This is a genomic window from Chthoniobacterales bacterium (genome assembly GCA_018883245.1).
GTDB lineage: Bacteria > Verrucomicrobiota > Verrucomicrobiia > Chthoniobacterales > JACTMZ01 > JACTMZ01.
The window spans coordinates 114915-156959 of sequence record VEQL01000002.1 but is presented as its reverse complement, the minus strand read 5'-3'; the positions used below and the strand labels follow the sequence as shown (position 1 = coordinate 156959).

At 61.0% G+C, this 42045-nt stretch carries 32 protein-coding genes and 1 tRNA gene (1 of these 33 cut by a window edge); 14 read left to right on the top strand and 19 right to left on the bottom strand.

Features of this window, described 5'->3' with window-relative positions:
• Nucleotide 1 precedes the first annotated feature (1 nt).
• From FGM15_01465 to lysS, 6 genes are all read right to left on the bottom strand, one after another.
• Nucleotides 2-77: transfer RNA gene (locus tag FGM15_01465), tRNA-Phe, on the bottom strand.
• Nucleotides 78-116: 39 nt separating this feature from the next.
• Nucleotides 117-2222, bottom strand: a complete 2106-nt coding sequence (locus tag FGM15_01460; protein MBU3664534.1) for a polysaccharide biosynthesis tyrosine autokinase — start codon at nucleotides 2220-2222, stop codon at nucleotides 117-119.
• Nucleotides 2223-2226: 4 nt separating this feature from the next.
• Nucleotides 2227-2970: a hypothetical protein gene (locus FGM15_01455; protein MBU3664533.1), complete on the bottom strand. Its 744-nt coding sequence runs from the start codon at nucleotides 2968-2970 to the stop codon at nucleotides 2227-2229.
• A gap of 3 nt (nucleotides 2971-2973) precedes the next feature.
• A complete protein-coding gene (locus FGM15_01450) occupies nucleotides 2974-4242 on the bottom strand; it encodes a hypothetical protein (GenBank protein MBU3664532.1) in 1269 nt (422 codons plus the stop codon).
• A 184-nt stretch (nucleotides 4243-4426) separates the two neighbouring features.
• Nucleotides 4427-5746: an MFS transporter gene (locus tag FGM15_01445; GenBank protein MBU3664531.1), complete on the bottom strand. Its 1320-nt coding sequence runs from the start codon at nucleotides 5744-5746 to the stop codon at nucleotides 4427-4429.
• Between the two features lie 16 nt (nucleotides 5747-5762).
• Nucleotides 5763-7217, bottom strand: a complete 1455-nt coding sequence (gene lysS / locus FGM15_01440; protein MBU3664530.1) for a lysine--tRNA ligase — start codon at nucleotides 7215-7217, stop codon at nucleotides 5763-5765.
• Nucleotides 7218-8605: 1388 nt separating this feature from the next.
• On the opposite strand from lysS, the gene FGM15_01435 reads away from it, so the two are divergent.
• Nucleotides 8606-10531, top strand: a complete 1926-nt coding sequence (locus tag FGM15_01435; protein MBU3664529.1) for a hypothetical protein — start codon at nucleotides 8606-8608, stop codon at nucleotides 10529-10531.
• Nucleotides 10532-10635: 104 nt separating this feature from the next.
• Nucleotides 10636-11631, top strand: coding sequence for a polysaccharide deacetylase family protein (locus tag FGM15_01430; GenBank protein MBU3664528.1), 996 nt, complete (start codon nucleotides 10636-10638; stop codon nucleotides 11629-11631).
• A gap of 219 nt (nucleotides 11632-11850) precedes the next feature.
• Here the strand turns inward: FGM15_01430 and FGM15_01425 are convergent, their stop codons facing one another.
• Nucleotides 11851-20316: a hypothetical protein gene (locus FGM15_01425; GenBank protein ID MBU3664527.1), complete on the bottom strand. Its 8466-nt coding sequence runs from the start codon at nucleotides 20314-20316 to the stop codon at nucleotides 11851-11853.
• A gap of 190 nt (nucleotides 20317-20506) precedes the next feature.
• On the opposite strand from FGM15_01425, the gene FGM15_01420 reads away from it, so the two are divergent.
• Nucleotides 20507-20890, top strand: coding sequence for a hypothetical protein (locus FGM15_01420; protein ID MBU3664526.1), 384 nt, complete (start codon nucleotides 20507-20509; stop codon nucleotides 20888-20890).
• Between the two features lie 27 nt (nucleotides 20891-20917).
• Here FGM15_01420 and FGM15_01415 read toward each other — a convergent pair whose 3' ends face one another.
• The 3 genes from FGM15_01415 to FGM15_01405 are packed head-to-tail and all read right to left on the bottom strand — an operon-like array spanning nucleotide 20918 to nucleotide 22670.
• Nucleotides 20918-21823 (bottom strand): methionyl-tRNA formyltransferase, encoded by a 906-nt coding sequence (locus FGM15_01415; GenBank protein ID MBU3664525.1) that lies wholly within the window; start codon nucleotides 21821-21823, stop codon nucleotides 20918-20920.
• On the bottom strand, nucleotides 21820-22047 hold the full coding sequence (locus FGM15_01410; GenBank protein MBU3664524.1) for a cytoplasmic protein: 228 nt from the start codon (nucleotides 22045-22047) through the stop codon (nucleotides 21820-21822). The genes FGM15_01415 and FGM15_01410 overlap by 4 nt, the downstream gene beginning before the upstream one ends.
• Nucleotides 22044-22670, bottom strand: a complete 627-nt coding sequence (locus tag FGM15_01405; GenBank protein ID MBU3664523.1) for a nucleoside monophosphate kinase — start codon at nucleotides 22668-22670, stop codon at nucleotides 22044-22046. The genes FGM15_01410 and FGM15_01405 overlap by 4 nt, the downstream gene beginning before the upstream one ends.
• A gap of 132 nt (nucleotides 22671-22802) precedes the next feature.
• Between FGM15_01405 and FGM15_01400 the strand changes: the two genes are divergently transcribed.
• On the top strand, nucleotides 22803-24491 hold the full coding sequence (locus tag FGM15_01400) for a type II/IV secretion system protein (protein ID MBU3664522.1): 1689 nt from the start codon (nucleotides 22803-22805) through the stop codon (nucleotides 24489-24491).
• Between the two features lie 4 nt (nucleotides 24492-24495).
• Nucleotides 24496-26211, top strand: coding sequence for a type II/IV secretion system protein (locus FGM15_01395; protein ID MBU3664521.1), 1716 nt, complete (start codon nucleotides 24496-24498; stop codon nucleotides 26209-26211).
• On the opposite strand, the gene FGM15_01390 is transcribed toward FGM15_01395, so the two are convergent.
• The 4 genes from FGM15_01390 to FGM15_01375 are packed head-to-tail and all read right to left on the bottom strand — an operon-like array spanning nucleotide 26208 to nucleotide 30161.
• A complete protein-coding gene (locus FGM15_01390) occupies nucleotides 26208-26978 on the bottom strand; it encodes a phosphatase PAP2 family protein (protein ID MBU3664520.1) in 771 nt (256 codons plus the stop codon). The two genes, FGM15_01395 and FGM15_01390, sit on opposite strands and share 4 nt — an antisense overlap.
• A complete protein-coding gene (locus FGM15_01385; protein MBU3664519.1) occupies nucleotides 26855-28813 on the bottom strand; it encodes an alpha-amylase in 1959 nt (652 codons plus the stop codon). The genes FGM15_01390 and FGM15_01385 overlap by 124 nt, the downstream gene beginning before the upstream one ends.
• Nucleotides 28702-29142: an EVE domain-containing protein gene (locus FGM15_01380; GenBank protein MBU3664518.1), complete on the bottom strand. Its 441-nt coding sequence runs from the start codon at nucleotides 29140-29142 to the stop codon at nucleotides 28702-28704. Before FGM15_01380 ends, FGM15_01385 begins: the two co-directional genes overlap by 112 nt.
• Complete coding sequence (locus FGM15_01375) at nucleotides 29109-30161, bottom strand: hydroxyacid dehydrogenase (GenBank protein MBU3664517.1); 1053 nt, start codon at nucleotides 30159-30161, stop codon at nucleotides 29109-29111. The genes FGM15_01380 and FGM15_01375 overlap by 34 nt, the downstream gene beginning before the upstream one ends.
• Nucleotides 30162-30222: 61 nt before the next feature.
• Here FGM15_01375 and tmk point away from each other — a divergent pair, with 61 nt between their 5' ends.
• From tmk to FGM15_01340, 7 genes are all read left to right on the top strand, one after another.
• Entirely contained in the window at nucleotides 30223-30867 is a 645-nt protein-coding gene (gene tmk / locus FGM15_01370; protein ID MBU3664516.1) for a dTMP kinase, read from the top strand.
• Nucleotides 30848-31819, top strand: coding sequence for a hypothetical protein (locus FGM15_01365; GenBank protein ID MBU3664515.1), 972 nt, complete (start codon nucleotides 30848-30850; stop codon nucleotides 31817-31819). Before tmk ends, FGM15_01365 begins: the two co-directional genes overlap by 20 nt.
• Nucleotides 31810-32574: a glutamate 5-kinase gene (gene proB, locus FGM15_01360; GenBank protein MBU3664514.1), complete on the top strand. Its 765-nt coding sequence runs from the start codon at nucleotides 31810-31812 to the stop codon at nucleotides 32572-32574. The genes FGM15_01365 and proB overlap by 10 nt, the downstream gene beginning before the upstream one ends.
• Nucleotides 32571-33431, top strand: coding sequence for a hypothetical protein (locus FGM15_01355; GenBank protein MBU3664513.1), 861 nt, complete (start codon nucleotides 32571-32573; stop codon nucleotides 33429-33431). The genes proB and FGM15_01355 overlap by 4 nt, the downstream gene beginning before the upstream one ends.
• A gap of 2 nt (nucleotides 33432-33433) precedes the next feature.
• Nucleotides 33434-34207 carry a hypothetical protein gene (locus tag FGM15_01350; protein MBU3664512.1) on the top strand — a complete coding sequence of 258 codons (774 nt, stop codon included), beginning with the start codon at nucleotides 33434-33436 and terminating at the stop codon, nucleotides 34205-34207.
• A gap of 64 nt (nucleotides 34208-34271) precedes the next feature.
• A complete protein-coding gene (locus FGM15_01345; GenBank protein MBU3664511.1) occupies nucleotides 34272-34994 on the top strand; it encodes a metallophosphoesterase family protein in 723 nt (240 codons plus the stop codon).
• Complete coding sequence (locus tag FGM15_01340) at nucleotides 34991-35959, top strand: glycosyltransferase family 9 protein (GenBank protein ID MBU3664510.1); 969 nt, start codon at nucleotides 34991-34993, stop codon at nucleotides 35957-35959. The genes FGM15_01345 and FGM15_01340 overlap by 4 nt, the downstream gene beginning before the upstream one ends.
• Here the strand turns inward: FGM15_01340 and murJ are convergent.
• Together murJ and FGM15_01330 are read right to left on the bottom strand one after the other, a co-directional pair.
• On the bottom strand, nucleotides 35956-37563 hold the full coding sequence (gene murJ, locus FGM15_01335) for a murein biosynthesis integral membrane protein MurJ (GenBank protein MBU3664509.1): 1608 nt from the start codon (nucleotides 37561-37563) through the stop codon (nucleotides 35956-35958). The two genes, FGM15_01340 and murJ, sit on opposite strands and share 4 nt — an antisense overlap.
• Nucleotides 37556-38533 (bottom strand): threonylcarbamoyl-AMP synthase, encoded by a 978-nt coding sequence (locus tag FGM15_01330; GenBank protein MBU3664508.1) that lies wholly within the window; start codon nucleotides 38531-38533, stop codon nucleotides 37556-37558. The genes murJ and FGM15_01330 overlap by 8 nt, the downstream gene beginning before the upstream one ends.
• 232 nt (nucleotides 38534-38765) lie before the next feature.
• Here FGM15_01330 and FGM15_01325 point away from each other — a divergent pair, with 232 nt between their 5' ends.
• Together FGM15_01325 and FGM15_01320 are read left to right on the top strand one after the other, a co-directional pair.
• On the top strand, nucleotides 38766-38972 hold the full coding sequence (locus tag FGM15_01325; GenBank protein ID MBU3664507.1) for a cold shock domain-containing protein: 207 nt from the start codon (nucleotides 38766-38768) through the stop codon (nucleotides 38970-38972).
• A gap of 2 nt (nucleotides 38973-38974) precedes the next feature.
• A complete protein-coding gene (locus tag FGM15_01320; protein MBU3664506.1) occupies nucleotides 38975-39478 on the top strand; it encodes a shikimate kinase in 504 nt (167 codons plus the stop codon).
• Between the two features lie 106 nt (nucleotides 39479-39584).
• On the opposite strand, the gene FGM15_01315 is transcribed toward FGM15_01320, so the two are convergent.
• From FGM15_01315 to FGM15_01305, 3 genes are all read right to left on the bottom strand, one after another.
• Complete coding sequence (locus FGM15_01315; GenBank protein ID MBU3664505.1) at nucleotides 39585-40724, bottom strand: Gfo/Idh/MocA family oxidoreductase; 1140 nt, start codon at nucleotides 40722-40724, stop codon at nucleotides 39585-39587.
• A 23-nt stretch (nucleotides 40725-40747) separates the two neighbouring features.
• On the bottom strand, nucleotides 40748-41791 hold the full coding sequence (locus tag FGM15_01310; GenBank protein ID MBU3664504.1) for a sugar phosphate isomerase/epimerase: 1044 nt from the start codon (nucleotides 41789-41791) through the stop codon (nucleotides 40748-40750).
• A gap of 203 nt (nucleotides 41792-41994) precedes the next feature.
• Nucleotides 41995-42045, bottom strand: the final stretch of a protein-coding gene (locus FGM15_01305; protein ID MBU3664503.1) for a trehalose utilization protein ThuA. The gene runs 714 nt beyond the window's last position; 51 of the gene's 765 nt are visible here — the last part of the coding sequence; the start codon falls outside the window, past its right edge — the gene reads right to left on this strand; the stop codon is at nucleotides 41995-41997.

The window sequence follows — 42045 nt, the reverse complement described above, 5'->3', positions numbered from 1 at the left end:
GAGGTGGCTAGGGAGGGAATCGAACCCCCGACACGAGGATTTTCAGTCCTCTGCTCTGCCAACTGAGCTACCTAGCCGTTGTCGAAAATTTGATACTACGCGGCGCGGCCTGCGGATCAAGTTTTTGCCACCGTCGGTGCGGTGGTAGTGCGATGGTATTCCTTGTATTGGTAATACGGGTAGTCGGAGCTTCCCATCTCGGCGCAGTTGTAGATCAGGCCGCGGACATTGACACCGCGCACGGCCAGGAGCTTGAGGGAGCGGATGAACAGTCGCGCGGAGGTGAAGCGTGCGCGGACCACAAAAAAGACGGCATCAACCAGAGGCGCCATGGCACTGGAGTCGTCGGCTGCCAGAACCGGACAGCTGTCGATGATGATGTAGTCGTAGCGGTCGTGGAGTTGCGACACGAGCTTGGAGAAGTTTGCGCTGGGCACGGGTTCGGTTCCCGCCGCGAGGGCCTTTCCACGCGGGATGAAGGAGAGATTCGGGATCTGAGTGGACACGACAGCCTTTTCGTAAGTCGATTGCTCCTTGAGTATCTCGGCCAAACCCGGCTCGCTCTGCACGGCAAAGTGGCGATTGAGGCGGCCTCGACGAAGGTCCGCATCGACCAGCAATGTCTTCGACCCTGCGAGCGCCATAGTGACGGCAAGATCCATCGCCAGCGTGGATTTCCCCTCGCCCGGGATGGCGCTGCTGACGAGAAAACTCTTCGGGTTGTAGTCGCCCGCCGGCATGAAAAGGATACTGGACCGGATGTTGCGGAACGACTCGACGAGAATGTGGCGCTTGTCGTTGGTCTCGAGCACTTGCATTTCCGAGGCTTTGAGTCGCGGGATAAGGCCGACGACATCAAGCTCGGAGTGGGCCTCGAGTTCCGAGACGGAAATGTAGCGGTCGTCGAGCTTCCCGATGAGCAGAAGAATGCCGAGTCCCACCGCAAAGCCTCCCAGACCGCCCATGAGCAAGGCGCGGCCGAGATCGGGTCGCACGACCGATGGCGGCGTGCCGTATTCCATCACCATCACGACGTCCTGGTCGATGTTGCGGTTCACATCGACACTCTGAACGCTGGCAAGCAGCTTCTCGTAAAGGCCCTTGAGTCGCTCGACCTTGCTCTTGAGGCGCTCGTATTCGCCAAGACGGCGGCTGAGATCGAGGGCCTTGACCTCCCACTCTTTGACCGATGCCTGGATGTTTTTGATCTGAACGCGGAGAGAGTCCATCTGCGAAGCAAATTGCTCTTTGGTTTGTCCCTGGAAAATTTCCATGAGCCGTTCTTGCATGGCTATGCGCTGGCTCAGCTCCGCCATTTTCGGGTGGCGGGGCTTCAAATTGACCCCCATTTCGACAAGTTGCGCGCGCAGAAGCTGGAGTTCCTGGCGGGCCTTGAGGTAGTCGGCCGCCGGTCCGAATCCGCGCATGATCGAGTTCATGCTCTCGGGCTCGTTTTTGGCCATGGCTTCCACCCTGTTCTGGCGCTCGAGGTTTTGTTCGAGCGAGAGCGTCTCGAGCAGCTGATATTCGGTGTTGAGATTGGCAAGTTGCCGGTTGAGTTGCGCGAGGTATGTTCCTGCGCTGTTGCCTTCCTCCTGGAGAAAAACGACGTTGTTTTCCTTCTGCCAGTTGAGCAGCTCGTCCTCGGCTTTGCGCAAATTTTTCTCCAAATCCACGACTTGGTCGGTGATGGCGCTCAATGTGACGTCTGATTTGTCCGAGCGCATTGATTTGCGGTAAGCGATGTATTCGTCCATCACCGCGTCGAGGTAGGCTTTGGTCTGCTGGGGCTGCAGTCCTTGCGCCGAGACGGCGAAAATCGAGGTCTTCGGCAAAATGCTGGCGAAGAGTTTGACCGGGACTTTTTCCAAGTTCGGATTGAGCGCCATCACGCGGGCATCGGCGCGGCGGGCGACTTCGCTGCTCTGCAGCAATTCCAGTTGCGTGCCGAAAAAGTTGGCTGCCTCCTCGTTGTAAACGGCGCCTTCGGGCAAGGCGATTTTGCCGGACACCATGAGACGTCCGTTGGACTGGTATTGCGGGGGCGCGCTGAGCACCATCCATGCCTGCAGGCCGAGGCCGATGGCGGTGGTGAGGAGCGGGATCCACCACCAGTTTTGCAGCATGTATTTGTAGCGCTGGAATGTGAGCTGCAGGATTTCGGCGCGCTCGTGCTGCTGCGCGCCTGCCGGCGTGGTGATATCGGAGTAGGTGGCGGGCATGACGCTAAAAATTGATCATGCGCTCGGGCACGACGATGAGATCGTTGGGCTGAACCTCGACATCAAGTTCGGGACGACCTTTGTCGATGATCTGCTTCACATCAACGATCATGGTTTCCGTGAACCCGTCGGGCCTTGTGCGCGTCAGTTTCACTTTGCGCTGATTGGAAAAATCTGCAAACCCGCCAGCCCGAAGAATTGCTTTACTGACGGTGAAGCGCTCGTTGGGAGGGATGTCTTGAGGACCGGCGCCGTTGACAGCGCCGGTGACGTAAATGCGCCCTGGCGAACGCTGACCTTCCATGTCGAGACCGATGATCACCGTGGCATTGTGATAATAGTCGCGCTCGAGGAGACTCTTCACCTCGTAGGCAAGCGCGCGGGGCGTCTTGCCGGCGGCGCGCACGCGGCCGATGTAAGGAACCTCGATATCGCCCGAATCGGTGACCTGCAGACTCACGGCGGGATCCCGGTCCTCGACAATGCGGAAGTTGACCACGTCGCCACGCGAGAGCGGACGCCCGGAGTCGAGGACATCCATGGATACGGTGGCCGAGACGGCAGCCATTCCAGCGCGGGCAGGAGGCGTCTCGGGCATTGGCGGCGGCGGCGTGCCGACCGGCGCACTCGGGGCGAATTGCGGGGTTACGTTTTGCTGCGCGAAAACGCCCGCGGCAGGCAGGGTCAGCGCCGCGGCGGCGAGAACAAGGCGCCAGCCGAAGCCGACGCGAATGCGCTTTTTGTGCATGGATTAAAAATGGTAGGTCGCATTGAGACCAAAGCGCTGTTGATTGTATCCGTCAAATGAAACTGTGGAACCTTTGGCGATCACGCCGTAGTAAATGTTGAAAACCCAGTGTTTGGTGAGCTGGTAGCTGAGGGAAAGCGTTCCCCCCACGCGGTTGAAGTCCTCTGAGTTCGGGCCGGGCGACTCCACGCCATCTTCGTAGAAGGCGGCCCCGCCGAGCGACCAGTCCTTGAAGAGCAGCCAGTTGAAGCTGTAGCGCACGAAGAAGAGCTGGGCGTAGTTCGACTCCACACTGGGAATAGCCTCGAGGCCGGTCGTGACGCGATGGCTGAAGAATTTGTTCAGCGTGTGGTCGAGGTTGAGGTAGTAATAAGGATTGCTGTAATTGCCCGTATTGAGAGGGTTGTTGCTCTCGTTGAAGTCGGTGATTTGCCAGCCGACGCCGGCCATCCAATCCACATAGCGGGAGATGTTGCCCGTGGCAAAAGGCCCGAGGGTATAGTTCACATTGTTGTTCAACGCGTTCGAACCGGGCGCGGAGCCGGCTGTATATACGGAGAATGTGGCGGAGCCTTCGAGGCCGAGGCGCAAATAAGGAAGCACAAGGAAAGATGCGTTGCCGAAAACCTGGTTCGAGACGCGGTTTGTGTAATCGAAGGTCTCGTTGATCGCGTATTGGATAAAGTTTGAATATCCAAGCCCCAGCTCCACGTCGTTCAAATCCCAAAGCAGGTCGATGCCAGCCGTGTTGTTGAAAATGGCGTAGTCCGTGGCGTTGGAAACCGTTGCGTTGTCGATCGGGTTCACGGAGATGCTCGGCCGCTCGAACAATGTGATCATGAGGTTCGCCTCATTCACGTAGATATTGAAAAAGAACTCCGTGCCCGGATCGATGATCAGGGTCTGACTGCCCAAATCGGGATTATTCAGATAATACTGCCAGCCGAGTTGCACGTTCATGCGCAGCTTGTTCATCTTGGTGATGGGCCAGTAAAGCCCCACCCCCACCCTCGGTGTGAAGACGAAGTCCGCGATGGGATTTTCCTCGGAGAGATTGACGTTGGTGTTGTATTCGGCGCCCACCCCCGCATTGAAAAGCATTTTGACCGGCCCGACTTTTACGTTGTAGCGCGAGGCTGGGATCGTGGAAGCCGCGATTGGATTGGCCCCGCGCTGCATGCCCAGCGATGGGCGGGCAATGTCCTGTGCGAAAGCCGGAACTGCATAAAGCAGAATTGCTCCAACAAAGAAACAGTTGCGGACAGTGGTCATCACAGGAGGTTAGAGCACTCTACGGGGCAGTGAGGGCAACAAGTATTCTCATAGGAATTTGGCACCCGACACAAGAGCAAAAACAAAATTTGTGTCGAGCAGCTGGCGGGCGGAGCAAAAGCCTCACGGCAAATTGGGAATCAAGGTAGCAGGGCGACTACGAAGACCATCGAATCCCCCAGCATCACTCCACGGGAGCGACCGGCATGGGTTCTGCGGGCGGCACGGCCGTGTCGTCCGTCGCGCCCTCATGCAGGCGCGCAACGAGGCGTTGGTTCCACCACCCAAGAATCACCAACGCGGCGAAATAAAGCGTGTAGCGGTTGACAGAAATCGGCCCCGCAGTGAAGTCCAACCGCCCCACGGCATCGAGCAGTGCACCCCAAAACATGGGGGCAAAGCCCAAGCCGAGGCCGGAAACGACGGTAAACAGTGCAAAAAAATGGTTGCGTCCCATCACCGGGACACTGCCCAGCAAAATGCGCGTGCTGGAAACACCGAAAATCGCACCGGCCACGCCGCCCAGAAGATTCAACGCCCCGACCAGCCAAGGCCGGCACGGAAGGATACCGCCCGCGAGCAGCAGCCATCCCGCGATCACGGCAATCATCAAATGCATGGCGCGGCGCAGCCACGGCTTGCTTCCGGTAGCATCCAGGCTCGGTGCCGTCACGGCCAGCCCCGCGAGTGCACCGGCGAACGAAAAACTTCCCAGCAAAAGGATGGTGCTTTCCGCGAGCTTGGCCCGGACGATCTGGAACTCGACCGTGAAAACCCCGAGGCTGCCGATCATTGCCGCATACATCGTGCTGAACCAGAGCAAGCGGGCGAACGGCGGATAACGCAGCATCGCAGCCCACGGAACGGCGATACCCGACCGGCGCATTTCTTCGTGCGAATGGGCCTCGGGAATGCGGCGGATGAACCACAGGCTCACGAGAGCGGCAACGAAGCCGATTCCGAATACCGCTGCGTATTCTCCATCCTCCACAGATCCCGCCATGATCCACGCCGAGACTAACAGCGCTGCAAGGCACCCGAGGTGCATGAAAGCATGGTCGCGCGAAAGAAACCGTCCGCGCATGTTTGCGGGCACGAGAACAGAGATCCACGGCAACCACGCGCCCGCAGCGAAGTTTCGCAGCAGGCTGAAAAAGAAAAGCGCACCGAGCAGCAGCGTGAGCCGCCAGCCCGCGCTCAGACCCGGCACCAAAGGGAGCAAGGTGACCGCGAGTGTGAAAAATGTGCGTGCGCCCCACCCTGCCAACACGAAACGCTTGTAGCCCGCGCGGTGCAGGAAGCGCGCCGCGACGAGTTGCAGAACCGTCAGCAGTGGCGTCAGCGCCGCGATGGTTCCCAAGACAAACGACGAGGCGTGCAGCGACTTGGCGAAAAGAATAACCGGGCCGCCGAGGATAATCTGGAACGAGAGGGCGTTGAAAAAACTGAAGCCGTTGACATTGAGCGAACCCGGCGGATAACCGGACGTGCCGAAGAAGCGCATCGCGGCCGAACCTCCGTCAGGCCTCCGCCCGCGGCTTCAAGTGCGGGAACAAAATGACTTCGCGGATCGAGTCCGCCCCGGTCAGCAGCATGACCAGCCGGTCGATCCCCATGCCCATGCCTCCGGCCGGAGGCATGCCGTGCTCGAGCGCCTGCAGGAACTCCTCGTCGATCTTGTGCTGTTCGCCCCCGGATTGCTCGAGCAGCCGCTGCCGCTGGATCACCGGATCGTTCAACTCCGAATAACCGGGCGCGATTTCCTGCCCGTTCATCACGAGCTCGAACACGTCGAGCACGGAGTCGTCCTGTGCATTGGCTTTGGCCAGCGGGATGAGTTCCTTCGGGCAGTGGGTGACGAACACCGGATCGATGCTCTTTTCCTCGACCAACTTCTCGAAAACATGCTGCGTCACCTCGTAATCCTCGGTGCAGTGCGAGATGTCGAGGCCGAGTTCCAGCGCTCGATTGCGCCGGCCGGACGCGTCGCGCGCAAACCAGCCGGGCTCGGCTTCCTCGACCAAGTCGCGGTATCCAGCACGGCGCCAAGGCCGGGCTAGGTTGATCACGCGCGCCACATCGCCGTCGCCGTCGCGGTGTTCGATTCGCAGCCCGCCGCAGACTCTCTCGGCCACGCGACAGACGAGTTCCTCGACCAGTTCGGCCATCATTTCAAAATCGGCGTAAGCCCAATAAGCCTCGAGCATGGTGAACTCGGGATTGTGGCGCCGCGACACACCTTCGTTGCGGAAGTTGCGATTGAGCTCGAACACTTTGGTGAAGCCGCCCACAAGCAGGCGCTTGAGGTAAAGTTCCGGCGCGATGCGCAGATAGAGATCCAGACCAAGCGCGTTATGGTGTGTCTGGAAAGGATTGGCGGCCGCCCCGCCAGCCACCGCCTGCATCATCGGCGTTTCCACTTCGAGAAAGCCACGCTCCTCGAAAAAGGCACGGATTTCGCGGATGATGGCGAATCGCTTGCGGAAGATTTCCCGCGCGTGCGCGTTGGAGATCAGATCGAGGTAGCGCTGGCGGTGCCGCGCCTCGACATCCTGCAATCCGTGCCACTTTTCCGGCAATGGGTGCAATGATTTGGAGAGCAGTTCGAATTTATCCGCCTTGAGCGAAGGTTCGCCGGTCTTCGTGGTGAAGCATTCGCCTTCGACGCCGACAAAATCGCCGATGTCGAGCATGCCATAAACCGCGAGCCCCTTGTCGCCGATCGTCTTGTCCTGAAGATAGACCTGCATCCGCCCGCTATGGTCGCTCAAATCGAGAAAGTGGCTCTTGCCCATGTCGCGGCGCGCGGTGACCCGGCCAGCCAACCGCACCTTCCTGCCCTCCGAGAACGAAGCACGAACATCTCCCACGTCGCCCGTGACGGGAAATGCCGCACCGTAAGGCCGCATGCCACGGGCTTCGAGTTCCTCGCGCTTTTGCAGGCGCACTGCAGTCAGACTGTTTGCATCGCTCATCAGAATGGAAAGGATGCGATCGCCCGAGCCCGCGGGCCAGACGAAATTGCAGCACCGCACGAATCGGCGCCGCCCCGGACGGCATCTCGCAGCCACAAAAGACCTGCATTCCTTGACACACGCAATGCTGCATTTAGCGTAGCCGGTTTCATGACGTCATCCGGCGAGAGCAAAACCCGCCCGCCGCGGCATGCTTGGAAAAGAAACCCCGTCTTCCGCTTCCTCGCATCGCTGCAACTCGCCGTCATCCTGCTGGCCGTTCTCATCGTCATGAGCATCGTCGGCACGCTTGCCGAGTCGAAGTTCGACGCCGACACCGCGCGCACGTGGATTTACGAGGCGCCGTGGTTCAACCTTTGGCTCGCTCTTCTCGCGGCCAACCTCGCTTGCAGCGCGCTGATGAGGTGGCCATGGAAAAAGCACCAGACCGGATTTCTTTTGACCCACTTGGGCATGATCGTAGTGATGATCGGGGCCGTGATCGGGCAGATCTGGGGCATCGAGGGCACCATGACGCTGTTCAAAAAATCGCCTCCCGACAACGCGCTTGTGCTGCAAAAGCGCCAGATCACGATCCGCGATCCTGATGCGCGACGTGCGGTCATGGTCCAAATCGGCCGCCAACCGCTGCGCGTGCGCGACGGCCGCCCCGTCGAGTTGTGGACCACGCCCGGCGGATGGAAGGTCGAGGCGGTGGAAAGCTCGCACCGCTTGCTTTCGAAGTTCGAGCCCAGCGCTTCGCCGGACGGAAAAGCGGCGGCCTTGGTCCGTCTGCAAACCAAGGCCATGGGCCAGACCGTCGAGCAATGGTTGCTGGCCGGCAATCGCGATCACTCGCGGCTGGATCTCGGCCTGGTCACCGTTGATTTCACCGACTCCGACTCGCCCGCCCCCGCCACAGGCGCGGCCAATCGCGCCATTGTTCGCACCGAGCGCGACGGATCTCTCGCCGTGGAGATATTCATCCGCGGACAACGCCTTGCGCAAAAAACGCTCGTCGCGGGCCAGCCTCTCGCCACGGGCTGGGCGGATTGGACGATCGAAGCAGTGAAAACAATTCCATCAGCCGTTCCGGGATTCCGTTTTGCGCCGGTTCCGGAAGGAGAGCCTGCACCCGCGGGCCAATCGCTTCTCGACGGAATTCTCGTGCGCGCCTCGCAAGGCGATCGCAAAGTCGAGCAATGGGTCGCCTCGGGCTGGCGGGCAAGCCTGCCGACGGGACAATGGCCGTTGGAAGTCGCCTACGGCTGGGAGGTCCACCGGCTTCCTTTCGGGCTGGTGCTCGAGGACTTCGTGGTTGAGCGCAACGAAGGCACGGACGAACCTGCGTCTTTCCGCAGCGATCTTGCCATGGTTCTTCCGGACGGAACGGTGGCAGGCACCGGTTCATGCTCGATGAACCAGCCTGCCAATTACCCCGACGCCTTGTGGCGTTCCCTTACCGGGCTGACCTACAAAATTTCGCAAGCCTCTTGGAACCCGAACGATCTCACACAAAGCTCGGTGCAGATCCTCCGCGACCCGGGCTGGCTGCCGAAATGGACCGGATCGCTCGTGCTTTGCACCGGCCTGGTGCTGATGTTCGCCCTCCGCCGGCCCACCAAATCTTCCGGCGCGTCCGGAAGCGACTCTTAATGACACTCAACGCCATGAGATACACTGCATTAATCATCCTCGCCCTCGCCGCCGCGACCCATGCCGCGCCCGTCAACCTGCGCCCGTGGGAACCGATCATCGTGCAAGACTCGGGCCGCAAAAAGCCGATGGGAACCTTCGGCCACGAGGCGCTGGTCAAAATTTCGGGGCGCGATCCGGTGACAACAAAAGCCGGCGAGAAAGTCGGCGGAGACGAATTCGCCATATCGATTTTTTACGCAACGCGTGATTGGGCGGACGAACCGCTGATCCTCATCTCCTACCATCCGCTCGCGAAAAAGCTCGGTCTCGATCCCTCGCGCAAAAGATTTTCGCGTCGGGAAATCGCGGGCGCGGCCAAGGAACTCGAAACACTCAGCCGCGAGGCCGTGGCCATGCGTCGGGCCAATCCCGAGGAGCCACCGCCGATGGTCAACACCGAGGCCCAGACGGTCCTGCAGCGCCTGGCCGTGTTCGACGCCCTCGCCGACACATCGGCCTTCAAATTCGCTCCGCCGCCCCCAGGATCCGCACCCGGCACGCCATGGATGGGCCTTGCCGAGATGGCCGCCGCCTACCCTGCAGAAAAGAGCATGCCCGTGCTGCAGAACCTGCGTGAACTCAACAGCGCCATGCAGAATGGGGACGACGCGCGTTTTTCCGATGTAGCCTCACATCTCCAAAGCGACCTGCGTGCGCTCAACCCGGAGCTTTATCCGTCCACCCGCGCCATCGACCGCGAACTTCTCTACAATCGGCTCAAGCCGTTCGACTCCGCGATGTGGCTTTTCGCGGCGGGAGGCTTGCTGCTTGCCGCCGGCGCGAGGCACGGCTGGCGGCGCTGGCCGCTGCGCGGGGGTGTCGTGGCAAGCGTGCTGGGCCTCGCGTTCATGTTGGTTGGCATCACCTTGCGAGTGCTGGTCGCCGGACGTGCCCCGGTCACCAACATGTATGAGTCCGTGATCTGGGTCGCCATGGGCACAGTGCTTTTCGGGCTCCTCTTTTACGCTGCTTACCGCAACCGCCTCATGCTGCTGAGCGCGCTTCCGGTGAGCTTTCTCGGACTGCTCCTTGCCCGCAGCCTCCCTGTCGCCATGCCCTCGCGACTCGATCCGCTCGTCCCCGTGCTGCGCGATAATTTCTGGCTCACCGTCCATGTTCTCACCATCACCTTGAGTTACGCGGCATTCGCCCTCGCGCTCGGCTTTGCCCATGTCGTTCTGTGGCGCTACATCCGGCAACCGCGCACAGCTCCCGCCATGCACAACCTGCACACGTGGCTTTACCGGATGATGTTTGTCGGCCTCATTCTCCTTGCCGCGGGCACCATCCTCGGAGGCGTATGGGCCAACTACAGTTGGGGCCGTTTTTGGGGATGGGACCCCAAGGAAACATGGGCCCTTATCGCGTTGCTCATGTATGTCGTGGCCATCCATGGCAAAATGGCCGGATGGTGGGGCGACTTCGGCATGGCCGTGGCGGCAGTGGTCAATTTCAGCGGCGTGCTCATGGCATGGTATGGCGTCAATTTCGTCCTTGGAACCGGCAAGCACAGCTACGGATTTGGAGTCGGCGGCGAAGGCTACGTGATTCTTTTTATTGCCGTCGAAGCCGCCTACCTAGCCCTTGCCATTGTCCGGCACCGGCGCGCAAGAAACCCCGCAACCGCACCGGCCTGAGCAAACATCTCGCGCCTTGCCATACGACCCGCACCGCGCCCCTGGGCCATCCCGCAAGGTTGTTGGGATAGGTTCTAATTGCCAAACGCGCTTCGAAGGGGAATATGAACACCATGCGAAAGCTGCTGTTCTTGGCGTGTAGCGTCTGGATCGGGGCACTGCCCCCTTACCTGCTGCGGGCCGAAGATATTGCCATTCCCTACAGCGGCGAGGCGCAGTCGCCATCATCGACCATCGAACCCGCGGCACCGACTCCTACTCCCGCGCTCCCCGCACCGCAACTGCACCCGGGCGGACCCATGGCAAGCCCCGCAATCAATAAGTCACCGGAATATGCGGAGATGACACCCTCGCCTGCCGCTTCCTCCGAATCATCCGGGAAACTTGTCCGTCCCGGACTTTTCAACTCCGTCTATACCAGCCAGAAGGTTGTCGCTCTTACCTTCGACGACGGGCCGCACGGTCAACTGACACCCAAGTTGCTCGACATCCTCCGCGCGGAAGACGTGCCCGCGACATTTTTCGTCCTGGGAAGCAATGTGTCAGCCTACCCCGATATCGCGCGGCGCATCGTCAACGAGGGTCATGAGATCGCCAACCATTCCTGGGATCACCCCAGCCTGCCCAAGGTGAGCGCCGAGCGTTTGGACCGCGAGATACGCCGGACATCTGAGATCATCGAGCAAACCACTGGGCAAAAGGTCACCATCATGCGCCCGACTTACGGCGCCCTGAACGAACGCGTCCAGCGCTCCCTGATCAACGATTACGGCCTCGATGTCATTCTTTGGTCGGTGGATCCGCGTGATTGGAAACGTCCGGGCGCTGACGTTGTCACGCGCCGCCTTGTCACCGGCGCCCATCCCGGCGCCATCCTTCTCGCGCACGACATCCACCCGGGGACGATCGCCGCCATGCCGCAGACGATCTCGCAGCTCAAGGCCAAGGGTTACCGCTTTGTCACGGTGAGCCAGCTTCTTGCGATGGCCGAGCCACCGCCGCCGCCAACACCCAAACAAGACAAGACCCGCGATACCGCTCCGCGCAAACCGGGGCAGCAAACCCCTGAAGCGCCGCGAGAGGGAAAAGGACAGTCATAAAGACTGTCCGCTCCGGCAGCATCCACAGCCATACCATGGCTATAGCGGTTCAAGAAATGATGTGGCCACCGGCTTGTCTCCTACCCTGAGGCGACGCTGCCGAATGTGGCATTGGCATCCCTGCCAAAGAAGAAGCCAAAGCCATCGGCTGGAAGCGCGATGCCACTTCTGAGCACGCGCAGCAGATGGCGCAACGGCTACAACTTCTACAAAACCGATCTATTGCGATGTGATGCTCGCCTCAACGCGGTAGAATCGGCTTTTGACACTTCCGGCATCTGTGTCGGTCACAGTCTTGCTGATGCCATCGCCGGCGACAGGATTGCCGACAATACCCGTCCAATCCCCGGAGATCAGACTGTCGCGGTATTTGACCGTGTAGGTGCGGCCAGCCTTCGTCGGGAATGTCACATGGAAGCCGTTTGCATCCCTGACCATCACAGGCTTGCCGCTGCCCGCGTCTTTCGGATCCGAGCCAAGCACATATTCCTGTTTGTCGGTCAGTCCGTCATTGTCATAGTCGCCGGTCCCATCACGGATTAGATCGCCGAAATTGTCGCTTTCCCATTGGTCCGCCAGTCCGTCGTTGTCAGCGTCGGTGGACACCCCCTGATCGAAACCGAGGGTAATGACAGTATTGCCGGTGATTTCGACTTCGACCTGCTGCGTCTGCGCCTGGTTGCGCAGGTTGACGGTGGTGAAACCGGAATCATCTTTGTCGGTCGCGGCACTGTTGATCGAGCTGCCGGCTGACGTTTCGACAAACGCACGGACGGGGCCGTCAGCGGCGTTGTTGAGCAGGTTGAGGCGACTGCTACCTACAGTCGAAGTCTCAAGGTTAGCCTGTCCGTTCAGCATCAAGTCGAGCAGGTCCGGTGCAAGGCCGAAGCGGACATAAAGCTTGTTCGGTCCACTCAGACTATAGGCGGCCGTAAGGTTGCCCGTCGTGGCATCGGCCAAGGTGATCGTCTTGCTAATTCCGCCCTGCGAGAACATCCAACCAGCGGCGCTCGCTGTCGGGGTCACCGTGTATTCCGTATTAACCGCAGTGCTGCTGCCAGCGGTGCCCGTGACGACCCACCAGTCTTTGAACCCGCTAGTGCGATAGGCATTTATGGTGGTGGTCCCTGTGACGAAGTTGCTCTCGCCTTCATCCTCGGTGTCCGCATTGCTGTAAGAGGCAAAATTTCCGGCCACCTGCCAGACATTGCCCGTGGCGCCATCCCGCAGCCATGCTGCCGTCATGCGTCCGCCTTTCTTCTCAAAGACGGCAAACACCCGGCTGTTGTAGAGCAAGTATTCACTCGCTCCGTCCAGATCCACATCCTCGGACGATGCGCCGAGGCTTGTTGGGGTCGCGTTGGCCGCCCAAATCTGGACGCGCCCGTAAATGTTGGCGAATCGGGCCTGCGCTTGGGTGTTGCGGACAAAGTCTGCCAACTTCTGTCCCGTGTCGGTGTCGGGATAAATATAATCGCCCGAGCTGAACTTCGAGAGGTTGTTATTCGTGGTATTGTGGAAGGCCGTCTGGAACATTGAACCGTGGATCACAGCTGCGGCGACTTGGCGGAGGTTGGATCGGTAGGCACTGTTCGCCGCAAGCCACGCTTGGTTGGCATGACCGCTCACACCAACTTGACCGAACGCCTCCGTCGCACCGAATGTCCTGTTCTTCAAACCTTCCTCGCTCGACGACCCGTGATACCAGTTGTCGTAGCTCCCCTGGGTGGCGTGATCGATCCAGTCCTTGGAGGTCTGTGGCAAGATCTGACCGGTGCCTCGGAAGACGGTGCTCCACTGGGTGTATGTATTTCCTGATGTCTCTGGGGTTCGGCCCGGATAGCTGATCTCTTGTTCTGCAATCTGCTGCGCGGTGACCACGCGGACCCACGGACGACTGGAGAGCCAGCGAACGTTGCTATCATAGCTCGTCGCCTTGGCATCGGTGGAAAAGTCACCCAGATCCTTCCACATCACCACGACCTGATCCTGAACATTACTGCGCGATCGGCGGGAGAGAAGCTGACGCACCGGGAGACTCGATCCGTAGTCCAACGTCTGCTCGAGGTAAGCGGAAGTCACATCGTGAATCGGGAAGATTTTCATCCCGTTGACTTCGTTGATGCAATAACCGTCGGTGCCTAGCGCGGGAGTCCGGCCAAACCATTTGACGAAGTGCTTCATCTGGTCGGCAAACACATAGCGATAGCCCATGCTGTAGATCGTCTCGAGCGACACACTGTCGAGAACACGTTCCGGCGCCCAGAATATGGAGCGCGATGCGACAGCGTTGCCATTTCCGTAGATGGCATCAAGGAACTGCTCAGCCAGTTCCTTGTTGGAGTTGTTGAATTCCTGCAGGAAATATTTCGGAATGTGGTCGGAGAAGCTGGACCCGAGCAACGAAACACGCCCCGTCGCGATCAGGTCGCGAAGCTTCGCGTTGAATGAAGGCCCATCATTGTTCGGCCATGCGCCCGCACTCGGATTGACCGCCCACTGTAGCGCGGAAGCGAGGGTCGGCGTAATGTGCAGCGTGAGCGGTGCGTTGTAGGCCTCGTGCGTCTGCAGCAACCGCGAGTAGCCAACCGGAGGCGTTCCGCTGCGGATCAGCGCCTGCGTGACACTGGCCGGTTGGATCGTCTGGTTGCCGTGAGCCACGAGCATGACCTTGGCCGACTTGTTGCGGTCGTTGAATTTACGGTTGTTGATGTTGCCCTGCGACAGATCGCGGCCGAAGTAGTAGCTGAGCTTCTCGTTGAGTTGGATGTTATCCTGATCCTTCCAGTAGTCCGAAGTGATCCAGTCGTCCGAGACGGTATCGCGGATATCATTGCGGCCGGCGATATCACCGGTGCCGCCGGCCTGGGTGTTGGGCTTGGTCGTGAACACCTGGAAATTCAGCGTGTTCGGGTCGCCCAGCCACCCGGCATCGATCAAGCTCTGCCGGTCGATGGAGATTTCGAGGGCGTCGTAAACGCTGGACCAAGCCGCACGATTGAGTCCGGGTGCGCCGAACGGGCGGGTCTGCACACCGAAGGCCGCCCCGGGATCTTGGTATTTGTCCTGGGTGTTGTTGGTTCTTTGGCTGTCCGTGAACACCGTTCCGAAATCGGTGGCATAGACTGCAACCACAGCCTCCCAACCCATCTCGGTGGCGATGTCCACACCGTTGGGTAGAGCGCGTTCGCCCGCCGCAGGGTTGCCCGTGTCGATCACGATGTAGGCGTCGACCTCGCCCTGCTCGGCGTAGGCCGCCAGATCGAGGAAATCGATGCGGAAATAAACCCGGCCGTCTGCCTCACCTCCGTCGCGGAAAGAAAAGGCTACGATGTCGCGCGAATTATCAGTGTTGTTCCAAGAGCGGTAGACATCCGCCCCCTGGCTTCCACCCTCGTTGTATTCATCAAGGGCGAGGAGATCCGTGTGCGTCCAATCCGTGAATTGGCCGATGCGGATGGCGCCTTCACCGACACCCCCGCCACCCGGGTTGTTCGGCTGATTCGGGTTGGTGCCGGCGGCCAATTCGTCGATATTTTTCACTCTATCGCCGTCCGGATCACCATCCGCGCCGCTGTTTGCATTGCCGTCATTCAGCGCGGCCGTCCGGTAGCTGTCGGTGCCGTTGTCGAGCAGATCAAGACCGAACTGATCCTCCCAACCATCCGGCAAACCGTCGGCATCGGTGTCTTCGTTGAGCGGATCCGTTTCAGTCCACGCCTCGCCGGCGTCATAACGGCGATTCGTATTGGTATCACCTTCGATCAAACCGTTGCAGTTTTTGTCTTCGCCGTAGCCGTCCTTTAAACCGTCGTCATCGGAGTCTGCCTTGGACGGACTGGTTTCGGCCCAGGTTTCGAAGAAATCGATGATGTTATTCGGCCAGTCGCCTGGATTCGGCCGCTCAACCGTGTATTGCGAGATCGCGGCGGCGAGAGGGAGCGCTTTGCCGTCGCCATCTGTCCACCCGTTGATGTTGGCATCTTCGATGCCGTCAAGGATGCCGTCACCATCCGTGTCCGCGTTGGTTGGATCGGTGACGGTTCCCGCAGCTTGGCGGGTGCGGAGGTCACCCTGACTCCGGTCGCCGACGCCTGGAACTGCTGCAGCGTTTTCAACCACAGCATAGAGCGGCGGATCGAGATCCCCGCGGAAGTTAGGCACGCCGTCGCCGTTTGTATCGATACTCGTGTCGGTCGGAGGACTGATGGCACCCCGCCAACCGACCTCCAAGCCATCCGGCAGGCCGTCGCCGTCACTATCCGGACTCGTCGGCAAACTGCGACCGGTGGCGTAGTAGAGATGCACGTCACCGTTGTTGTAATTCTCCGCAATTTTTTCGGGGGGCAGAGGTTTTTGGTTTGTCTCGTCGATATCGATCAGACCGTCGTTGTCGTCGTCATTATCGGTTGTCCCGTCGGCATCGACCACTTGGCGCAGGATGACTCGGGCATTGCGCGAGGTGCTGTTAGTCTGTCCATTCAATACGGTCGTTGCCGTAATGGGATAAGTCCCCGGAGCCGTGATGCTCCAATTGTATTTCCACGTGTTGGCGGTGGCCCCCGGCACCACGGGAAGAGCGTTGTTGGTGGCAATGCCGTTGAGCGTTGGAGCAGTCACCACATTCGTGCTTGTCTCGACCCAAACCTCATAATCAAGGGAGTCCGGACCGGGAACATCGCGCAGTATGATTTCGGTCGGTTTGCCATCGGAGCCGACCTCCGTCGGACGGATGATGCGGATGAAGGGTTTGGTGCTCGGATTGGCGGTGGCGAGCCGGACTGCTTCGAGCTTCAGGCCGCGTTTTGCCGTGTCCGGATGATCGTCGGGAAAAGCATAGACAACTTTGAGCGTGTGGAGGAAGTCGGCGATGCCGTTATACATGTTGGGCAGCGGGACGGCCAACTCGTGGAACTGGTCGTTGACGTCGTAGCTGATGATGAAATCGGACCGGCTCTGCGCAACGGCCCCCTCGGAACTGCCCGACGAACGGCTCGCGATGGTGAAGGTGAAGCGGTCCTTGAGCTGCTGCTCGCTGATGCCGTTGGCCAGTTCCTTCGTGAAGTAGACTTTCATCGTGTAGTTGTCATCGACCCGGTTGCCATCGCTTTGGGGCCAGGCGATCATGACACGCTCGTCAGGCCCGCGCGTTTGCACGCTGCGGGTCAGCTCAGTCACGTTGGCGGACCCGGGTGACAGCGTGAGATCGCGCGAGGAGGAGGCTTCGAGGAGACGGATCTTGATCGTGCCCTCGCCGCTCGCCGGAATGTTGTTGTAGCGGAATCGCCATTCCTTTTGCGTCACACCCTCGGGCGCAGTCACCTCGGTCGCCTTGGCCCAACTGTCGGACAAGGATATGTCGTAGATGCCGTTACCATTGACGTCGGTGAAATCCTCCGCGGCATCACGGAGGCCGTTCTGGTTGGCATCGTCGAACGGTTCGAATCCCGCGCCGTTGCCGTTCAACTGTTTTGTCGCGCTGTCGTTGTTCCGCGCATCGGAGTCGTCGATGTGATACCAGACCTCTTCCACCGTGGAGTCCGTGCGGATCACCAGTTCGTAGCTTGACCCGCCGACCGTGTCGCCGTTGTTTGCGGGCCAGGCAACCGTGCCCTGCGGCGGCAGCGCGTCGTAGTAAAACGTTTGGACGAAGGTCTGGTAAAGGGGGGCAGCATCCAAGGAGCGCCCGCCTTTGCCTGTCGGCAGAAACGCGCGGGCGCGCATGACGTGGAAGCCCTCCGCAAGACCGGTCCTCATGGCCCAGGGCCACTTCTCATAAGGCTCTCCCAAGGTGGGCGCGCGAGCGTAATCGTTGTGGGGGAAGTGCTGCACATTGGCGGGGTCGAACTCAGCGACCCGGAAAGTGGTCAGCATCTTCTTTTTATAGGTCACGGAGTCCAAACTGCCCGGCCACCAAGATGGCGTCTCCCGGTTGGTCGCTTTTTCCGTCCGATAAACGCCGATCTTGTAGCGGACCTCAGACGAAAGGAGGCTGCTAGGCAGGTTTGTGGCGCTCCACCAACTTCCCGGATCGTTTCCCGTTTCGTCGTGCCTGAAATCGAACTCGGCAACCCTTGTCTCTCCGCGACCAATGCCGCCCGCTCCCTCGGGGTAAGACGCCCCTCCCGTCGTGTAATAGACGAACATTTTGTAGCCACTTCCGATGTTCGTCGGCGTTTTGGCCCACAGCACCATATTCGTGCCGACAATCGAACCAAACTGGGGGCTTCCAACTCCGTTAGTTCCAGCCGGGCCACCCACAATGTTGGTCGGACTGTGATAAATCCAAGAAACGACGTTTCCGTTTTCGGAGGAGAAATTGTTTGTGAAGGCACCATTTGTCGGGCCTAGGTTCACACTGTAACTTCCGTCCGGAAATCTAACGTAGGTTTCAGCGCCCGGCGAACCTATGCGACTGCGTTTGGTATCCTCGGCCGCGAATTTTTCCGGGTGCTGCCGGTCGATGAAGGTCGGTTGCTCATAGCCGAGGTAGACATCAGTGCGGAGTCCGGGAGGATTGTCGCGTTGGGCCGGATCGGTGCCGAGACCGGTGCCATTGAGATCCACGCCACCGTCGAGTTTGATCAGGATGTTCTCCGCCGATCCGTCGGCGCGCGCGAGGATGGTGAGCGGCGTGTTGCCTTTCACCACGGGCACGCTCGTCTGATAGGTGTAATCAACCGGCGTGGCATTGGTCGGATAACCGCGATTGGCAAGACCGTAAGGATTGAAACTCTTGTCGCCGTCGCGTCCATCTTTGCGCGTCACCGTTATCCGTGGAACCTCCTGGAGTTGGCCTGTCGATGCATTGGCCTGGTAAAGCGTGATCGCGGCATCCGGCCACAGCGTGGACAATTCGGGCGTGCGGTAGCTGAAAAGGAAATAACCACCGGGTGGGACGGTGACGGAACCCAGTTCGCCCGCGAACTTGTAAAAACCCGTCATGCTCGAACCGCTGGGGCCCTCGGCGTATTGATAAAGCAATGCGCTGCCGGGGAAACTGGTGCTGATGCCACGCGCCTGACCCTGCGCAGTGTTATCGTTCATCATCATCACCATGGTAATTTCCTCGGCCGCGTTGGCACTGCGCACCGAGCCATCCGGGTTGCGGTTGTCGCGGCGCTCGAAGGCGAGGTAGTCGCCATCCGCCCAGCGTCCCTGCTGCAGACCGCGGGCGAAATCGTTGTGCAGCTTCAGGATATTCGGGATGCGCGGATCGCCGAACTGGCCGAGATAGGCGGTGTTGGCGTGGCGCGGGAAAGCGCCGCCTGATTCCCCGAGGGTCTCGGCCTTGTTGTAGCCGTCGGAATAAATCAGCCCCATGCCCTCACGGGTCATGTAGAACGCATGTTGCCATTCTTTCTGCGCGGCGTAATCGCTGTCGTGGCTATTGGCATGGGTCACACCGAGGCTGGCGGCAAAACCGCCCGCGCCGGGGGCGTCGAGTCCTTGCAATCCAGACCACATGTTGCCCAGAACACCGTTGAGCTTGCTGCGAAGATCATTGTCGACCAGACGCATGCCGGCATCCCAATAACCTCCATACCCGGGCGGTTGCCCGAGGTGCTCACCGAAGACCATCGCATCGTCGCGGATTCGTTTCTCGTCGAACACCGAATCGCGATGGTTGGCATCGCTGAAACCGCGTGTGCGGTTGAACTGCCATTGCACGCCGCCCAGGTAGCCGGCGTCGCTCGAGTCTTTGTCCGCACCCGTTTGCTGGCCGAAGAAATAATCCGGCACGTGCTTCACGGCGTCCAGGCGCAGGCCGTCGGCCTTGGTGCGGTCCATTTTCCAACGGACAGCGCGGATAAGGTATGCGCCTACATCTTCCACGAACGCGTTGTTTGTGTTCGCCAAAATGTAGCTGCGCGCTTTGAGACGAACATCTTCGTTGCTTGCGCTTAATCCGAGCTCCGCTCGCGCCTGATCGATCAGCACGCCAAAGTAGGCTTGATTGCCGTCTTTGTCTTTGTCGTATTGCGCAGGGCGCTCGAGATCGCGGATGAACGAATACTTCGGATGCGTCGAACCCTCGCTCGTGCCGAAATTGGCGTTTGGCGTCTCGTGAGCAATGTCTATTAGGTCGGCGAGACCGAGATTCTGCACCTGCCAAGCGCTGCCCCAATCACGCGTGTTATCCCACTTTCGGTAAAAACCGTCCTCGGTTTTGCGCAAATGAAAATCCTCCGGCACCATCCCCGGATAAACGTCGATCGCCGTGTTTTCGTTGTAGCCGGGCACGTCGAAAGCCCGGTGGTTCATGATGTTGTCGAAATAAATGCGAATCCCAAAACGGTGAGCGGTCTCGACCAGTTCGAGCAATTCAGCCTCCGTGCCGTAACGCGTGCGCACGGTGTCGCGCTGGTTTTTGGAGCCAAGGTCGAACGGATCCCACATGTCGTAACCGACAGAAAGACCACCCGACCCCTTGGTCGGTGGCGGCAGCCAAAGCGAACCGTAGCCCGCCTCGGCCAGTTCGGGCATTTTTTTTGTGACCTCGGCCCATGAAACATTGAACAGTTGCAGCATCGCCTCGGCACGGGCGGACGGCGGTTGACCCCCTGTCAACAGGAGGCAACCGGCAACAAGGGCGACCAGACGCCGCCAATGAGCGCGCGGGGCAATCATCTGGGGATATGTCATTCTCCCGCAGGGGTTTCTGTTGTCAAGGGTGCGCCTCATGGGTTTGAGAGATTTCCAAGGCAGAGCAGACCCCTGCTTCTCTGTTAATTTAGACACTCGTTTGAGAACCCCGTTCAGGAAGAAAACAGAAAAAAGTCGGAGCTGTGACTTTTTGTTTACTCATATGGCGGCAGTCGCGCACCCGAGAGCGCTTGGATCGCCGGATAGCTTGCTGTATGCAAACGTTTGCATGGCTTGGGAACATCACTCAGAACCCTTGGCGCCGGGGCGCGTTTTTGTCGGACGCATGGCCCGCCAGATGCTTTTGGTGGTCTGCGTTGTCGGCGTGACGCTGGCCGGCGGCATCGCTGGCTACATGATCATCTCGAAAGACACCGAGGCTGAGAGACTCGACTTTGTGGATTCTTTTCTCGAGGCAAGCATGCTGCTAAGCGGGGCCGGCCCGCTCTATACCGAGCGCGAATCGAGCAACGCGTTGAAGATGTTCTCTTCGCTCTACGCGCTCTTCGGCACATTGGTCGTGGTGTCCAGCGTCGGCATCCTCGCTTCGCCCATTGTGCACCGCGTCCTTCACCGCCTGCACCTCGAGCGGGGCAAGGAGCGGTCTGGGTAGCTGCAAAGCGGGACAAAAACACTCCGCTCAGAGAGCACGGACTACGCGGTGACCGCGCACAAAGTCGTCTGAGGTCATCCGCTTTCCTCCCGCGGGTTGGACCTCAAGCAGCTCGAGAACCCCTCCTCCTCCACAGGCGAAGCGAAGGCGGCAAGGCTCAGGAGCACCGGCGGCGATCTTTGCGCGGTGAATCTTCAATAGAACCCGGCTTCCGTCATCCAGCACGACTTCGGTCGTGCATCCGGGCCACGGATGCAAACCACGGATGCGCAGGGCGATTTCGCCAGCCGGCATCGACCAGTGCACCGTCCCCATCCCCCGCCCGAGCTTGGGCGCATAGGTGGCAAGAGCGGCATCTTGCGGAATGTGCGGCGCATCGTCGCGGGAGATCAAATCCAAGCCGGCGGACAAAGCCTGCGGCGCCAGCACTGCGAGCTTGTCGTGCAGACTTCCTGCCGTTTCCTCGGGTCCGATGACGCATTCGCGGGCGAGCAATATATCGCCGGTGTCCATTCCGGCATCCATCCACATCACGGTGACGCCGCTCATCGAGTCCCCCGCGAGAATCGCCGCATGCACAGGGGAAGCTCCGCGATGACGCGGAAGAAGCGATGCATGAAGGTTCAACGCCCCGAGGCGGGGAATATCAAGGACAGCCTGCGGCAGGATCTGACCGTAGGCCATGACGACCAGCAGATCCGGCTGCAATGTGGAAAGCTCCGGCGTTGCGACGCGTATTTTTTCCGGCTGGAGGACCGGTATACCGCGGTCGATCGCAAGCTGCTTGAGCAAAGATGGCTTGAGCTTCAACCCGCGGCCGGACGGACGGTCGGGTTGCGTCACCAGCGCCGCAACTTCGACGCCGGGAGCATCGAGCAACCAGCGGAATGAAGGAATCGCGATGTCCCCGCTGGCGACGAAAACAATCTTCATGCCAGCACGCGGCGCGCCGGACGCATCGACCGCGAACGAGCGCGGATCAACTCCCCGGCGGTCACTTCGCGTTGGCCGAGCGAGTCCGCGCAACCGGTGCAAAGGTAGTCGTAGATCTCCTTGTCCGGCAGGACCAAGAGCAACTTCTCGCGCACCGGCATGGGTTGCCCGCAACGACGGCAGTAGAGACTGCTCGCACGCAGGCTCTCGAACTGGCCGCTCATGTCACCGCGCTGAACCCCTCCTCGCCGAAGTGGTTGCGGCGGTCCTGCACGAGCATTTCCAAAATACTCGCGAGGACATCCACGGGCGATTGCGTGGCATCGATGTGCAGGATCCGGTCCGGCCCGTAATACTCGAGCAGAGGCCGCGATTCGTTGTCGTAGGTCTCGAGGCGGTGGCGGATGACTTCCTCGTTGGCGTCGTCGAAGCGGTTGTCGCGCAACGCGCGGCGCTTCAGGCGCTCGACAAGCTTGGGCCGGTCGGGGCACGAAAGATGGCAAATACGGCGCACCCGGATGGTGTCTTCCAGCATCTGCGCCTGATGCACATTGCGCGGGATTCCGTCGAGCACGAGAAAATCGTGGTCCGGATGAAACTCATGCGTTTCGACGCTCTGGTCGATGCGCGCCTTCCAGAGCTTGATCGTCACGTCGTCGGGAACCAGTTCGCCCCGGCTCGAATATTCGAGGAATTGTTTGCCCAGCGGCGTGCGGAGGTCGAGGGACCGGAACACGTCTCCGCAGGCCATGTGATAATAGCCGGGCACCGTGCCGAGCGCCCGACCTTGCGTGCCCTTGCCGCTGCCGGGCGCGCCGAAAATCAAGTAGGTTTGATATTTGCTCATTGGGAGTGTTTGCGAACGCGATATTAGGCAAACCCGCGCCATTGGCAACGCATCGCTGATCGAGCCGGCCCCGCACTCCTTGACACCGCGCACCGCCGCCTTTAACCAATCTGTTCGATTCCTCCTCACCGCGTGCAAACAGACGACCAAGTCCTCGAAGTTCTCCTCGACCAGTTGCGCGTGACCAGGCAGCAGGTGAAGGACGCGCGCGAAAACCATCCCGGTGCCTCCACCGTCGATGCCCTGCTCGAGGACGGCGCCATCCGCCCGAGGGACGTCCACGAAGCGGTCGCCCACATCAACAGCCTGACTTTTGCCGACCTTGACGACGAAGCAACGGTGCAACGCGTGCGCGAACTGCAGAAGCTGATCCCGGGTGAGGTCGTGCGCAGGCACCGCCTTCTCCCGTTGCAGCAGACCAACCACGGTCTCCAAGTCGCGATCGCCGACCCGCTGAATTTCGAGGCTTTCGACACCGTCCCCTTGGTCCTGAAGACCGAGGTCGAATTTCTCTATGCGGATCCCGAGCGGCTCGACGAGCTCATCAAGGACATCTACCCGCGGCAGACAACGCTCGTCGCGCCGGGCACAGAAGGGGAAAAAGGCGCTGCCGCCGGTGAGGACGACGCCGCAGTCATCACGCTCGTGCAGGACTTTCTGGAAAAGGCGCAGGAAATGCGCGCGAGCGACATTCACCTGGAGCCGGTGGAAGAAGGATTCCGCGTCAGATTCCGCATCGATGGCGAACTCGAGCAATACAAGATGCTCCCCCCCTCTCTTCAAGGGGCCGTGGTCAGCCGTCTGAAAATCATGACCGAGACCATGAGCATCGACGAAAAACGCATGCCCCAGGACGGCCGCATCCAGTGCCAGGTCCGCGGCAAGCCGCTCGACCTTCGTGTCTCCACCATTCCCACTTCGCAGGGCGAGTCCATCGTCATGCGCCTCCTCGACCAGAGCACGCTGTCCATCAAACTGCCCGACCTCGGGTTCATGAGCGACGATCAGGAATATTTCCGCAGTCTCATCAAGCTGGCTGACGGAATTATCCTCGTCACCGGCCCGACCGGTTCGGGCAAAACGACCACGCTCTATGCGTGCCTGTCGGAAATCAACAACGAGAGCCGGAAGATCATCACCGTCGAGGACCCGATCGAATACGTGATGCCGGGCGTCAACCAGGTGCACGTGAAATCCGACATCGGGATGACCTTCGCCCGTGCGCTTCGCTCCATTCTGCGCCAGGCCCCGAACATCATCATGATCGGTGAAATTCGCGACCTCGAAACGGCGGGCATTGCCATCAACGCCTCTCTCACCGGTCACCTTGTGCTGTCGACCCTGCACACCAACGACGCGCCGAGCGCGGTCGCGCGCCTTATCGACATCGGCGTCAAGCCCTACCTCGTTTCCAGCGCGGTCCGCGCGGTGATGGCCCAGCGTCTTTGCCGCAAATTGTGCTCGTGCAAGGAGCCCGCGACGTTGACCGAAGACGAAATTGCCACGCTCCATATCGACTCCGACCAGCTCGCGGACATGCACATTTGCAAGCCCAAGGGTTGCGAGCGCTGCCGCTTCACCGGCTACCGCGGACGCCTCGGAATTTTCGAGATTTTCAAGGTGGATGACGAAATGCGCCAGATGATCAACCGCATGGGGGAAACCCAGGACCGCTCCGAGCAGGTCAGCACGGTCCAATTGCGCAGGCGCGCGCGCGAACAGGGAATGCGGACGCTCCGCGAGGACGGATACCAGAAGGTTTTTGCCGGACTGACAACGTTCGACGAGGTGCTTGCCGTGACCATGGGGGACAGCGACTAACGCCATGGATCCGCATATCGTCATAACCACCCTCGTGGACCAGGGCGTCCTCGCCGCGGACCAGTCGGATGAACTGCTGAACACCATCCTGCAGAGCGGACGCCCGCCGGAAGACTACCTCGTCGCCGAAGGCATCGTTGATGAACACACTTTTTACCATGCGATCGCGAATTCCATCGGCGCGAATTACATCGATCTGAGCGATTTCGAGTTGCCAACCAACCTGCGCGACACAATTCCCGTGGGGTTGGCGCGCTTGCACCGTGCGTTGCCCATCGCAGAGCACGAGGGAGCGCTCTATGTGGCCCTGAGCGATCCGCTCGATACGGAAAAAGTCTCGGAGCTGCGCTTTGCCCTCAACCGCGACATCCACGTGAGCGTCGCGCCGGTGCGCCGCATCGAGGAGCTCATCACGCAGTATTACGAGTCAATCGACTACGCGACCGAGGGCTTCTCCACCGTCACGCAAAAGGAACTTCGCGAGAAGTTGAGCGAACTCTCGACCAAAGCCGCGGGGCCGATGACCGACGAGGAACGGAGCCAGTATGTCACGCAGATCGTGGACAACCTCATAGACATCGGCATCAAGGCCAAGGCGAGCGACATCCATTTCGAACCGTTCGAGGAATACATGGATGTCCGCATGCGCGTGGACGGAACCCTGCGCTCCCTGCTGACTAAGAGCGACCGAAAAGCTTACAGCTCTATCGCGAGGGAGCTGATCTCCCGCATCAAAGTCATTTCCAACCTCAACATCGCCGAAAGCCGGCTCCCTCAGGACGGCCGCATCCAGCGATCGGTCCTGCGCGACGGCAAGCCGTTCGCCATCGACCTCCGTGTATCCACGCTGCCCACGCAATTCGGCGAAAGCGTCGTGCTGCGTATCCTCGACCGCTCTGCGGTGCAACTGGACCTCGACAAGCTCGGCGTGCCGGAACGCATCAAGAAAACGCTACGCGACATGATCAAGCTGCCGAATGGCATCATCATCGTCACCGGCCCGACCGGATCGGGAAAAACCACCACACTCTACGCCTGCCTCCGCGAGATCAACGAGCCCAACGCCAAACTTCTCACGGCCGAGGATCCGGTCGAATACGACATCGACGGCATCATGCAGGTTCCGGTCAACGAGGGCATCGGACTGGATTTCGCGAGAGTCCTCCGCGCCTTCCTTCGCCAGGATCCCGACCGCATCCTCGTCGGTGAAACCCGCGACCTCGAGACGGCGCAGATCGCCATTCAAGCTTCGCTCACCGGCCACCTTGTCTTCACCTCGCTGCACACCAACGACTCGACCGGCGCCATCACCCGCCTGCTCGACATGGGCGTCGAACCGTTCCTTATTTCCGCGTCCCTCGAACTTGTCGTGGCCCAGCGCCTCGTCCGCCGCATCTGCGCGAACTGCATCGAGTCCTACGAACCGAGCGAGGATGAACTCATGCTCCTCGGCCTTTCGCCCCACGAGGTCGGCGACAAAAAATTCTACAAAGGCAAAGGCTGCGACGAATGTGGCGACACCGGCTACAAAGGCCGCAAAGGCATTTTCGAGACGCTGCGCCTGAACGACACGCTGCGCGAAATGATCAACCAGCGCGTGCCGGGCGTCGTTCTCCGCCAGAAAGCGATCGAACTCGGCATGCGCACCCTGCGCGAAGAAGGCCTGCAGGCCATCTTCGACGGCGAAACGAGCGTCGAGGAAATCCTCAAATACACTTAAGCCGGACCGAGCCAGCGCGCCAACCCGCCGCGGCGGACAATCCACTCCCACACGAGCAGGGCGGCGAGAAGGCCGACGAGCGCTCCGACCGCCACATCCGAAACGTGGTGGGCATTGAGTTGAACCCGCGACCAAGCCACTGCAGCCGAGACAATCAGGCCCGCGGATCCGATCAGCCTGCGCGAGAAAAACAGTGGAAAAAAGAAGCCGAACGCACTCGACGCGTGCGACGAGGGAAAAGCTTGGAACTCGTGCCTCAGCGAAACCCACTCGGCTCCCTGCCGCGGACCATACCAGCCCATCTCGATGTTCTCGGCGCGCGGACGCACCCGTCCCGCTGCAAGTTTGATCACATTGGTCGCCAGACCGGCGAGGACTCCCGAAAGAATCATCGCGGTGAGAATCCGCGCCCACTCGCGGCGTCGCTGCCTCAAGGCGACGGCCAGACACACGATTCCGCCGGCGAGAAGGAAGGGAAAATCGCCGTAGCGTGAAAGAAAACGCGCAACCGCTGTCGCAGGCCCGACCGCCCCACCCCGCAGCGAATCCGCAACCGGCGCGTCCCAAACCAGCAAACCGCCGATGGTCACGAGAATAAAACCCACAGCAAGGACGGCGGACCAGAAATGATGAGATTTCGCGCTCATGGCAGGAAAACCGCGGCGGTCAGTGGCGCCATCTCGGCAAACAGCGAACCATCGGCTTTTCGAACGGTGGCCGATCCGCCGTCGGAAACAAAGCACGCATGCACCGGGCCGTCCGGCCATCCGGGAGGCGCCTCGAGCCGCACGGTTTGCCCGGTTTCGCCGCGGTTGAAAATGACGAGAGCACGCGCCGGCCCTCCGGTGCGCTCGAATGCCAGCGTGCTGGCCGCATCATCGGCAAGCAGCCAGCGAAATTCTCCGGCATTCAGGACCGGCGTGTTGCGACGGAGCGCGATGGCCGCTTTGAAAAACGCGTGCAGGCTGCGATCGAATTTGACCTGATTTCGCGCAACGCGCCGTCCATCCGGGGCCGTGAACTCGTCGTCGTAGACCAGATCGTCCCACACCATCGGCTTCCGGCAGTCGGGGTCGTTCGCGCCCCACATCCCCGCTTCGCCACCGTAGTAGATGAAAGGCGTCCCCACGTAGGCCATCTGAAGGGTCACGGCCATACGCACCAATTTCCACGCGCGATCGTCGGGCTTCTGCCAGAGGTAATCGCGGTTGTTTTTCGGCGAGACGATTCCGCCCACCGCCAAGTCGAATTCGTCGGGGTTGATGTATTTTTTTCCGGGGCGTCCGTCGAAGGCCGCCGATCCCGCGCGCGGTGTGTCATGCGAATCGAGCAGGTTCTGCAAACGCAGCGCCGTGGCTGACGGCCAGAAAGCACGCGTGCGATCCAGCCACGCGGCGAAGGCCGAAGGCTTGAGCGCATGGTCGAACAGCCACCCCTTCACCGGCATGGCAAATCCCTCGTAATTCATCGTTGCATCGAAATCCCCTTCCTTCGTGGTCTTGTGCGCATCTTTCCAAACCTCCGTTATAGTGACGGCCGAAGGATTGATTTCGTGCACCAAGGCGTTCCAATCCCGCCAGAAGGCCGGCGGCACCATCCAAGCGACATCGAGGCGCCAACCATCCACCCCCCGCGAGACGTCGCCATCCGGCTGCATCCAGCGTCGGGTGACGGCCATGATGTAGCTTTTCACCCCGGGAACAAGGTCGCCACGGTCTCCGCTCCATGCCTCGGCGAACTCCGGCATCTCGGTGATGCCGTGCCAACCGTGCCAGCGGAATTCGTTCTGCGGCGTTCCCGGATCATCCCATGTTTCGATGATGAACCATTCTTTGAATCGCGAGGCCTGCTGATTTTCTCGCAGGTCGCGGAAGGCGAAAAAACCGGCGCCCGAGTGGTTGAACACTCCGTCGATGACCACCCGCATCCCGCGGTCGTGCGCTTGCCGCACCATTTCGAGGAAGAGTTTGTCCGCCGCGGTCCACTGCCATGTCGCGGGGTCTTCGGTCTCCTTTTCGATCAACTTCACGTCGCCCTCGGGGTCGGGACCGAACCATGGATCGACGTGGTGATAGCTCCACGTGTCGTATTTGTGGTGCGAACCCGACCAGAAAACGGGGTTGAGATAAATCGCGTTGATGCCGAGGTCGCGCAGGTAATCCAGCTTGTCGATGATTCCCTGGATGTCACCCCCGTAGCGGCGCTCGCCGACCGTCCAGTAAAAATCCTCCCCGCGAGCCTGCTCCCACGCGTCGCGCGCATACCAATCGGAGGTCCATGCCCTCGTCTGCCAGGACGACGGCAGCCATTCTTTGCCGCCAAGGCTGTCGCGCACGGGATCATTGTCGGGATCACCATTGCGAAAGCGCTCGGGAAAAATCTGATACCAGACCGCCTCGGCCTGCCATGCCTTCGGGTCGGGCTTGGGCGCGAATGCACGGCCTGCCGGCGCAGCGGCAAGCAGGACGGCGCAAGGGAACGCGAGGAATCTCACGAAACGCCTCCCAACCGGCGCAAAAGAGCAGCCTCTGATGACGTGAGCGGGACAACACTGAGTCGCGATTGCCGCACCAGACCGATGTCCCGCAGACCGGGCTCGCACTTGATCTGCGCCAGGGTAACGGGTGTGCCGAATGCCTTGGCCTGCTCGAGGTCGACACACGACCAATCGCCATCCTTGGCCGTCGGGTCGGGGTAAGCCTCGCGCGCCACGCGGGCCGTCCCCATCACGCACTTACCGGTCACACTGTGGTAATAGAACACTTCGTCCCCTTTTCGCATGCTGCGCAAATTGTTGCGGGCCTGAAAATTCCTCACGCCGGTCCACGCCGTCTGTCCGTCGCGGACAAACTGCTCCCACGGGTAGGAGTCCGGCTCCTGCTTGACGAGCCAGTGCTTCACGGTCGGGCCAGAGCCTCCTGTGGCAGACATCCGGAGATGAAGCCTTTGATATTTTCCACCGTGCCAAGGTTGATGCGCTCGATGGCTTCGACGCTGTTGAAGCCCACGTGGGGCGTGAAGAAAACGTTGTCGTGACCGAGCAACTGCTTGTTGCGCATGATACCGCGCAATTCGCGCAACCGCTCGTCGCGTTTCGAGGAATCGCCGCCCGGAGTGGACATGGCGTGGATCTTCTGGACGATTTGCGCGCCGATGGCATGCGCGGGGTCGCGGTTGAACGCCTTGTCGTCCTCCAGCACGTCGATGCCGATGCCGCCTATTCGCCCGCTGTCCAAACCCGAGAGCAGTGCGTCGATATCGACCAGGGCACCGCGCGCGGTGTTGATGAGAATGACGCCAGGCTTGCACCTTGCCAGACGCTTCACGTTGAGCATTTGCCTGGTCCGCCGGGTCAAGGGGACGTGAAGGGTGATGACATCGGACGAGCGCAACAATTTGTCGAGCGTGACATACTCGAAGCCGAGCTCGCGTGCCGCGTCGGGATCCGGATTCATGTCATAGGCGAGGCACTTCAATCCGAAACCCTGCGCGATCCGGATCACTTGCAAACCGACGCGACCCGCGCCGACCACCCCGAGCGTCTTGCCCTGCAGTTCCATGCCGCGCAACCGTTCCGAGGTGCCGCGACCGCGATGCCCGGCCGAGAGGCAATGACGCAGCTTGCGTGCCACGCCGAGGATGAGGGCGAAAGTGTGCTCGGCCACCGTTGCGGCCCCGTAATCGGGGATATGCGCCAGGACAACACCCCGTTTGGCGGCCGCAGCCGCGTCCAAATGATCCGTCGCCGAGGAGCGTGATGCCACCAACTTGACCTTCGGATGCCTGCGGAAAAAGTCGGCCCCGACGCGCGAGTTGACGAAGACCGAGACGATCTCGGCATCCGCCGGCACTTCCTGAAGCGTTTCCACGAATTCGACCTCGTGATCCGCGAGGCTTTCGGCAAAAAAAGGCTGCTCGTCGTCCTCGGTCTCGACAAAAACAATTTTCATCGTGTTTTCCTCGGAATGCTTTTGCCCCCGCGGGCAAGGCAGAGTCTAATTGCGCGAAGCGATGAGACGAGGCCTATTTGTCACTTTCGAGGGATCCGAGGGATGCGGAAAATCGACCCAGATCGCGCGATTGGCGGAGTGGATCGCTTCGCGGGGCCTGGAGCCGGTCATCACGCGTGAGCCCGGGGGCACGCCCGCCGGCGACGAGATCCGCCACCTTCTCCAGCACGCCCCGCAAGGCCACGGACTTTCAGCGGAGGCGGAACTGCTGCTCTTCGCCGCCAGCCGCGCCCAGCTTGTGCGCGAGCTGATACGACCGGCATTGGACAAAGGTCGCGTTGTGATCAGCGACAGGTTTCACGACTCGACCACGGTTTACCAAGGTGTCGCGCGACGCCTCGATCCCGGCATGGTGACAACGATCAATGATTTCGCTGTCGGCGGCACCGTCCCGGACGTCACGTTCGTGCTGGACATGGACGAGCGGAAGGCGTTCGAGCGCTTGGCCAAGCGTGACCGGCCAGCCGACCGGATGGAGAGTGAACCCCCCGAGTTTTATCGCGCCGTGCGCGAGGGTTACCTGCGCGTCGCGGGACAAGAACCCTCGCGCTTCGCCGTCCTCGACGCCTCGGCGCCCGAGGAAAATATCGCCGCGCAAATCCGCGACACCCTGCTTGAACGCTTCCATGGCTTTTTTGCCCGCTGAAATTCTCGACCGTCTGCGTCGTCTCCACCAGGCGCGACGCCTGCCCCACGCGTTGCTCGTCACCGGCGAACCGGGCAGCGGACGCCGGCAACTCGCGCTGGACATTGCAGCCATGGTCAACGCCATCGGAATTGACAAAGTCGCTGGCCATCCGGACATCCATGTTCTCGAACCGGAGTCCAAATCGCGCCGCATCCTCGTCGACGACTTCCGCGAGTTCTGCCGGCCCTTTTTCTCCACGAGCTTCCGTGCGGGCGCCGTCAAGACGGGTTTGGTTTTCGATGCCGACCGCCTCCACGTCGCCGCCGCCAACGCGTTCCTCAAGACACTCGAAGAACCCCCGCCCGGGTGCCTGTTCGTGCTCGTCACTTCCAACCCCGGACTTCTTCCCGTGACCATCGTCTCGCGCTGCGCCCACTTTCCGGTGCGCACGGCGCAACAAAAGTCGCTCGGTGAAGCTGATGCCGAGATCGCGGCTGCGACGGGACGTCTGCTTGCTTCGCCCGGCCTCGGGCGGACAGGACGCGCCCTGCTTCTCGCGCGACACCTGCAAAAACTTTTGCGCGAGGCCCGGGAAAACATCGCGGACGAGACATCCGCCGCCTTCAAAGAGGAGAAAAAGCGCCTCGGCGACACCGCCGACGAGCAGTGGATCAAAGAAGAGGAGGCCCGGCTCAAGGCGCTGGTCGAAGCCCGTGCGGTCGCCGTGCGCCAGCACCTCGTCGCCGTGGTGGCGGAGAGAACAGCCGACGTGCTGCGCGCGCGTCACGGGGTCGGACACCTGCGCTTTCCGGCTTTGGCGCAGGAATCGCGGCAACTTGCCGCCACGCTTGACGATGCGGCGCTGTTGCGCGTTCTTGACGGCGCGGCGCGCCTGCGGCTTCTTTTGGACCGCAACGTGAAGGAGGACTTCGCCTTGGAAGCCGGTTGTCTCGGTCTCGCATGCCCATGAAAAAACGCATCGTCGCAAAATTCGGAACGGGTGTCCTCACGACCGACGCCAGCGGCCTGCAGCTGGACCGTGCGCAGTTCGCCCGCTTCGCGTCCGAGATCGCCGGGCTCGTGTCCGCCGGGCACGAAGTTATCGTCATTTCCAGCGCAGCGGTCGCCGCCGGCGTCGCGGCGCTCGGCCTAGGAACACGCCCGTCGTCGCTCACGGCCAAGCAGGCGTGCGCCGCAGTCGGACAATCCCAACTCATGCGCGCGTGGGAGGAAGCGCTGACCGCCCACCGGCTCATCGTGGCGCAGCTTCTGCTCACCCACGGCGACATCGACAGCCGCCAGCGGCGACGCAATGCAGAGAATACGCTTCGCGAACTTCTGAAGCACAGGAACGTTATACCCGTGATCAACGAAAACGATTCCGTGGCGGTCGAGGAACTCGGCCTCGGTGACAACGACCGACTCGGGGCCGAGGTTGCCGGGCTTTGCCGCGCGGACCTCTACCTCATCCTCACGCGCAGCGACGGGCTGCAGGCCGACGGGCGCCGCCTCCCGACGGTGACGGATCTTGGCCGGGCGCGTTCCCATGTCACGGGGGAGAAGGGAGAGCACAGCACCGGCGGCATGGCGAGCAAGCTGGACGCGGTCGATTTCGCCACTTCCACGGGCATCGAGACATGGATCCTCGACGGCAGGCAAGCCGGGCAAATGGACGCCGCGGTCGGCGACCGCGACGCGGGAACAAAATTCCCTGCTTCGAAATGACACGACGCATCGCCGCGATCGCCGCCACGACGTGGACCGAGCTGGTCAGGCTCAAGGTCTTTTACTTTCTGGTCATTTTCGCCCTGCTCGTAATCGGCAATTCGTTCTTTCTCGCACGTTTCAGCTTCGAGGAGGAGTTCCAGATGCTTAAGGATATCGCACTCGGTGCGATGGGCATCTTCAGTTCGCTTCTCGCCATTCTCGCCGCCGCCACGCTGCTACCCAAGGACATCGAGGATCGCACCATCTACACGATCCTCGCCAAGCCGGTGTCCCGGACTGAATACATCCTCGGCAAGCTGGGTGGCGTCCTGCTTCTCCTCACGCTCGCGGTCCTGCTCATGGGGGCGGTTTTCGCCGTGGTGCTCGTCCTTCGCACGCAGACCCTGCTTCATGCCGCGCAAATCGAGATGGCTTCGCTGCCGGCCGCCGAGTTGCAAAACGCTTTGGACAAAATCCGCTCGGCCGGCCACGACCCGGACCTGTTCGCCGCGGGAATCGTGATACTCGTCAAGGCGTGGCTGCTCGCGGCCCTCACGCTTTTCATATCCACGTTCGCCAGTTCGACGATTTTCACCACGATCACGGCCTTCGCCGCCTATTTTATCGGGCACCTGCAAGCCACGGCGCGGGAATACTGGCTCGCGGCCGGAGAAGGCGGATTCGGCACCAAAGTCCTCATGGCCGGCATCTCGCTCGTCTTCCCGGATCTGCAGGCTTTCAACCTCACCGACAGCATCGTGACAGGCGTGGACATCCCAGCGGGCTTGCTGATGAAAACACTCGCCCTAGGCGCGGCTTATATTGCCGTCTACACAGCATTGGCCGCCGCCGTTTTCCACAACCGCGAACTCTGACCATGCGCCCGGCGGGAAAATGGATCCTCGTCGCGGCGGCCATCGTTCTTTTCGGGCTTGCCCGGTTGCCGTTTGAGCGGTCGCTCGACCGACTGCAAAGAATGTCGGGCCTGCGTTCCGGCATTCCCGAAATCAGCCTGCGCGAGCAGATCGGGCAGCTTTCTTACGCCGCGGCCCTCGGGGGATTCCGCTCCCTTGTCGCCGCTTTCCTGTGGATCGATGCGCACACCGCGTGGGAACAGACCGCGTGGGGGCGCATGGCGGGCATCTTCCAGAGCGTCACGGCGCTGCAACCGCGCTCGCTCGTGTATTGGGATCTGTCCTCATGGCACATGGCATGGAATGCAGCCATCGCCGCGCGGGAGAATCCGCGTGAACCGAGCGAGTTGCTCCGCATCCGGGCCGAGCGCGAATACAAGCGCCTCGGCCGCGACTTCCTGGAGCGCGGCATCGCCAACAACCCGGACAGCTATCTGCTCCACGAACGCCTCGGTGTTATGCTGCGGGACAAGTTCTCCGATCATGCCGGCGCAGCGGCAGCGTTCGATCGCGCAGCGCAAATGGACGGCGCGCCCGCTTATGTGAAACGCATGGCTGCTTACGAGCTGGCCCAGGTGCCGGGCCGCGAGAAGGAAGCTTACGACCGCCTCCGCGCCATCTATGATCTGGGAGAGAGCGAGCGTCTGCCCCGAGTAATCACCCTGCTCGGGGAACTCGAGACAAAGCTCGGTGTTCCGCAACACCAGCGGATCCAGGATCCCGCTCCGGCGGATTGATCGCGGCAGCAATCAGCATTGCCAAGGCACGGTATCCGGCGGAATCTCAAGACACGCCCTTTCCATGCGCATCGCCCTTTTCGGTGACATCCACAGCAACCTCGAGGCTTTGCAGTCCGTCTTGGCCGACGCGCAAATCCAAGACTGCACGCACTACATCTGCCTGGGTGACTTGGTGGGCTACAGTGCCGACCCGGCGGCCTGCATCGAAACCGTGCGGGCTCTGGATTGCCCGGTCATCAAGGGAAACCACGACGAGCAGGCGGCGATGTCCGGCGCCGTTACAGGCTTCACCGACCTTGCCGACGTCGCCATCCGCTGGACGCGCCAGCAACTCGGGGATGAGGACAAAGAGTGGCTGCGGTCGCTGCGACTCCAGCGTGTGATCCGCGACTTCACCGTCGTGCACGCCACCCTCGATACGCCGCACAAGTGGGGCTACATTGTCACCCCCGGTGATGCGGCTGCAAGTTTCACCTACCAACACACGCCGGTGTGCTTCTTCGGCCATACCCACGAGCCCTTCCTTTACCGCACGGGCATCGTGGTGAAAAAACAGCTCTATGACACCGTGCGCCTGCACCCGGGAACGCAATACATGATCAACGTCGGCAGTGTCGGACAGCCGCGCGACGGCGATTGGCGTGCCGCCTACGTGATTTATCAACCGGAGACGATGGACATCGAACTGCGGCGTGTCCCTTACGACATCGAAACGGCGCAGCGCAAAATCATCGATGCCGGGCTGCCGGAGGAACTCGCCCACCGGCTTGCCGTCGGCAAATGAACCCTTCCCGCCTGCTGGTGCTCAAGCCCAGCTCCCTGGGCGATATCGTCCACACTCTTCCAGCGGTAGCCGCCCTGCGCGCGCGCTTCGCAAAGGCGCACATCACTTGGATGGTGAACCCCGAATGGGAACCGCTGCTCATAGGGAACCCCCACGTCGATAGCACGCTTGTTTTCCCGCGCGCGGAATTCCGGGGACCAGCCGGATGGCTGCGTTTCCGGCGATGGCGGGCGGACCTTCCGACAAAACTCCAACCCGACCTCATCCTCGACTTTCAGGGACTGCTGCGCACGGCGTTGACGGCGCAGGCGTTCCGCGGAACCCCTGTTTACGGAATGTCAGATGCACGCGAGGGCGCCCGCCTTTTCCACTCGAAAACGGTGCGCATTGACGCCGATGCGCACGCCGTCGAGCGCTACCTTGGGCTTGCCGCAGCGGTCGGAGCTACGATGGAAGGGTCGCCGGTTTTCAGCCTCCCAGCCGGCAGACAGCCCTCCGCCGCCTTGCCACCCGCACCGTGGATCCTTTTACACCCCTTCTCCCGAGGACACGGGAAATCACTCACGACGGAAAGTATCCGCGCTTTCTGCCGCAAGGCGGCCCATCCTGTCGTCATTGCCGGACGCAACGAGGCTTCCCTGCCGGGTCTGCCGGAAAATGCCGTGAATTTATCGAACAAAACCAATCTTGCCGAGTTGATCTGGCTGCTACGCAGCGCGGCCTTCGTCGTCAGCGTGGACAGCGGACCGATGCATCTGGCCGCCGCGGTCACGGACAAACTCATCGGCATTCACACATGGAGCGACCCGTGCAAAGTCGGACCCTATCGTCCGGGAGCGCATGTATGGAAAGGCGGCGAGTTTTTTCCCGCGCTCGATCCCGCGTCATCCCGGGCGAAATCGGCTGTCCCGGACATTCATGATGCGGAGACAATCGCCCGGTGGACAGCCCGGCAATTCAGCTAGGCGCCGGGCGGCGACATGGCGCGCCGCGAGATTTTGCGGCGGATCAGCATCAACGCCTCGCGCGCTTCTCCGACGTGGAGCAAGGCACAGACACCGAAGTAGGCGGCAGCACCGGCCGCGATCACCGTGAGAAGCGACCACGTGCGGTCCGTCAGTGACACCGCAGCCAGCCACGGCTCAAGCCTCAAGCGCCCTGCATGGCAGACCGCGGCCAACGCACCCGCGGCAACAATCATCTTCGCGAACGGACCGATCAACGACGCGGTGTTCATTCCTGCGGCAGCGCGGCGCATGAGCAAGTAGAGCATCAGAAAATTCGCCACGGCGGAAAGTCCGGTGGACAAAGCGAGTCCGCGGTGCCCCATTCCCATGCGGAATGTGAGCTGCCAGTTCAAGAGCACGTTGAGCGCGATGGCCACGAAGCTCACCATCATCGGCGTCCATTTGCGGTCGAGAGCGTAAAATGCCGGCGACAGAACCTTGATGCATGCGTAGGCCATGAGGCCCACCGCGTAAAACTTCAGCGCAGCACCGGTCTGGAGCGTGTCGGCGGGAGAAAATTTCCCGCGCTGATAAATGAGGCCGATGATTTCGTCGCTCATGAGGACAAGCCCTACAGTGGCCGGCAAGGTGAGAAAAAGGGCCAGCCGCAGCGCCTTGGACAATGTTGCGCGGAAGTGCGCCATGTCGCCGCCAGCCGCGATTTTGGAAACTGCGGGCAGCGTGACCGTGGCGATGGCCACACCGAATATCCCGAGAGGCAGCTGCATCAAACGGAACGCGTAGGACAGCCAACTCACGGCGCCATCGCCGAGATAGGAGGCAAACACGCTGTTCACCATCACATTCACCTGCACGGCACTTGCGGCAATAACCGCCGGCAACATGAGGACAAGCACCCGCTTCACATCCGGATCGTTCCAATGGAAGTCGAAGGCGAAGGAAAACCCGACCTTGCGCAGGCTCGGCAACTGAACGGCCAGCTGCAGAAACCCGCCGACAAGCGTGCCTATGGCGATTCCAACCAAGGCGCGAGGTCCGAAACACGGGTCAATCAGCCATGCGATGGCCACACCACCGACAATGGAACCGATGTTGAAAAAGCTCGATGCCATCGCAGGCATGCCGAAAACGTTGCGCGAATTGAGCATCCCCATCACCAGCGCCGCGAGAGAGACGAGCAAAATAAACGGGAACATGATGCGCGTGAGTTCAATGGCAAACGCAGACTTCGCGGGATCAAAACCAGGCGCCAGCAAGTCCATAAGCGGGCCTGCAAAAATAATTCCAAGCAGCGTGACGATGCTCATGAACACGAGCGTGAGGGTGGCCATCTTGCGCGCAAGCACCCACGCCGCGTCCACGCCCCTCTCCACCCCGATTTTGGAAAAGACCGTCACAAATGCCACCGACAACGCGCCCTCGGCAAAAAGATCCCGCAAGAGGTTCGGGGCACGGAAGGCCGTGATATAGGCGTCCATCCCCCGCCCTGCACCGAAAAGCGCAGCCAGGATCAACTCGCGCGCCAGTCCGAGCACGCGACTCAGCATCACAGCCAAGGCCACGATGCCGGCGGCGCGCGTGTTGAGCTTTTCCTTACTCATGCGATGCCGCCCTGCGTAGCCGATCCATGATGGCCATGCCCAGCCCGGATTCCGCAACCGTGCGGGCATAAATGCGTTTCACGCCCGATGAGTCGAGCCGACGAAGGGCCGAGAAGAACACCGGCGCCGCCTCCGCGGGGTCGGCCGGCAGATTTTCCAGTGCGGCAAATCCTGCCGTCCCCCCGCCGAAGGCAAGTAGCCCGCTTTCCGCCGCATCAGCAGGCAATGTCGCGCCCGGCGAGAGGATCGTCAGCGGGGTTCGCGGCGCATAATGGCTCTCGAGCATGCCCGGGGCAGCGATCGCAACGGCGCGTTCCGCATGCTCGACGCGGGCAAACTTTTCCAACTGCTCGCGAGTCACCGGCCCGGGGCGAAGAAGAACCAGGCGCCCGGCTTCCACGGCCACGATCGTCGATTCCAGTCCGTGCCGGCACGCCCCCCCGTCGACCACCAACGGAATGCGTCCGCCCAACTCCTCGACCACGTCCTGCGCCGTCACCGGACTGATTCTCCCGAAACGGTTGGCGCTGGGCGCGGCCACGGGATGCCCAAGCGCTGCCACCACCGCCGCCATCACCGGATGCGCACTGCAACGCAATGCGACGGTCGGCAGCCCCGAGCGCACAATGTCCGGAACCGTATCGTTGGACGGAAGCACCATGGTCAAGGGTCCCGGCCAAAAAGCCGCCGCGAGTTTTCGCGCGGCCTCGAGCACATCGCCGTCTGCGCATGACAGTTTTTCGATCCATTCCTCGCCGGCCACATGCACGATGAGCGGATCGAATGCCGGACGCTCTTTCGCGGCGAACACCTTCGTGGCAGCGGACGCATCCATTGCATCGCACGCCAAGCCGTAAACTGTTTCGGTCGGCACCGCCACCACGTCGCCTCGACGCAAAAATTCCGCCGCGTGCAAGGCCGCAGCGCCAATTTGCACATCGCCCAAAGCGGAGATGACCTCGGTTTTCATGGTGTCCGATGCGATACGCTGCCGGATCGCCGTCTGCTCGCCCGAAGTTTCTTGCGGCCTCCGTTCGACGACTGATGGCAAGCGCCGGCGAGGTGTTTTTGCGCAGACATCGCAGCCCGCGAATCATGACCGGGTTGATTACCTTTTCCAATATGCAATTGACGACCCCTCCGGCGCACACTCATATACGCAGCAGACGCGGAGAATCGCGTCAAGAAACCACCCCAGATGTATGTCCCGAGGAATTGTAAAATGGTTTAACAACAAAAAGGGCTTCGGCTTTATCACCGACCCCAGCGGCGCCAGCGCCGACATCTTCGTGCATTATTCGGAGATTCGCGGCGATGGCTACAAAACGCTGGAGGAGGGCGACGCGGTCGAGTTCGAACTCTCGCCCAGCGAGCGCGGACCCAAAGCCCTGAACGTCGTGAAAGTCTGAAAGTGTTTCGCAATCTGGTCCTCGTCGGATTCATGGGATCCGGCAAATCCAGCGTCGGCCGGATCCTCGCGTCGCTCACCGGCTACGCCCTGGTGGATACCGACACGCTCGTCACCCTGGAGGCCGGCATGTCGATCCCGGCGATTTTCAAACAGCACGGCGAGGCGCACTTCCGCGAGATTGAAACGCGCGTCCTCCGAAGCCTTGTCGGACGCCTCGGACTCATCGTTGCCACCGGCGGCGGCGTCATTATCTCCGCCGACAACCGCGCAATCCTTCCGCAGATCGGTCCGGTTGTCTGGCTCGACGCCACGCCGGAGCAACTGCACCAGCGCGTCAAACACAGCAAACGCCCTCTCCTGCGCACAGCCGATCCGCGCCGCACGCTGGAGGAACTTTACCGCGCCCGCGAACCTCTCTACCGCGAAGCCGCCACTGTCCGCATCGACTCCGGAAAACTGAGCCACCGGCAAACCGCCGAAGCCGTCCTAGCCGCCCTGCAGTAGAACCTGTCCCGACCCCCGCGGGGTGGCGCAGCGTGCTCGAGGATTCAGCGGACCTTCGACAGCAACCCCAGGGCGAGAAGCCCCGCGAGTTTCCCGGAAAGATTTTTTACCCGGGCAAGAAGGTCCAGCGCGCGTTGTTTTTCGAGCTTTCCACCGCGGCTTCGATAAACGCCATGCCGCGGATGCCGTCGGCGATTTTCGGATAGTCGAGCGCGGATGGATCCGGTTCGCGTTTTTCCATCACCGCACGGAGGTGGCTGGCAAAGTTGCGATAAATGTTCGCAAACGCCTCGAGGTAACCCTCCGGATGTCCGGGAGGAACACGCGTGTTTTCTGCCGCGGACTTGCCGAGGTAACCCATGCCTGCGCGCAGGATTTCGGTCGGACGATCCGGCCACTTGAGCAGAAGCGTATTCGGCTCCTGCTGGTGCCATTCGAGCCCGCCGAGTTCGCCATAAACGCGAATGTTCAGATTGTTCTCCTCGCCGACCGAGATCTGCGAAGCGTGCAGCACACCCTTGGCGCCGCCCTCGAAGCGCAGCAAAATATTGGCGTCGTCATCGAGCCGGCGCCCCGGGACGAAAGCCGTCAAGTCCGCGGCCAGTTCTTTGATCCGCAGACTTGTGATGTATTCAGCAAGGTTCTCGGCGTGCGTCCCGATGTCGCCGAGACATCCGGCCGCACCGGAGCGCGCGGGATCCGTCCGCCACGAGGCTTGCTTCTGTCCCGTTTCTTCCAAGCGGGTGGCCAGCCAGCCCTGAGGGTATTCGACGACAACTTTGCGGATCTTGCCGAGACGCCCAGAGCGGATGATCTCGCGCGCCTCCTTGACCAGAGGATATCCCGTGTAGTTGTGCGTGAGCGCGTAGAGCAACCCGGTGCGATCAAGCAAGTCGCCGAGTGCCCTGGCTTCCGCGAGATTGAAAGTCGCAGGTTTGTCGGAGACGACATGGAATCCGTGTTCCAGCGCCGCCTTGGCCGGCGCAAAATGCAAATGATTCGGGGTGACGATGGATACGAAGTCCATGCGCAAGTCCCGCGGCAACGCAGCCTCGTTGGCCATCATTTCTTCGAATGTTCCGTAACAGCGCTCCGGCGGCAGGAACAAATCGGCACCCGAATCTTTCGAGCGCTGCGGGTCGCTGCTGAACGCACCGCAAACCAGTGCGATCTGTCCATCAAGTGCCGCTGCCGCACGGTGGACAGCGCCGATGAATGCACCGCGGCCGCCTCCGACCATGCCCATGCGGATTTTGCGGGTCGCGGCGCTCATGACTTCTTCTTTTTGGCAAACGCCGCATCGAAAGCCACGGCGCTCGTCGGAAAATCGAGTTTGCGCGTGAAATCCGCCGCTTCAGTCGCCCCATGGATGCGGTCCATCCGGATATCTTCCCATTCGACCGAAAGCGGACCGTGATAGCCGGCGTCGTTGAGAGCGACGATCACCGCCTCGAAATCGATGTCCCCGCGGCCCGGCGAACGAAAATCCCAATAGCGACGCGGATCGCCGAAGGACAAATGGCCGCCGAACACCCCGCTATCGCCCGTCCCCTTGCCCCACCATACGTCTTTGATGTGCGCGTGGAAAATCCGCGGGCCGAAACAGCGGATGAATTGCACGTAATCCACGCCTTGATAGCCGAGATGCGACGGGTCGTAGTTGAATCCGAAGCGCGGATGGTTTCCGACCGCGGCCAGCGCACGCCCGGCCGAGGCGATATCGAAGGCGATTTCGGTCGGATGGACCTCGAGGCCGAAATTGACATCGACTTTTTCGAAAGAGTCGAGGATCGGACGCCAGCGTTTCCCGAAATCGGCGAAGCCTCTGTCCCAGTATTCCTGCGAGGTCGGAGGGAATGAGTAGATCGAATGCCAAATGGATGAGCCGGTGAATCCATTGACCGTGACCGGGTGTCGGCTCTTCGCATAACCGGGCTTCGTGTCGAAAAAAGCGCGCGCTGCCCTGCCTGCGGCGATCATTTGCTTCGCCGCGCGCCGGCGAACACTCTCAGGATCGCCGTTGCCCCAGACTTCCGGCGGTAATATGGCTTTGTGCCGCTCATCGATAAGATCGCATACCGCCTGGCCGACGAGATGGTTCGAGATGGCAAAGCAGGTCAGCCCATGGTCCGAGAGCAATTCCCATTTTTCGCGGACGTAGGATTTTGAAGACAGGGCGCGGTCAACCTCGAAATGGTCTCCCCAGCAGGCAAGTTCGAGGCCGTCGTAGCCCATGCGTTTGGCCAAAGGAGCGAGTTCGGCAAGCGGCAGATCAGCCCATTGGCCAGTGAAGAGAGTGACAGGTCTTTTCATGGGAGAATTCAGTGGAATTTGGCGGGAATGGAACACACGACTTTCTCACTTTTCGCCGCCAAGTCGAGAACGAGAAGCGGTCGCCTTGTTCACACGATTGCGGCGGCCGGCACTGCTCCGTCCGTCTGCCGCGCGACAATGTTGGCGTAGTAGCACCCGCACTTGGTCTGCAGCAAGCCGGCTGCTTTTGCGGCAACCTAAAGTCAGCGGAAACCCACGGCGGAACGTTCCGCGGCCGCAGAGTCCTCCGGCAA

Excerpts from the sequence above, each read along its gene's own strand:
- FGM15_01460 (MBU3664534.1), bottom strand. The coding sequence starts at position 2,222 with ATGCCCGCCACCTACTCCGATATCACCACGCCGGCAGGCGCGCAGCAG.
- FGM15_01455 (MBU3664533.1), bottom strand. The coding sequence starts at position 2,970 with ATGCACAAAAAGCGCATTCGCGTCGGCTTCGGCTGGCGCCTTGTTCTC.
- FGM15_01450 (MBU3664532.1), bottom strand. The coding sequence starts at position 4,242 with ATGACCACTGTCCGCAACTGTTTCTTTGTTGGAGCAATTCTGCTTTAT.
- FGM15_01445 (MBU3664531.1), bottom strand. The coding sequence starts at position 5,746 with ATGCGCTTCTTCGGCACGTCCGGTTATCCGCCGGGTTCGCTCAATGTC.
- lysS (MBU3664530.1), bottom strand. The coding sequence starts at position 7,217 with ATGAGCGATGCAAACAGTCTGACTGCAGTGCGCCTGCAAAAGCGCGAG.
- FGM15_01435 (MBU3664529.1), top strand. The coding sequence starts at position 8,606 with ATGCTCGATGAACCAGCCTGCCAATTACCCCGACGCCTTGTGGCGTTC.
- FGM15_01430 (MBU3664528.1), top strand. The coding sequence starts at position 10,636 with ATGAACACCATGCGAAAGCTGCTGTTCTTGGCGTGTAGCGTCTGGATC.
- FGM15_01425 (MBU3664527.1), bottom strand. The coding sequence starts at position 20,316 with ATGAGGCGCACCCTTGACAACAGAAACCCCTGCGGGAGAATGACATAT.
- FGM15_01420 (MBU3664526.1), top strand. The coding sequence starts at position 20,507 with ATGGCTTGGGAACATCACTCAGAACCCTTGGCGCCGGGGCGCGTTTTT.
- FGM15_01415 (MBU3664525.1), bottom strand. The coding sequence starts at position 21,823 with ATGAAGATTGTTTTCGTCGCCAGCGGGGACATCGCGATTCCTTCATTC.
- FGM15_01410 (MBU3664524.1), bottom strand. The coding sequence starts at position 22,047 with ATGAGCGGCCAGTTCGAGAGCCTGCGTGCGAGCAGTCTCTACTGCCGT.
- FGM15_01405 (MBU3664523.1), bottom strand. The coding sequence starts at position 22,670 with ATGAGCAAATATCAAACCTACTTGATTTTCGGCGCGCCCGGCAGCGGC.
- FGM15_01395 (MBU3664521.1), top strand. The coding sequence starts at position 24,496 with ATGGATCCGCATATCGTCATAACCACCCTCGTGGACCAGGGCGTCCTC.
- FGM15_01390 (MBU3664520.1), bottom strand. The coding sequence starts at position 26,978 with ATGGCCGGACGGCCCGGTGCATGCGTGCTTTGTTTCCGACGGCGGATC.
- FGM15_01380 (MBU3664518.1), bottom strand. The coding sequence starts at position 29,142 with ATGTCTGCCACAGGAGGCTCTGGCCCGACCGTGAAGCACTGGCTCGTC.
- FGM15_01375 (MBU3664517.1), bottom strand. The coding sequence starts at position 30,161 with ATGAAAATTGTTTTTGTCGAGACCGAGGACGACGAGCAGCCTTTTTTT.
- tmk (MBU3664516.1), top strand. The coding sequence starts at position 30,223 with ATGAGACGAGGCCTATTTGTCACTTTCGAGGGATCCGAGGGATGCGGA.
- FGM15_01365 (MBU3664515.1), top strand. The coding sequence starts at position 30,848 with ATGGCTTTTTTGCCCGCTGAAATTCTCGACCGTCTGCGTCGTCTCCAC.
- proB (MBU3664514.1), top strand. The coding sequence starts at position 31,810 with ATGCCCATGAAAAAACGCATCGTCGCAAAATTCGGAACGGGTGTCCTC.
- FGM15_01355 (MBU3664513.1), top strand. The coding sequence starts at position 32,571 with ATGACACGACGCATCGCCGCGATCGCCGCCACGACGTGGACCGAGCTG.
- FGM15_01350 (MBU3664512.1), top strand. The coding sequence starts at position 33,434 with ATGCGCCCGGCGGGAAAATGGATCCTCGTCGCGGCGGCCATCGTTCTT.
- FGM15_01345 (MBU3664511.1), top strand. The coding sequence starts at position 34,272 with ATGCGCATCGCCCTTTTCGGTGACATCCACAGCAACCTCGAGGCTTTG.
- FGM15_01340 (MBU3664510.1), top strand. The coding sequence starts at position 34,991 with ATGAACCCTTCCCGCCTGCTGGTGCTCAAGCCCAGCTCCCTGGGCGAT.
- murJ (MBU3664509.1), bottom strand. The coding sequence starts at position 37,563 with ATGAGTAAGGAAAAGCTCAACACGCGCGCCGCCGGCATCGTGGCCTTG.
- FGM15_01330 (MBU3664508.1), bottom strand. The coding sequence starts at position 38,533 with ATGAAAACCGAGGTCATCTCCGCTTTGGGCGATGTGCAAATTGGCGCT.
- FGM15_01325 (MBU3664507.1), top strand. The coding sequence starts at position 38,766 with ATGTCCCGAGGAATTGTAAAATGGTTTAACAACAAAAAGGGCTTCGGC.
- FGM15_01315 (MBU3664505.1), bottom strand. The coding sequence starts at position 40,724 with ATGGGCATGGTCGGAGGCGGCCGCGGTGCATTCATCGGCGCTGTCCAC.
- FGM15_01310 (MBU3664504.1), bottom strand. The coding sequence starts at position 41,791 with ATGAAAAGACCTGTCACTCTCTTCACTGGCCAATGGGCTGATCTGCCG.